Here is a 55,961-nt window from a genome sequence, read left to right as displayed (position 1 = left end):
CGCTCCATCGCGGCCGAAGCCGACCTCGGCTCCGCGACGGCAGATTTGCTCGCGGCCAATGCGGTTTCCGTCAAGAGAAACGATGCGACGAGGCTTCTGGCGGTGCTCTCGGGCGAGACGCTGCCATTCCCGCCGCCATCATGGAAACTGCAGAACACGATGTTTTTCCAGCAATTGGCCGCACGGCAGACGGCAGGGGACAAGACGTCTTGAACACCGTCCAGTCCACGGCACTGCCTTTGGTGCCCGATTGCGGTGGGCTGATCCGCACGATCGCGTTCGCATTGCCTGCCGCCTTTTTTGCGGACAACGGACCCGCTGACACCGTTTCTCCGCTCATTCCCATCGGAAACCTGCTTTCGGCCCTGCCTGCGGATATCGCTGCCGCTATCGTGGTCGATCGCGCCTGTGTTGCGCCCGCACAAAGCTGGCTCGACGGCCTGCCAACCCACTGCCCCACCGAGTTGATACCCCTTGCCGGAAACGACAGCGTTTCGCATCCATGGCTGCAGGATATGCTCCATGTGCGGAGAAATGATCGCGACGGATATGCCAGTGCGGAGTTTGTTTTGGCGGCGGAAAAGGCCGTCGGGGTCAGTCTGGCCGAGCATCTGGGAGCGGCAACTAGGTATTCCGATGTCGCCTTGGCGGGGGGCAATCAGCTCGTCGGCCCGGATTTTCGGCTGGTGGGCCATTCCAGCCTGCAGGATGACAGTGGGATCGGAAGAAATGCGGCCATCCCGTCGCAACGATGGCGAAAGGTTGAGGCTCTCGACGGCCGAAGCGTGTTCAGTTTCGGGTATCGGCCGGAGGATCTCGGCAATATCCCGGTCTCTCTAGATCTTTCCGCGGCAGAGACTTGTGGAGCAGAAATCGCCGGCGAAAGAATGCACCAATGCGGCTTCCACGTTGACCAGTTCGTTTCCGTCACCGGTCTGAGAAGCGGGGGCCGGCCGTTATTGCTCGTTGCCGATCCCGTCGCGCATGGCGGATGCAATGCCCGCGCCGCAGCCGATCTGAAACGAAAGCTGGACGCCTCGGCACTTTCGCTTGTGCGGCAAGGCTTTGCGATTGAACGAAATCCCATCCCGGTTTCAGCGGCCATCGATACCAACAAATGCCTGCCCAGACTTTACAACAACGTTCTTCTTGAAAATGTCACACGTTCCGGTCAGAAACGGCCATTCGTCTGGATTCCGCATTTCGGCGATAGGGAAGCGCTTGAGGAATTCGACGCGATGAATCGGAAAATTTGGGACAGATTCGGCTTTCAGGCCATCGGTGTGGCCGGATGGAGCCATCTTTCAAGCCGCAACGGTGCGTTGCGTTGCGCGACAAAAATAACAAATCGCGGCCCGGACACGCGGTTATGAACAAAAAACCGTGCTATTTTGTCAATAAAGCTTCATAATACCCGTGGAAATTGTGTTGAATGTATACCTTCAACAATATTAATTGATAATCATCGGATTTAAGAACCTCAACCGGAGGAATTTGTAATGCAGGCCAAACTACCCAGCCCGATCGACGTCCATGTCGGCGCACAGATCAGAATGCGCCGCAAGTCGCTCGGCATGAGTCAGAGTGCGCTGGCCGGGCGATTGGGCATCACCTTCCAGCAGGTCCAGAAATATGAGAAGGGCGCCAACCGCGTCGGCGCGTCCCGTCTGCAGGCCATTGCGTCGATCCTCGGCGTGGATGTCAGCTCCCTGTTCGCCAATGCCACGCCCGATGGCGACCCGGCCAATCCGGCCCTCGGCACGATCAATGCCATGCAGACCTTCGTGGCTTCGAACGAAGGCTTTTCGCTCAACCAGGCCTTTTCGCGCATCAAGAGCGCCGCCGTGCGCAGAAGCATCGTCGCCCTCGTGACATCGCTCGCGGCGACTGAAGCGGCGGAAAATGCCAGCGCGCCGGCAGACAAAAACGACAATTGACGCAGGTGTGACGCTCGCGTGACGCTCGATATGGTCGAAATGAACAACGCAACATCAAAGCGTTTTCATACTGTCGACTGTCGAGAGGGAATCATGGTGGCGTCTACCACAGCTATACTTGAACAGGACAATGCAGACGAGATTCTGGCGCTCGGGCGGATGGTTTCCTATCTTTGCCAGCGCTCGAAGGCTCTGGAACTGGGCATGTCGACCTATTTTCTGGAAATGGCATTGCTGTCGCTGGCCCAGGACATCAATCAGCAGGGTCTGCCGTCGGTAAGCACAGAAATCAATGTCAGCGCCCTGGCACAGGCCGACCTGCATTGAACGCTTTCGCAACGGCATGAACCCGCGGGAGTGAGCGTTTCCGCGCCGGCCTCCAGTCGTGAAAGCTTGGGAACATTCTTGCCTCTCCGGCTGGCTCCATCCAGCCGGAGAGTCATTTGCATATCTTCCTCCACATTTTATTGGCGCAAGCCATGAGTGAGGCCCGGTTTTTCCGGGCCTCACTTCATTATCAGGGCACCGCGCGGCGAAGCTCGATGGCAGCGGCAACCATGTTGACGAGTGCCGGCCTGACCTCTTCCCACTTGCGGGTCTTCAGGCCGCAATCCGGGTTGATCCAGAGCTGCCGGTCGTCAAGCCGCTCCCGCGCCAGCGCCAGAAGATCGACCATTTCTCCGACATCAGGCACACGCGGCGAGTGGATGTCGTAGACGCCGGGACCGATCTGGTTCGGATATTTGTAAGTCCGAAACGCATCCAGCAACTCCATCTTTGACCGCGAGGTCTCGATGGAGATCACGTCGGCATCCATCGCCGCAATGGCATCGATAATCTGGTTGAATTCGGAATAGCACATATGGGTGTGCACCTGTGTGCGGTCGTCCACGCCGCTGGAGCAAATGCGGAAGCATTCCACCGCCCAGCCGAGATAATCCTGCCAGTCCCGGTGCCGAAGCGGCAGGCCCTCACGCAGAGCCGCCTCATCGATCTGGATCATCTGCGCCCCGGCCGCCTCGAGATCGTTGACCTCGTCTCGGATGGCGAGCGCGATCTGCCGGCATGTCAGGCTTCTGGCGATATCATCGCGGACAAAGGACCAGTTGAGGATCGTCACCGGTCCGGTCAGCATGCCCTTGACAGGCTTGTCGGTAAGCGACTGGGAATATTCCCACCAGCGGACCGTCATCGGTTTCGGCCGCGACACATCACCGAAAATGATGGGCGGACGCACATAGCGCGAGCCGTAGCTCTGCACCCACGCATGCTGGGTGAAGGCGAAACCGGAAAGCTGTTCACCGAAATATTGCACCATGTCATTACGCTCGAACTCACCATGCACGAGAACGTCGAGGCCAATTTCCTCCTGCCAGCGGATCGTCGCTTCGGTTTCTTTCTGCAGGAAGCTTTCATATTGCGCATCGGTCAGAGCGCCTTTCGAATGCGCTGATCGGGCCTTGCGCACCTCCGGCGTCTGCGGGAAGGAACCGATGGTGGTCGTCGGGAAAAGCGGAAGCGTAATGGCCTGCGACTGCAGCTTCTGCCGCTCGGCAAAGGGGCTTACCCGCTTCCTGTCGGCCTCGCCAATCGTCGCGATACGCTTTTGCACGGCGGCATCCGTTACCTTCGGCGAGGATGCGCGTGCGGCAACCGCCTTCGAGGCAGCCTCCAGTTCCGGGGTTACAGCGGCCTTGTCCTCACCGAGAGCCTTGCCAAGCGTGGCAAGCTCGTCGAGCTTCTGGGTGGCGAAGGAAAGCCAGCTTTTCAGATCAGCATCGAGACCGGTTTCCAGTTCGAGATCAACCGGAACATGCAGCAGCGAGCAGGACGGCGCAATCTGAAACGCCGCCGCACCGCGTGACGCGATGATGGGTTCCAATCGGGTGACGATTGCGGCGAGATCAGCACGCCAGATGTTGCGGCCATCGATGACGCCCAGCGACAGAACGCGATTTTCCGGCAGCGCCTTCAACACCGCCTCCAACGCAGCGGGTGCCCGCACCAGATCGACATGAAGGCCGGCGACCGGCAGCGCCGCGATGGCTTCGAGATTGTCCTCAAGGCCACCGAAATAGGTGGCGAGCAGGATCTTCAAATCCGGCACGGCCTTCGACAAAGCCTGGTAGGTCACAGCCAGCGCATGGCGCTCCCCCTCGGAAAGGTCCAGCACGGCGACCGGCTCGTCGATCTGCACCCACTCCGCACCGGCCGCATGCAGGCGGCGCAGCAGCTCTTCATAAACGGGCAGCAACCGCGCCAGCAGATCAAGCGGCTTGAAGGCTGCCTCGCGCGCCTTGGCGAGCTTCAGGAACGTGACCGGGCCGAGAATGACCGGACGCGTATGGATGCCGAGCGCCTTCGCCTCAAGGAAGTGGTCGACCGGCTTTTGCGAGGTGAATTCGAAATGCTGATCCTCGGAGACCTCCGGCACCATGTAATGATAGTTGGTGTCGAACCATTTGGTCATTTCCAGCGCCGAAACGCCATGACCATGATGCGAATGCCCTTCATGCACATGGCCGCAGCCTGCATGCCCGTCGCTCTGGCTGCCGCGCGCCATGGCGAAATAGGTCGAGAGGGAAACATCTCCACCCGCCCTTCCATAGAGGGATGGAATGGCACCTACCATCACGGCCGTATCGAGGACATGATCGTAGAGGGAAAAATCATTGGAGGGGATGTGGCTAATCCCCTTCTCCTGCTGAAGCACCCAGTTTTCGGCGCGCAGCCTGGCGGCGGTTTCGAGAAGTTCCGTTTCGGAGATTTTTTTGGACCAGAAGCCTTCAAGCGCGAACTTTAATTCGCGATGACGGCCGATCCTCGGGAAACCGAGCGATGCGACTGGAATGATCTTGTTTGGCATTGTCATACCCCATTTGGTTGTGGGGGCATGGGTAAAGCGGACGCGCGCAGGCCCGGGCTTTGCCGAACCATTGCAGCAACCACCGGGACACCCCGCCCGTGGACGTTATTTTGTCCTGGCAGGTCTCCTGGCTCGCGGGTCGTCGCCTTTGCCCGTCTTCCCGGGGCTTTCACCCCAGTGACGTTGATGGACAAAGGCTCACCGCTTACAGTTGCGGGGGCAGCTCCGGTATTGCCGATCCAACGGCGCACCAGATTCCCTCTTAGCTCCGGGATTGAAATAATCAGGCCCGGAGAACCATGACACCCGCATTTCTCACTACGGGTCTCACAATGTCAATAGACATAAAGAAATCTTTATATCTTTATTTCATTCAAGAGGCGGATGTCAGGAGACGACCGCGCCCGGACCCGCCACAGCACCTGATGGCACCTTGCCGAGAATGATCATGCCGAGAACCTCGTCCTTCGTCACATCTTCCGTGCGGGCATGGCCGACCACCTTGCCGTTTTTCATCACGAAGACCCGGTCCGCCAGATCGAACACGTCGTGGATATCGTGGCTGATGAGGAAGATGCCGATGCCCTGCCGTTTCAGCTCCTTGACGAGGTCGCCGACCTGCGCCGTTTCCTGCGGCCCGAGTGCTGCCGTCGGTTCGTCCATGATGAGGATGCGAGCGTCGAACAGAATGGCGCGGGCGATGGCGACGGACTGCCGCTGGCCGCCGGACAACGCCTTCACCGGCTCCTTGAACCGCCGGAAATTGGGGTTAAGACGTCCCATCACCTCGCGGGCCGAAGCCTCCATGGCGACATCATCAAGCGTGCCCCATTTCGTCTTCAGCTCGCGTCCGAGATAAAGATTGGCCGCCGCATCGACATTATCCGCCACCGCCAGCGTCTGGTAGATGGTTTCGATGCCGTATTTCTTGGCGTCGCGGGGATTGCGGATATCCGCATCCTCGCCATTGATGAGGATTTCGCCCTCATCCCGCCGGTAGGCGCCGGACAATATCTTGATGAGCGTCGATTTGCCCGCACCATTGTGGCCGAGAAGGGCGACCACCTCACCGGGGAAAAGATCGACTGAGGCGTTTTCCACCGCATGGATACCGCCGAAGGAAATGGAAATATTGCGCATTTCCACGAGGGGCGTGACTTGTTCCGTCATTGGGATTCTCCTCGGTTCTTACTTGGCGCGGGCGCGGTAGATGGTGTCGAGCCAGACGGCGACGACCAGAACCACACCAACGACGATGCGCTGGAAAGGCGTATCGATGCCCACGAGCACCATGCCGGATTGCAGCGATTGCATGACGAGCGCGCCGAGCATCGCGCCCGCTATGGTGCCGACGCCGCCGGCGAGCGAGGTGCCACCGATGACCGCCGCCGCGATCGTATAAAGTTCGTCCAGTTCACCCTGGGCGTTGGTTGCCGCATTGAGACGGGCAGTCGAGATTGCCGCCGCGATGGCGCACAGAACACCCATCAGCGTGAATATCTTCACCGTGACCCAGCGGGTCTTGATGCCGGCGAGTTCGGCTGCTTCCGGGTTGCCGCCGATGGCGAATACATAACGTCCGAAGCGCAGCCGCGTGGCGATGAAGGTCATCACTGCACCAACGGCGAGCGCTATCAGCACCGGAATGGCAATGCCGTGCGGAATGAACAGACCGCCGTCCGGCCAGGTGATGCCATTGGCATCGGCATAATTGCGGGCGATGTTGATCGGCCAGGGATAGCTGTTGACGACAGCCACAAAACCGATGACGACGAAGCAGCCGAGTGCCACCAGGAAATATTCCGCCCAGACCGGCCGCAGTGGAAAGCCGAAACGGCGGCGCTGGTGACGGGAATTGAGGATTGCCGCGACGATGGCGACGCAGGCAACGATAGCGGCGATCCAGCTCCATGTCGCGCCGATCGAGCCGCTGGTGCCGCCGCCCATCAGGCGGAAGGTGGAATCCATAGGCGCCACGGTGCGACCGCTGGTGACGAACCAGGTGCCGCCGCGCCAGACCAGCAGACCGCCGAGCGTGACGATGAACGACGGCACGTTGAGGAATGCGATGATCGAGCCCTGCAGCATGCCGATGGCGCCGCCGACGAGAATGCCGACCAGAAGCGTGACGATCCATGTCGCCCAATGTTCGAAGCCGAGTATCTGCGGCAGGATCTCCGCTTGCGTGACACCCATGATCATGCCGGAAAAACCGAGGATCGACCCGACCGACAGGTCGATATTGCGGGTAACGATGACGAGCACCATACCGGTCGCCATGACAGCCACGGACGCGGTCTGCACGGAAAGGTTCCAGAGGTTTCGCGGCGTCAGGAACAGGCCGCCGGACAGGATATGAAATCCGATCCAGATCAGAAGAAGCGCGCCGACCATGCCGAGCAGGCGGGTATCAAGCTCCGTTGCGCTGATGAAGCGCGCTATGGAGCCTGTCTTTTCCGTCTTGGCGGACGCTGGGGAATTGGATTGGGTCATATCGGCCATGAACTGCCGGTGCTCCTCACATCTTAAAAGGCGCTGCGCCATGAACCATGGCGCAGCGCCCGAACCGGGACATAGTCGATCAGTTGCAGGCCTTGACGGGTCCGGCCTTCACACCCTGGCAGGCCGTTTCCTTCTTGATCCAGCCGGCATCGATCACGACGTTCAGATTGTCCTTGGTGATGGCGATCGGCTTGAGGAAGACCGACTGCATCGTGACCTTCTTCGGGCCGCCGTCAAAGGCGGTGACGCCCTTGATTTCCGTCATCTTCTTGCCACCAGCAAGCGCGAGCGCAATACCGGCCGCTTCCTTGCCGAGTTCACGGCTGTCCTTCCAGACGGAGACCGTCTGCGTGCCGAGTGCGACGCGGTTAAGCGCGGCGAAGTCTGCATCCTGACCGGAAACGGGAACCGAACCCGCCATGCCCTGCGCGGCAAGAGCGGCGATTGCGCCACCGGCCGTGCCGTCGTTCGACGCGACGACAGCATCGACCTTGTTGTTATTCTTGGTCAGGAACTGTTCCATGTTCTTCTGGGCATTTTCCGGCTTCCAGCCATCGGTATAGGCTTCGCCGACATTCTTGATCTTGCCCCCGTCGATGGCGGCCTTCAGCACTTCCTGCTGGCCGGCGAACAGGAAGTCCGCATTCGGATCGGAAGACGAGCCCTTGATGAAGACGTAGTTGCCTTCCGGCTTCACCTTGAAGACTTCGGCAGCCTGAAGACGACCGACTTCCTTGTTGTCGAAGGTAATGTAGAAGGCGTTCTTGTTTTCGATCAGGCGGTCGTAACCAACGACCGGAATACCCTCGGCAACGGCCTTTTCAACGGCCGGGCCAATCGCGTCGCTGTCCTGCGCCAGGATGATCAGCGCGTTGGCGCCCTGGGAAATCAGCGATTCCACGTCGGTCAGCTGCTTTGCGGCGGATGATTGCGCATCGGCGGAGATGTATTTCGCGCCGGCCTTGTCGAGCGCTGCCTTAATGGCCGCCTCATCCGTCTTCCAGCGTTCTTCCTGGAAATTCGACCAGGAAACGCCAACGACGAGATCAGCAGCAATAGCGGCAGTATGAAGGGAAACGAGTACGGCCGTACCCGCCAAAAGCTTGGCAAAAGAATTCATGATGTCCTCCCGGTAAGGGCGAAGCCTGCACCTCCATGCAGGAAAAACGCCCGGAAAAAGCTGTCGGTCTCTGTGGTTTCACAATTTTCTCGACAGTCGAGAAAATTAATGTCAGAGATTCCCCATGCTGTCAACAACGGCTGCGGGCAGCATCCGGGTGCCTTGATCTTGCTTCTGGCATGCGCCATCAGAGGGGATCAGCACGACAGGAAAAAAGCCGTTCAGGGAGCATGCCCCAGCCCATGTCCGCCATTGCAAGTACGGAACTGGTGCGCCAGAAAAACAGCCTGTCGGTGATGGCGGCACTGCGTCTGCACGGCAGTCTTTCCCATACCGACATGTCGACTTTCACCGGGCTTGCCTCCGCAACCGTTTCCGCCATCACCATGGAACTCGAACGTGCGGGGCTCATTCTCAGGAAAGAGCAGCTTGCCACGGCCGGCCGCGGGCGGCCTCGTATCCTCTTCGGGCCTGATAGTGCCTTCTGCCATGTCGCCATCGTCATCATCTCCTCGGACAGCGTGCAATATTCGCTGGTCGATTATGCCGGAAAGCTGGTGGACCGCTTTACCGAGCAGAGGATCACGGCTGAAAAAGGCTCGTTCGGAGGTTCGATATTGGCGGGCCTTGCGAGACTTGCGGACCGCTCGCGCATCAACCGCCACGACATTCTTCAGGTCTCGATCAGCAGCAAGGGGCTTGTGGATGCGGCAGCGGCAGTGCTCGTCTGGTCGCCGGTGCTCGGCAACGAAAAGATAGATTTCCAGCAGCTTATTTCGCAAGACGGCCGCACCCGCGTGACGCTGAACAACGAGACGCTGCTGGCCGCAAAAGCAATCTGGATGCGGGAGCACGCAAAGGAAACCCTGGCACCGGACGCGCTCGTTACCCTGTCGCTCGGCCACAGCATCGGCCTTGGCATCGCCCGTGCAACGGGTGGCGCAATTGAGGTCAGCGCCCCTAATTTCGGCCATATGCTGCATCTGGCCGATGGTGCGCTGTGCCGTTGCGGCACCAGGGGCTGTATCGAGGCCTATTCCGGCTTCTACGCCATCCTGCGGTCGGCTTTCGAGGCACCACCGCAGGCGGAACCGGCAAAATTCGTGCCGATCGCCGAGGTGGACAAGATCGCCGCTTCGGCTCGCGCCGGGGGCCGAATGGCGCGGTTTGCCTTCCGCACCGCCGGGCTGGCGCTCGGCAACGGCCTTTCACGCCTCTTCAGCTTGCACGGCCATATGCCGGTTTTCATCACCGGCCCCGGCACCCGTTATTTCGACCTTCTGGAAAGCGGCCTGCGCGATGGACTTGCACAGTCACAGGCAGTGCGTTTCGGCGGCATGCCAAAAATCGCAATCGCTCCCCACGAGCCGGAACTGGTGTTCGAAGGACATATGGAACACGCCCTTTCCGCTGCCGACGACTACATCTTGAGTGCCGACGGCCCCGAGAGGCCGCCGAGGAGTTCGGGGAATTGACCTAAAACCTGGCGGAAGCTCAGGCTCGCTCCGCCACGGCTTCGGTCTTTTCCTTGCCGCCTGTCAGCATGGCCACGAATTCATCGAGACCGGCGGCCTCGTCCTTGCTCAGGCGCAGGCCCTGCTTCGTGCGGCGCCAGAGAATATCCTCGGCCGCAAAGGCCCATTCGTGCTCCACCAGCCAGCGCACTTCGCATTCGTAAAGCGTGCCGCCAAAATGCCGGCCGAGGCTGGACACGTCGGTGGCGCTGCCCAACAGTTCTGCAGCCTTCGTGCCGTAGTTTCTGACAAGCCGCTCGGCATGGCGTCCATCAAGGAAAGGATATCGGGAGACGAGCGCCCGAACCTGCACCTCATATCTCTCCGCGCCGAAATCGCCGCCCGGCAGGTGAGAGCCCGCCGTCCACGGCTTGCCCTTTTCGCCGATCGCCGCGCCGATCTTTTCCAGCGCATGTTCCGCCAGCCGCCGATAGGTGGTGAGCTTGCCGCCGAAAATATTGAGGAGCGGCGCTTCGCCATCGGCCTGTTCGACCTTCAGCACGTAATCGCGGGTGGCTTCCTGCGCTTTCGAAGCACCATCATCAAAGAGCGGCCGCACGCCGGAATAGGTCCAGACGATGTCTTCCGGCCGAACCGGCTCGCTGAAATAGTCGCTCGCCGCGTTGCAGAGATAGGAAATCTCTTCCTCGGAAATGCGAACCTTGGCCGGATCGCCCTTGTAATCGCGGTCCGTTGTGCCGATCAGCGTGAAATCCCGCTCATAGGGAATGGCGAAGATGATGCGGTTATCAGGGTTCTGGAAGAAGTAAGCGCGCGGATCGGAAAACTTCTTGCGCACGATGATGTGGCTGCCCTGCACGAGCCGGACATTGTGAACATCCTTGCGCCCGAAGACGCCGGAAAGCACGGTATCCACCCAGGGACCGGCAGCGTTGACCAGCATGCGCGCTTTATGCGTGGCCGAACGACCGGTTTTTTCGTCCAGCGTCTCGATGAGCCACAGCCCGCCTTCGCGCCGTGCGGAAACGACCCGCGTGCGGTTCATGATCGTCGCGCCGCGATCCGCCGCATCGCGCGCGTTGAGAACCACGAAACGGGCATCATCCACCCAGCCGTCGGAATATTCGAAAGCCCTGGCAAAAGCCGGCTTCAGAGGCTTGCCCGCCGGGTCCTTGCGAAGATCGAGCGTACGGGTCGCCGGCAAAAGTTTGCGGCCGCCGAGATTGTCATAAAGAAACAGACCGAGCCGGACCATCCAGGCCGGGCGTACTCCGCCCTTCTGAATGGGCAGAACGAAACGCATGGGCCAGATGACATGCGGCGCCATGGCCCATAGGATCTCGCGTTCCATCAGCGCTTCGCGCACCAAACGAAACTCGTAATGTTCGAGATAACGCAAGCCGCCATGAATGAGTTTGGTGGCCGCCGAAGACGTGCCGGAGGCAAAATCGCCCTTTTCCGCAAGCGCCACGGAATAACCCCTGCCCACGGCATCGCGGGCAATGCCGCAGCCATTGACGCCGCCGCCGATGACAAAAAGATCAAAAATATTTTCGCCGGACATGAAGCCTCCGCGACAATGCAGGGGAGAAACCCCTTATGGAAAGACAATTATATAAAAACGAAAACAAAACGAATGTCAAAAGAAAACAAACGAACCATACGAACGCAAATGAAAGCGCCGCCATGAGCAGCGCTTCACAACGTCAGCCTCCTAGGAGATTTATGTTTCAGCCGTATGTCTGAGAAACCTGCTCAAGCTCATAGAGCACGCCGCCCATATCCTTCGGGTGCAGGAAAAGAACAGGATTGCCATGAGCGCCGATCTTCGGCTTGCCATCGCCCAGAATTCGAACGCCCTTCTTGATGAGATCATCACGAGCGGCGTCAATATCCGGCACCTCAAAACAGAGATGGTGCGTCCCGCCGCCCGGATTTCTTTCGAGAAAGGCGGCAATCGGCGAATTTTCTCCGAGGGGGTGAAGGAGTTCGATCTTGGTATTCTCAGCCTGAATGAAAACCACCGTCACGCCGTGTTCAGGCAGGGATTGCGGCTCGGAGACATCTGCGCCAAGCGCCCTGTATCGGGCAATGGCGGCTTCGAGATCGGGCACCGCGATGGCGACGTGATTCAATCTTCCGAACATGGTCGTCTTCCCCTCACACGTTCCGCCTGACGCCTTCGAGCAGGTCGAGAACCTTGTTGGCCGCGTCCATGACATTGGTGCCGGGTCCGAAGATCGCCGAAACGCCGTGATCGAGCAGGAACTGATAGTCCTGCCGCGGGATGACGCCGCCGACCACGACGATGATGTCTTCCGCACCCTTCTGTTTCAGCGCCTCGACCAGCTGCGGCGCAAGCGTCTTGTGCCCGGCGGCGAGCGACGACATGCCGACCACATGAACCCTGTTCCGCACGGCGAGATCCGCCGCTTCAACGGGAGTCTGGAACAAGGGGCCGGCCAGCACATCAAAACCGATATCGCCAAAGGCTGAAGCAATGACCTTCGCGCCTCGATCATGCCCATCCTGCCCGAGCTTGGCGACCATGATGCGCGGTTTGGTGCCGATCCGTTCGGCAACACCGGAGAGGCGGGCGGCGAGCGTGGCGAGTTCCGGCTCATCCTTATAGGCCTCGCCGTAGATATCACTCACCACCTCCGGCACGGCGGCATGGTCACCGAAGACCGCACGCAGTGCATCGGAAATCTCTCCCACTGTGGCGCGGGCGCGGGCGGCGACAACCGCAGCTTCGAGAATATTGCCCTTGCCGCTGCGGGCGATCTCGGAAAGTGCTGCCAAGGCGGAGGTCACGTCCTTGCCATCGCGGCGACGGCGCGTCTCCTCAATGCGGCGGATCTGCGCGGCGCGAACGGCGGCATTGTCGATATCGAGAACATCGATATCTTCCTCGTTTTCGAGACGGTAACGGTTGACGCCGACGATGACCTCCTCGCCCTTGTCCACCGCCGCCTGGCGGCGCGTTGCCGCCTCTTCGATCAGCCGTTTCGGCAGGCCTTCCGCCACCGCCCTGGTCATGCCGCCAAGCGCCTCCACCTCCTCGATCAATGCCCAGGCTTTCTCAGCCAGTTCATCGGTCAGGCTCTCGACATAATAGGAACCGGCCAGGGGATCGACAACCTTGGTAACGCCTGTTTCATGCTGGAGGATAAGCTGGGTATTGCGGGCGATGCGGGCGGAAAACTCTGTCGGCAGGGCAATCGCCTCATCGAAGGAATTGGTGTGTAGCGACTGCGTGCCGCCAAGCACGGCGGACATGGCCTCAAACGCGGTGCGGACGATGTTGTTATAGGGGTCCTGCTCCTGCAGCGAGACGCCAGAAGTCTGGCAATGGGTGCGTAGCATCAGCGACGAGGCCTTCTGCGGTTTGAATTCCTCCATGATGCGTGACCAGAGCAGGCGCGCAGCGCGCAGCTTCGCCGCCTCCATGAAGAAATTCATGCCGATGGCGAAAAAGAACGACAGGCGGCCGGCGAAATCATCGACATTCAGCCCCTTGGCCAAAGCAGCCCGCACATATTCGCGCCCATCCGCCAGCGTGAAGGCAAGCTCCTGTACCAGCGTCGCGCCCGCCTCCTGCATGTGGTAACCGGAAATGGAGATGGAGTTGAATTTCGGCATCTCCTTCGCCGTATATTCGATGATGTCGGCAATGATCCGCATCGAGGGTTCGGGCGGATAGATATAGGTGTTGCGGACCATGAACTCCTTGAGGATGTCGTTCTGGATGGTGCCGGAAAGGGCGGCGCGGGGAACGCCCTGTTCTTCGCCCGCCACGATGAAACTGGCGAGCACGGGAATGACCGCGCCGTTCATGGTCATGGACACCGAGACTTTTTCGAGCGGGATGCCGTCGAACAGGATTTTCATGTCCTCGACGCTGTCGATCGCCACACCAGCCTTACCGACATCGCCCTCCACGCGCGGGTGATCGCTGTCATAGCCGCGATGGGTGGCGAGGTCGAAAGCCACGGAAACACCCTGCTGGCCGGCGGCGAGCGCCTTGCGGTAAAAGGCATTCGAGGCTTCGGCCGTGGAAAAACCGGCATATTGGCGGATGGTCCAGGGCCGCCCGGCATACATGGTGGCGCGCGGGCCGCGCGTGAAAGGCGCAAAGCCCGGCAGGCTATCAAGATGAGAAATCTTCTGCAGATCGTCAGCCGTATAGAGCGGCTTGACCTCGATGCCCTCCGGCGTGTGCCAGACGAGTGTGTCCGGTGAGCGCTTCAGCTCCTTTTCGGCAAGCTGCAGCCAATCCCGCACCTTTTTTTCACCCGACATGCATCTCTCCCCTTCTGCATTTCATTCTAGCACTGTGGCCGGTGATCGTGACGAAAATCGAACGGCCGCCCGCAGGCCCGACCCCGTAAACCGCTCCGGCCCGCATCCGTTCCGGAAAACGGCAGCGGCTATCACTCGAATTCGAGAATGACTTCGTCCACCGCGAGGCTGTCGCCCGGTTTTGCCGCCACCCTGGCAACGCGACCGCGTTTTTCCGCGCGCAGGATGTTTTCCATCTTCATGGCCTCCACCGTCGCCAGCGCCTGCCCGGCCTCCACCTCGTCGCCTTCGCCCACCGAAATACCGGTGATGACACCAGGCATGGGGCAGAGCAGCAGTTTCGATGTATCCGGCGGCAGTTTTTCCGGCATCAGCAGCGCCAGCTCCGCCACGCGCGGGCTGCGCACACGGGCGAGAATATCCATGCCGCCCCAGCGCAGGCGAACCGCCGCGCCGGCAAGATCAACCTTGGCGGCGATAACTTCGCCCGCCACCGTGAACAGACCCAGACTCTGGCCCGGAAGCCAGCCGGTATCGATGGCCAAAGCCGCCCCGTCCTCAAAGCGGACCACCGTGCCATCCGGACCGGTTTCAACGCTGACCCTTTGGTGCAATGCGCCAAATGAAACCACCCAGTCATGGCCGACGATGCGGCGGTGATTACCGATAGTGCCGGAAATTTCGACCGCGCGGTTCTGTACGCGCTGGTTGATGATGGCGGCGATGGTGAAAAGCTTGCGCGCCGCGGCTTCATCCGGCTCGACGCCGGAAAACCCTTCCGGAAATTCTTCCGCGATAAAGCCCGTCGTGAGCCTTCCGGCCCGGAACCGCTCATGCTGCATGACGGCCGACAGGAAGGGCAGGTTGTGGCCGATGCCCTCCACCTCGAAACGGTCCAGCGCCTGCCCCATGGCGTCGATGGCCGTTTCGCGATCCTGGCCCCAGCTGCACAGCTTGGCGATCATCGGATCGTAATACATCGAGATTTCGCCGCCTTCGAAGACGCCGGTATCGTTGCGGATGACCGTTCCGTTCTCCTGCGCACCTTTCCGCGGTGGTCGATAGCGCGTCAGCCGGCCAATGGAAGGCAGGAAGTTGCGATAGGGGTCTTCGGCATAAAGCCGGCTTTCAATCGCCCAGCCGTTCAGTTTCACATCCGCCTGTGCGAAGGAAAGCTTTTCACCTGATGCCACACGGATCATCTGCTCGACCAGATCGATGCCGGTAACAAGCTCCGTCACCGGATGTTCCACCTGCAGGCGGGTGTTCATTTCCAGAAAATAGAAATTCCTCTCGCCATCGACGATGAATTCCACCGTGCCGGCCGAATGGTAACCGACCGCCCTTGCCAGCGCCACGGCCTGTTCGCCCATGGCCTTGCGGGTCGCTTCATCCAGAAAGGGCGACGGCGCTTCCTCGATGACCTTCTGGTTGCGGCGCTGGATCGAGCATTCGCGCTCACCGAGATAGAGGATGTTGCCGTGCTTGTCGCCCAGCACCTGAATTTCGATGTGGCGCGGCTGAGTGACGAATTTCTCGATGAAGATGCGGTCGTCACCAAAGGAGGATTTCGCCTCGTTTTTCGAGGACTGAAACCCCTCGCGCGCCTCGGTATCGTTGAAGGCGATGCGCATGCCCTTGCCGCCGCCGCCGGCGGACGCCTTGATCATGACCGGATAACCGATCTGGGAGGCGATCCTTACCGCCTCATCCGCATCCTCGATCAGCCCCATATGGCCGGGAACGGTGGAAACGCCCGCTTTTGCGGCCAGTTTCTTCGAGGTGATCTTGTCGCCCATGGCCTTGATGGCGCCAACAGGCGGGCCGATGAAGGCGACACCCGCCTTTTCCAGAGCCTCGGCGAAGGCAGCATTTTCCGACAGGAAGCCGTAACCGGGATGGACAGCATCTGCCCCGGTCTTCGCGATCGCCTCGAGAATCCTGTCGATGACGATATAGGACTGCGACGAAGGAGCCGGGCCGATATGAACGGCTTCATCCGCTTGTCTCACATGCAGCGCATTGGCATCCGCATCCGAATAGACCGCAACGGTGGCGATGCCCATCTTCTTCGCGGTCTTGATCACACGGCAGGCGATCTCGCCACGATTGGCGATGAGGATTTTCTTGATCATGCGGTTATTCTCCCCTCGCATCGTCATCATCGTCGCGGAATTTCTTTTCATAGGGCATCATCAGGATCGCCGAGGCGGTGGCCGCCGCGCCGAACAGGGACGCGATGGGCACGACCACCAGCAATACCGGCACAACCGGATTTGCGGCGCGGCCGATGCGCGCGCCCAAACCGCCAATGTCGAGAAAAATCAGCGCTGCACCGACGCAGACGCCGATCAGCACGCCGACCGCCGCATTGAACGCCATGAAACGCAGCATCTGCCGGTGATCGAGCCGGGCAGCTTCCGGCGTCATCTTTGGCTTTGGATCACGACTGCCCGATGCTCTGCCCGCGTTACCGCCGCGACGTTGCCTCACCCAGCGTCGCAGCCATTGCAGGTCCATATGGAGTACGTCGACAATCATGTTCCTCCTCCCCCTCAGGAAAAATGCCGTCGCCTGCCCTCAGATCTCGAAAAAATTCTCGAATGATTCCGGGAAATTCTGCCGGGCAACGCGCTCATCGATGACCAGCATCGCCTGATAGGAAAGCGGATCGAAATTCTTTTCCGCAGGTATGACCTCACGGCCGAAAAGCAGGTTGAGGCGGGCGGCGTCGAGATTGCCGCGCTCAAAGGGCTCGGCGCCGAAATGGTGCCAGAGCGAGTGCAGGAAGGCGGCATCGATGCGATGCTCCTTGGTGTCGTTGCGCGCCCGGCGGGGTATCATCTTGATCGGTGTTACCCCTTTGGGGTTGGCGCGACGGATGGTGAACTGGACGCCCGTGCTCGGCATGCCGGAGGGAAATCCCTTGTGTTTGGTCATTTCGGGCAGGTTCGCCATCTTTAGTCCTTCCAGAACATTTCCAGTAAAAGCGGAATCGCTTTTACGTCCGGAAATGCGTCAATTCAAATAGTTAGAGCGCTTTTAGCGCTCTAATCTTTTCTTTATGCCTTGCCGATCCTGTCCTCAGTCTTCGTTTCGAAGTCGGAGGCATCGTGGCGTTCATGCAATTGTTCGGACGGATCGCCCGAGGTTTTGTTGACGATCACACCGCGCTTGACCGCCGGGCGCTCGCCGATTTCGAGCGTCCAGCGCATGACGTTCTTATAGCTGTCCGTTTCAAGGAACGCACCGGCATCGCCATAGGCCTGACCGAGCGCGATCTTGCCATACCACGGCCAGACGGCCATATCGGCGATCGTATATTCCGAACCGGCGAGATAACGGTTGTCGGCGAGGTGCCGGTCCAGCACGTCGAGCTGGCGTTTGACCTCCATGGCGTAACGGTCGATCGCATATTTGATCTTCACCGGCGCATAGGCGTAAAAATGGCCGAAACCGCCGCCGAGGAAGGGGGCGGAGCCCATCTGCCAGAACAGCCAGTTCAGCGCCTGCGTGCGGGCATTGCCCTCCTTCGGCAGGAAGGCGCCGAATTTTTCCGCGAGATAAACGAGAATGGAGCCGCTTTCGAAAACACGCGTCGGCTCAGGGGTCGAATGATCCATCAGCGCCGGGATCTTGGAATTCGGATTGACGCCGACGAAACCGGAACCGAACTGGTCGCCTTCGCCGATCTTGATCAGCCACGCATCATAATCTGCGCCCTTGTGGCCGGCAGCCAGCAATTCTTCCAGCATGATGGTGACCTTCTGGCCGTTCGGCGTCGCCAGCGAATAAAGCTGCAGCGGGTGCTTGCCGACGGGCAGTTTCTTCTCATGGGTGGGACCGGCGATCGGACGGTTGATATTGGCGAACTGGCCGCCATTGCCCTTATCCCAGGTCCAGACCTTGGGCACTTCATATCCGGCGGGGAAATTATCTGCGGAGGAATTTTCGGCCATGAAAAACTGTCCTTGTGCGTTTCGGGAGGACATCCGGAAATCCGGGCGCCTGAACATCCATATAGTAAGGTGGCCGAAGCATTTTTCCAGCCCTGCAGCAAATCAGAGCGGAATGGTGTCGTGTTTCTTCCAGCGGGTTTCGACGCTCTTGTTGCGCAGCGACGCGAAGGCGCGGGCGATGCGGCGGCGTGAGGAATGCGGCATGATGACCTCATCGATGAAACCGCGTTCCGCCGCCACGAAGGGATTGGCGAAACGCTCCTCATATTCTTTCGTGCGCGCGGCGATCTTCTCGGGATCGGCAAGCTCGGAACGATAGAGGATTTCGGCCGCTCCTTTTGCTCCCATCACGGCGATTTCCGCCGTCGGCCAGGCGTAGTTCACATCCGCGCCGATATGTTTGGATGCCATCACGTCATAAGCGCCGCCATAGGCCTTGCGGGTGATCAGCGTCACCATCGGCACCGTCGCTTCCGAATAGGCGAAGAGAAGTTTAGCCCCGTGCTTGATGACGCCGCCATATTCCTGCGCCGTTCCCGGCAGGAAACCCGGCACATCCACCAGCGTCAGCAGCGGAATGTTGAAGGCATCGCAGAAGCGCACGAAACGGGCGGCCTTGCGCGAGGCGTCGATATCGAGGCAGCCGGCCAGCACCATCGGCTGGTTGGCGACAACCCCCACCGTCTGGCCTTCGAGGCGGATGAAGCCGGTGATAATGTTGCGGGCAAAGGCTTCCTGCAGTTCGAAGAAGTCTCCCTCATCGGCCAGCGCGTGGATCAGTTCCTTCATGTCGTAGGGTTTGTTGGAGCTGTCGGGGATCAGCGTATCGAGACGTGCTTCCAGCCGCGCCGGATCGTCATGAAACGGCCGGACAGGCGGTTTTTCGCGATTGTTGAGCGGCAGGAAATCGAACAGCAGCCGCACATGTTCCAGCGTCTCGATGTCGTTTTCATAAGCACCGTCAGCGACGGAGGATTTTCTCGTATGGGTGGAGGCACCGCCAAGCTCTTCCGCTGTGACGATCTCGTTCGTCACGGTCTTCACCACATCCGGCCCGGTCACGAACATGTAGGAGGTATCGCGCACCATGAAGATGAAATCGGTCATGGCCGGCGAATAGACCGCACCGCCCGCACAAGGCCCCATGATGACCGATATCTGCGGCACGACGCCGGAGGCGACGACATTGCGCTTGAACACATCGGCATAACCGCCGAGCGAGGCCACGCCCTCCTGGATACGCGCACCGCCGGAATCGTTCAGCCCGATCACCGGCGCACCATTGCGCACCGCCATATCCATGATCTTGCAGATCTTCTGCGCATGGGTTTCCGACAGCGAACCGCCGAGCACGGTGAAATCCTGCGAGAAAACATAGACCTGCCGGCCATTGATGGTGCCCCAGCCGGTGACGACGCCGTCACCTGCAATCTTCTGGCCCGCCATGCCGAAATCCACCGCCCGGTGGGTGACGTACATGTCGTATTCTTCGAAGGAACCTTCATCCAAGAGCACGTCGATACGCTCGCGCGCCGTCAGCTTGCCTTTGGCGTGCTGCGCCTCAATGCGCTTGACGCCGCCGCCGAGCCGCGCCTCTTCCCGCCGCGTTTCCAATTGCTCCAGAATGCCGGGCATGTTTCCTCCATGCGTTGTCATTACGATCCATAACCCAGAAAATAGTCTGCCAGAAGCCTTGATCGTGCGCGTATGCGTGCCATAAATATTTGCAATATTTAATTTTGCAAAGTTGCAATATGGCGACGGAAAAACTCTTCATCGGCCGTAAGGTGCGCGGCCTTCGCGAAAACGCCCGCGCCACGCAGGCGCAATTTGCCGAGCGGCTGGGCATCTCCGCGAGCTACCTGAACCAGATCGAGAACAATCAACGCCCGGTTTCGGCCAGCGTTCTGGTGACGCTGGTGGAAAAATTCCAGCTCGACATGGCGGAACTGGCGACGGGCGAAAGCGACCGGCTGGTTTCCGCCGTGCGTGAGGCGCTGAAAGATCCGCTCTTCATGAACTACGAACCGGGCCTTCAGGAACTGAAACTGATCGCCCAGAACGCGCCGGGTTTTGCCCATGCGCTGCTGCGCGCCCATCAGGCCTATCGCCAGAACAGCGAGCAGCTGGTGCAGCTGGATGACCGGCTGGGCCGCGGAACCGCGCAGGTGGAAAGAACCCCCTATGAGGAGGTGCGCGATTTCTTCCACTTCGTCGACAATTACGTCGCCGAGATCGACCTTCTGGCCGAAGAGCTGGCGGAAGAACTGGAGATAGAAGGCGGCGAGACCTACGGCATTCTGGCAGCGCATCTGCGCAACCGTTACGGCATCCATATCACAAGAACGGAGGCGGCAGGCGGGTTGATCCGGCATTTCGACCCCGCCGGCAAAACGCTCGCTCTCAGCTCCTACATGGCCGCGCCGACCCGCTGCTTTCAGCTGGCGCTGCAGATCGCCCAGCTTCACGCCGGCGCGACGGTGGACAGGGTGCTGGCCGGTGCCGGATTCCGCAATGTGGAAGCGGCGGAAATCTGCCGTATCGGACTGCATAATTATTTCGCCGCAGCCCTCATCCTGCCCTATGGCCGATTTCATCGGGCGGCTCAGGAACTGCGCCACGATCTGGAGCTTCTCGCCGTGCGCTTCGGCGCGAGCCTTGAGCAGGTGGCCCACCGGCTGAGCACCTTGCAGCGCCCGGGCATGAAGGGCGTGCCGATCTTTTTCGCCAAGATCGACCGCGCCGGCAACATTACCAAACGCCACAGCGCCACGCGGCTGCAATTTGCCCGTTTCGGGGCGGCCTGTCCGCTTTGGAATATCCATCAGGCTTTCGAAAGCTCCGACAGGATCGTGCGGCAGCTGGCGGAAACGCCTGACGGCGTGCGCTATCTTTCCATCGCCACGCAAATCGAGAAAGCTGGCGCGGGTTTCGATACGGAAAGACCACGTTACGCCATCGCGCTTGGCTGCGAAATTTCCCATGCGCAGAATTTCGTTTATGCCGATACGCTCGATCTCGGCAATGCGGCATCCTTCAAGCCGATCGGCATTTCCTGTCGGGTCTGCGAAAGGGTGGATTGCGTGCAACGCGCCGTGCCGCCGCTGAAACGCAAGCTGCATTTCGATCATCTGTCGCGCGGCGCGCTGCCCTACAGGATCGCCGACTTCTAGTGCTGCAAGAATATCAGGGCAAAGGCACCATGGCGCGCCGCATGATGTTGGCATAATAGCCCCAGAAAAGCCGCGCGGCGACGGAGCGCCATGGCGACCAGAGTGCCGCGCGTTCCGCCAGCCATTTCGCTTCCGGCCTCACCTCCAGGGCAAGCGCGTGGGCCACCGCCGATCTCAGCGCCACATCGCCGACCGGAAAAATATCCGGATGCCCGCCGCAAAACATCAGGTAGACTTCCGCCGTCCACGGGCCGATGCCACGAAGCGCTACCAGCTCGGAGAACGCCGCACCCGCCTCCTTGCGTATCACGCCGTCAAGGTCGATCTGCCCGTCCGTGACGGCGCGCGCCAGCCCTTCCAGCGTCGTCGCCTTGGCCCGGGAAAGGCCGAAGCTGGCGCGCAACGCCTCCGATGCACCGAGATAATTTTCCGCCGTGACCAGGCCGCCGGTGCCGGCAAGGATACGCGCCCATATGGCATTGGCGCTGGCGCGCGACACCATCTGCGACACGACGATATGGGCAAGGCCGGCAAAGCCGGGTTCGTGAATGCGCAGCTCCAAAGGACCGGCTTTTTCTATGACGGGGCTGAGAACAGGATCGAGGTGAGCGAGATGCTCCAGCCCTTCGCTGATGTCATCCATCCCGGTGATGATTTTCATATCCGTCATTCCATATGCCGCCAGCCGGCTGGTGGGGCGCTTTAAAACATGGCAGAAGAAACCATGCCTTCGCCTCTCCGTCAAAAACCGGTTTACCGTTTTGCGCCAAGCCCCAACGGCCTGCTGCATCTCGGCCACGCGCTTTCCGCCTTCCTGAACCATGACATGGCACGTGACAATGGCGGCCGCTTTCTGCTGCGCATCGAGGATATCGACCAGACGCGCTGCACGCCGGAGCTGGAGCAGGCGATCTATGATGATCTCGGCTGGCTGGGACTTTACTGGGAAGAACCGGTGCGGCGGCAATCGGAACATTTCGATGAGTATCGCGCGGCGCTGGACATACTGATCGACGCGGACCTCGCCTATCCGGCTTTTCTCAGCCGTGGGGAAACAAAGGCCATCGTTCGTACTTTTGAGGCGGAGGGAAGGCTCTGGCCACGCGATCCTGATGACGCGCCGCTTTACCCGACCATAGACCGGGAGAGGCCAAAGGCGGAGCGGGATGCGCTTTTGGCCTCCGGCCGGCCGTATGCCTGGCGGCTCGACATGGAAAAGGCGATGCGCGCCGTCGGCATCCCCCTGTTCTGGCAGGAGAGCGGCGACGGCGGGACCGCGCAGATCGAGGCCCTTCCCGCGCTCTGGGGCGATGTGGTGCTGTCGCGTTCCGACGCGCCTTCGAGCTATCATCTCTCCGTTGTGGTTGACGATGCGCTGCAGGGCATCACCCATGTGGTGCGCGGCATGGATCTCTTCCACGCAACCGCCATCCACCGGCTGCTGCAACACCTGCTGGACCTGCCGCAGCCCGCCTATCACCATCACCGGCTTATTTTGGGTGGAGACGGCCGCAAGCTTTCGAAAAGCGAAGGCAGCACCGGCCTTTCTGCCCTGCGGGCGGAAGGGGCGACGCCCTCAGATATCCGCCGGCTTGTCGGTCTCTTCTAGCGCCCGCTCCCGGCGCGCGCCGCTGCCGCCGATATTGCGGCGGATGATCTGCCGCACCTTGTATTTCATCAGCGCGGCATTGACCTCCGCACCGAGCATGAAGATGACGCCGACCATATAAAGAAACACCAGAACCACCATGACGGAGGCAAGACCGGCATAGGTGGCGGCATAATTGGCGAAGGTGGAGAGATAATAGGCGAAGATCGCGGCGCCGATGACCCAGAAGATCATCGTCAAGAGAATGCCCGGCCAGACATCCCAGATACGGCGTTTGCCGGCGGGCAGCCAAAGATGCGCGGCCACCAGCCCCGCCGTCAGAACCACGATGGTGCCGTAAAGACCAAGGCTGGAGATGGTGTTCAGCACATCCGTCAGCCACGGGAACCGCTGCTCGGCAAAAGAGGTGGCAACCGGCACGGCAACAAGCACGATGCTGATGCCGGCAAAGACGACCACGGCGATCAGCACATAAAGCAGGCTGAGCAGGCGGGTCACATACCACCATCGCGTTTCGGTGACACGATAGGCGCGGTTGAGCGAAATTCGGAGCGCCTCGACGCCATTGGAGGCAAAATAGGCGGCGGCTAGCACCGAAATCGTCAGCAGCCCGCCGCGCGGAATGGTCAGCACCTGCTGCACCTGCGCCGCCAGCGGCCCGGCAATCGCCTCAGGCCAGGTGTCGAAAATCAGATGCACCGCCGTTTCGGAAAACTGGTCAGCGCCGAGAAAACCGGCAAGCGCCGTACCGAAGATCAGAAAGGGGAACAGCGCCAGCAGGATGGAAAGCGCCATATGGCTCGCCATCGCCCAGCCGTCATCCTCGGCGAAATGGGAATAGGCATCGAAGGCAACCTTGCCTGCCAGGCGCACTGCGGCAACCATGTCACCTCCATTCATCGGCATTTCATTTGTAACTTCGTCCCGAATATGGGAAATCAGCTTCGCTTTGTACAGCGCGCAAGCCCGGCTTTCGGTTCCGTCACTGAGAAGGATTTTGCGCAATGCGTTTTCCATGGGCCGGTCAAACAGGCCAGAGCGATAGTCGGTTTCCCGGAGCGGCAGATGTCTGAAAAGCCCGTCATCATCATCACCGGATGTTCCTCGGGCATCGGCGCTTATTGCGCCGGCGCGCTCCACCGGGACGGCTGGCGGGTTTTCGCCACCGTGCGCCGTATCGCCGACATGGCCGCGCTTGAAAATCAGGGCATCGAAACCCTGATCATGGATTACACCAAGCCCGAAACCATCGCCGCGCTGGTGGATACCGTCGCCGCCCGAACCGGCGGCCGCATCGATGCGCTTTTCAACAACGGCGCCTATGGCCAGCCGGGCGCGGTGGAGGACCTGCCTGTCGAAGCGCTGAGAGCCCAGTTCGAAACCAATGTCTTCGGCTGGCACGATCTGACACGGCGGGTCATTCCCTTCATGCGCGCCCGGGGCGCGGGCCGCATCGTGCATTGCTCTTCCATTCTCGGCCTCGTGCCCTATCGTTATCGCGGCGCTTACACCGCTTCGAAATTCGCGCTTGAGGGGCTGGGCGTCACCTTGCGCATGGAGCTTCAGGGCAGCGGCATCCATGTGAGCCTGATCGAACCCGGTCCCATCACCTCGAAATTCACCGCGACGGCGCTTGCCCATATCAACGAGCATATCGATCTCGAAAATTCGGCCCATGCGGCGGAATATAAACGCCAGCTGGCGCGCATGGATGGCTCCGGTCCCGTCAACCGTCACAAGCTTGGTCCCGATGCGGTTTATGCCGTGCTGAAACACGCCCTGACGGCGGCAAAACCGAAGCCGCATTATCCCGTCACGGTGCCAGCCAAACAGGGGCTTATCCTGAAACGGCTCTTGCCTGCCGGACTTTTCTATCGTCTGCTGCGCAGATTCGATTGAGGAGGAGTAATACCGCATGTCCGGCTTCACCACCGTTCTGGCCCTTATCGTCATGGGCCTCGTCGTCATCGTGCTGATACGCGGCCTCTTCAACATGCTGAAGGGGCAGGATGCCAACCGGTCCAACAAGCTGATGCAGCTTCGCCTTCTCTTGCAGGCCATCGCCATCGTGCTGATCATGCTCACCCTCTGGCTCACCGGCGGTGGCCGCTGACATGGTGAAACTGAACAAGATCTACACCCGCACCGGCGACAAAGGAACGACCGCGCTGGTTTCCGGCCCGCGCCGGCTGAAGCACGATCTTCGCGTCGAGGCCTATGGCACGGTGGACGAGACCAATTCGGCCATCGGCGTCGCGCGACTGCATACGGGCGGGCTGGAACGGCTGGATGCCATGCTCTTTCGCATTCAGAACGATCTGTTCGATCTCGGCGCCGATCTCGCCACGCCTGATAATGGCGAACCGCTTTCTTATGAACCGCTGCGCATCGTTGAAAGCCAGGTCACCCGGCTGGAAAATGAAATCGACGAACTCAACGCCGCCCTCGAACCGCTGACCTCTTTCGTGCTGCCGGGCGGCAGCGCGGCAGCGGCCAATCTGCACTTGGCGCGCACCGTCTGCCGCCGGGCGGAGAGGCTGATGGTAGAGCTTTCCGTTTCCGAGAATGAGATCGTCAGCTCGGCGGCGTTGAAATATGCCAACCGCCTGTCCGATTTCCTGTTCGTCGCGGCCCGTTTCGCCAATGATGCCGGCAAGGCCGACATATTGTGGGTTCCGGGCAAGAACCGCTAGATCGCATCACTTGCGCAAATGAAGGACGTTCCATGTTCATACCGCTGCACGATGCGAACTCCCTCAAACATATCCGGCTGCAATATGTCACCATCGGCCTGATTGTGGTCAATGTGCTGGTCTGGCTGTTTACCGGCGTGCTTGCCAGCGATACCGAGGCCAATGCCGCAGCGCTCGGCCTTGGCTTCATTCCGGCCGTCGTGTTCGATTATGCTTATCTGGAACCGGCCCTGCAGGTGGTGCCCGACGATCTGACCGTTGTCACTTACGCATTCCTGCATCTCGATTTCTGGCATCTGGCCGGCAACATGCTGTTTCTCTGGGTCTTCGGCGACAATGTCGAGGACGCGCTTGGCCATTTCCGTTTCCTGATCTTCTATCTTGCCTGCGCCATTGTCGGCGCGCTGTTTCACGGCGTCGTCTCACCCACGTCGGAAGGACCGCTGATCGGCGCTTCGGGTGCGGTTTCCGGCGTGGTCGCGGCCTATTTCCTGCTGCATCCCAGGGTGCGCGTCTGGGTGCTGGTTCTCATGCGCATTCCGCTTCCCCTGCCCGCCTTCATTCCGCTGGCTCTGTGGATTGGCCAGCAGTTCCTGATGCTGGCGCTGGGGCTCGAGGAAAACGTCTCCTGGGGTGCCCATGTCGGCGGCATAATTGCAGGTGCGATCCTGGTGGTTTTCATGCGCAGGCGAGGCGTGCCCCTGTTTGACCGCACCATTGTTGCGCCGAGGGCGGCGCAGTTCAAGAATACGTCGCAAACGGCAGGGTTGTCGCAAATCGAACGGGGCTATGACGGGGGTAGATGAGACCCTGCGTGAGAGATAGAGTATTTACGTTAACGTCAACGTAAGATATGCCTTACGTGCATGTGATAATGAAGATTGCTCCGTTGTATTTGCGGGAAAAATGCTTATCCATGTCGCCAACCTGTTTTTGGAGGTCCGCGCGGTCAACTGGCCAAAGCGGACAGGAGTTTGAGGAAAGCCGCCGATGAAAATCCTTGTCCCCGTTAAACGAGTCGTCGATTACAACGTGAAGATCCGCGTGAAATCGGATGGTTCTGGCGTTGAGCTTGCCAATGTGAAGATGTCGATGAACCCGTTCGACGAAATCTCGGTGGAAGAGGCCCTTCGCCTGAAGGAAGCCGGCAAGGCCGAAGAAGTCGTGGTCGTCTCCATCGGCCCGGCCAAGGCGGAAGAAACGCTGCGCACCGCGCTCGCCATGGGCGCCGACCGCGCCATCCTCATCGAGACCGACGAAACGGTTGAGCCGCTCGCCGTCGCCAAGCTGCTGAAGGGTGTCGCTGAGGCTGAACAGCCCGGTCTCGTCATCGTCGGCAAGCAGGCGATCGACGACGACAGCAACCAGACCGGCCAGATGCTGGCCGCCCTTCTCGGCTGGGGCCAGGGCACGTTTGCCTCCAAGGTCGTACCATCAGATGGCAAGGTCGCGGTCACCCGCGAAGTCGATGGCGGTTTGCAGACGATCGAGCTGAAACTTCCCGCCGTCGTCACCACCGACCTGCGCCTGAACGAGCCGCGTTACGCCTCGCTGCCGAACATCATGAAGGCGAAAAAGAAGCCGCTCGACAAGAAGGCTCCGGCCGATTTCGGCGTCGATGTTTCGCCGCGCCTGAAGGTGCTGAAGACCGAAGAACCTGCGGGCCGCAAGGCCGGCATCAAGGTTGGCTCGGTTGCCGAGCTGGTCGAAAAGCTTAAAGCCGACGGCGTCCTCTAAGGTTTCGGAAAAGGGAGATATTCTTATGGCCATTCTTCTTCTGGCAGAACACGACAACGCAACCCTTTCCGACCTGACGGCGAAGACGCTGACGGCGGCAGCGCAGATTGGCGGCGACGTCCATGTGCTGGTTGCCGGCGCCAATGCCAAGGGCGCTGCCGACGCTGCCGCGAAACTCTCCGGTGTGACCAAGGTGCTGCTCGCCGAAGACGCATCCTATGCCAACGCGCTCGCCGAGCCGCTGGCGGCGCTGGTTGTTTCGCTCAGCCCCTCCTATGACGTCATCATCGCCCCGGCGACGGCATCCGCCAAGAACGTGACGCCGCGCGTTGCGGCCCTTCTCGACGTTGCCCAGGTCTCGGAAATCATCGAGGTCGTCAGCCCTGATACCTTCAAGCGCCCGATCTATGCCGGAAACGCCATCCAGACGGTGCAGGCAACCGACGCCAAGAAGGTCATCACCGTGCGTCCGACCGCCTTTGCGGCAGCGGCAGAAGGCGGTTCGGCAGCGGTCGAAACCATCGGCGCGGCCGCAAACCCCGGCCTTTCCAGCTTCGTTTCCGATGCCCTGGCATCGTCCGACCGTCCGGAACTGACCTCTGCGAAGATCATCATCTCGGGCGGCCGCGCGCTTGGTTCTTCCGAGAAGTTCAAGGAAGTCATCCTTCCCGTCGCCGACAAGCTCGGTGCAGCCGTTGGCGCATCGCGCGCAGCCGTCGATGCCGGTTATGCGCCGAACGACTGGCAGGTGGGCCAGACCGGCAAGGTGGTTGCCCCGCAGCTTTACATCGCCGCCGGCATTTCGGGCGCCATCCAGCATCTGGCCGGCATGAAGGACTCGAAGGTTATCGTCGCCATCAACAAGGATGAAGAAGCGCCGATCTTCCAGGTTGCGGATTACGGCCTCGTCGCCGATCTGTTCGAAGCCTTGCCGGAACTCGAAAAATCGCTGTAATTTAAGCATAAATTGGAGGCGGCGCGTTTTTTAAACGCGCCGCCTTCTCTTTTTCGGCGATATGCGTAACATCGCCGGCAATAACGCAGACAAAATCCCTGAGAGGAGACCAACCTATGACCGCCCCCTTTAAAAACATCGGTGTCATCGGAGCCGGTCAGATGGGATGCGGCATTGCACATGTCTCCGCCATCGCCGGTTACAGGGTCCATATCTACGATCTTTCCAAGGAAGGCATCGAGGCCGGTCTCGCCACGATCAACGGCAATCTCGCCCGCCAGGTCACCAACGGCAAGCTTTCGGACGACGCCCGCAAGCAGGCGCTGGCGCTGATCAGCGGATCGACTGATATCAATGATCTGGCAGCCATGGATCTCGTCATTGAGGCCGCGACGGAAAATGAAGAGATCAAGCGCAAGATTTATGCGCAGGTCTGCCCGGTCCTGAAGCCCGAAGCGCTGCTCGCCACCAATACGTCTTCGCTCTCCATCACTCGCCTTGCATCCGCCACCGATCGGCCCGAGCAGTTCATGGGCATCCACTTCATGAATCCGGTGCCGGTCATGAAGCTGGTGGAACTGGTGCGTGGCATTGCCACCAATGAAAAGACTTTCGACGCGGCCAAGGATTATGTGCGGACGCTGGAAAAGGCGATCACCGTCGCCGAGGATTTCCCAGCCTTCATCGTCAACCGCATCCTGCTGCCGATGATCAACGAGGCGATCTACACGCTCTATGAAGGCGTCGGCTCGGTGGAAGCCATCGACACCGCCATGCGCCTCGGTGCCAACCACCCGATGGGACCGCTGCAGCTTGCCGATTTCATCGGTCTCGACACCTGTTTGTCGATCATGCAGGTACTGCATGACGGTCTCTCCGACAGCAAATACCGCCCCTGCCCACTGCTGGTCAAATATGTCGAGGCCGGCTGGCTCGGCCGCAAATCAGGCCGCGGATTCTACGACTATCGCGGCGAGACGCCGGTCCCCACGCGCTGAGCCCGGACCAATATCGTCTCTGCCTTCGGCTGAACTCTCAGGCAATCAGCAGATAAGTGACCGCGCCAGCGCCGGCGGCGAGGACGGATGCGGCCGTGAGCAACCCGCAATAAACGAGCGTTCCGGAAACGGCAGCGACGAATACGCGGCCTACCGCGTTGGCGGCGAGAGCGGCGAGAATTGCGCTCGCCACGATATCAGGCGAAAGATTCTGCGCGTTGGCTCGCAACGCACTGAGAACGGCGACATCGGCATCGAATATGGCCGACAAAGCCGTGAGGGCGATGAAACCACCCGTGCCGATCCAGACGAGAAGAACGGCATTCAGCGTTCGCGTTGCAGCAAAGAGCGCGGCGAAGATGGCAAGGGGCACCAAGTCGAACGGATTTTTTGCGTCGATTTCCTGTCCGGGCTGCGTGTCCTGCAGCCTTATGAGGCCGGCGCCGCTCAATCCGAGAACCAGTGCAGCGGTCAGCGTTGCCGGTGCGATGAGGGAAAACGTCGTCAGCGAGAGGGCGAGGACGATAGCGAGAACCCGAAGCAGCGATACAGCCGCGGCCAGCGCCGCCACACCGGCAAGAGGCCAGACGTTTTCACCGCTTTTCGCCTTCTGCCCGAAGCTGGCGGTTACGGCGGTTGATGAAACCAGAGCACCCGCCAGCCCGGTCACCAGCAGGCCGCGGGTTGAGCCGAGCAACCGCACGGCAATATAGCCGCAATAGGAAATCGTGGCGCTGAGCACGGTGAACAGCCATATTTCCCAGGGGTTGAAACCGCCCCACGGATCGATTGTCCGGTTTGGAAGGATCGACAGGCCGACGGCGGTCATCACTGCAAGCACCAGCGCGGAGCGAAGCTCGATCCATGTCAGCCGTTTCAGCAGACGGTGGAGAACTTCCCTGCCCGCAAGCAATGCCGCAAGGGCCGCGCCACCAGCCGCCGCCGCCTGATATTGCTCCGTTACCGCAAGCCCGCCGAGGGCAAAGACGCAGAGCGCCGCAACCACGCCGGTGACACTGAAATCATTGTCATGGCGCGCCTCACGCAGCTTGAACCACAAAAAATTGAATGCGAATCCCAGAAAACCCGCCGCAAAGGCGAAGGCATTGCCCTGCTCATCGGCCAAAACGCCGAAGATGCCACCGAGCAGGCCGGCAATGCCATAGGTCCTGATCCCGGCGGTGCGGCTGCCCGCTGGTGCATCACGCTCCCGCCAGCCGCGCTCAAGGCCGACGAGCAGGCCGATGGCGAGGGCAAGACCAAGCCGGGGGATAAGCAACTCCATGTCGGCACCTATTCCATGGCGGAAGCAGGATCATTATACGGGGCGGGTGCCGGCTTGTCTGCACCGGCCCATCCTGGACAGGCCTGTTGGACAGGCCTGTCTTGAGGGCGGTTGCGGCTCTCAACTCATGGATCCAGCCACCGGCATCATTTTCCCGTCGCGGCGGTCACCAGCGCCTTGGCATCCTCGCTATCCCACGCGGCCGGACCATTCATGGCCGCGAGCAGGCAGCCGTTTTCATCCAGCAGCAGGGTGGCCGGCAGGCCAAAAGCGAGGCCTTCCTTTTTCAAAACGTTGAAGACGCCCATGGAACTGTCGCGGTAGTGCTTCAGAGCGTCGATCTTATATTCATCCATGAAGGCTTTCGGTTTTTCATCCGCGCCGACATCGATATTGACGGCAACGACCTCAAAATTCTCGCCGCCCTTTTCCTTCTCCAGCGCGTTCAGAGCCGGCATCTCTTCCCGGCAGGGCACGCACCATGTGGCCCAGAGGTTGAGAAGGACCGCCTTGCCCTTGAGGTCGGCAAGCGTCATGTCCTTAGCCTCCGGTCCCTTGAAGGACAACGGGATGACGCGCGGCTTGTCCGCCGCCGACATGGCCGCCACCTGCCCTTTCAGAAACGGCTTCAGCGAAGCGATGCGGTTTGCCGCACCTTCACATAAACCGCCCTCGGCCACCGCTGCCCCTTGAACCGGGCTCTCAGACCCAATATGCCTGAACCAGACCGCGCCAGCACCGGCGAGCACACCGGCCACGGCAGCAATTGCAACCAATTTGGCGGAAGGAAGCCTGAACGGCCTTTTTTCTGTCATCGAATACTCCAGGGCACTTAACATGGCTGACGGCACAGATCAGAAATCCTCCAACCAGATGTGGGGCGGACGTTTCGCTTCCGGCCCCTCAGCCATCATGGAAGAGATAAATGCCTCCATCGGCTTCGACAAGAAGCTTTACGCCCAGGACATCCGCGGCTCTATGGCGCATGCCGCCATGCTGGCATCTAAAGGCATTATTTCGCCGGAAGATAAAGACAAGATCACCGATGGCCTGAACACGATCCTGTCAGAGATCGAAACCGGCAGCTTCGAGTTTTCGCGCAAGCTCGAAGATATTCATATGAACATCGAAGCGCGGCTCGCAACGCTCATCGGCACGGCGGCCGGCCGCCTGCACACCGCCCGCTCGCGCAATGATCAGGTGGCGCTCGATTTCCGCCTGTGGGTCAAGGAAGAATTGCAGAAGACCGAGGGCATGCTGACCGCGCTCATCGCCGCCTTCCTCGATCGCGCCGAAGAAAATGCCGATACGGTCATGCCCGGTTTCACCCATCTGCAGACAGCCCAGCCCGTCACCTTCGGCCATCATTGCATGGCCTATGTGGAAATGTTCGGCCGTGACCGCGCCCGCGTGCGCCACGCCATCGAGCATCTGGATGAAAGCCCGATCGGTGCTGCCGCTCTTGCCGGCACCGGCTACCCCATTGACCGCCACATGACGGCGAAGGCGCTCGGCTTCCGCGAGCCGACCCGCAATTCCATCGACACCGTGTCCGACCGCGATTTCGCGCTGGAGTTCCTGTCGATCGCCTCGATCTGCGCCACGCATCTGTCGCGTCTCGCCGAAGAAATCGTTATCTGGTCGACGCCGCAATTCGGCTTCATCCGCCTGTCGGACGCTTTTTCCACCGGCTCGTCGATCATGCCGCAGAAGAAGAACCCGGATGCTGCCGAACTGGTGCGCGCCAAGACCGGCCGTATCAACGGCTCGCTGGTGGCACTTCTGACGGTCATGAAGGGCCTGCCGCTCGCCTATTCCAAGGACATGCAGGAAGACAAGGAACAGGTTTTCGACGCTGCCGAAAGCCTGGAACTGGCGATTGCCGCCATGACCGGCATGATCCGCGACCTTGAAGTGCGCAAGGACCGCATGCGTGCGGCCGCCGGTTCGGGATATTCCACCGCCACCGATCTCGCCGACTGGCTGGTGCGCGAAGCGGGTCTGCCCTTCCGCGATGCCCATCATGTGACCGGCAATGCCGTGGCTCTGGCCGAAAAGAAGGGCTGCGATCTGGCCGATCTTTCGCTGGAAGACCTGCAGGCGATCCATCCGGCCATTACCAGCGGCGTTTTCGACGTTCTTTCGGTTGAAGCATCGGTTGCCAGCCGCACCAGTTTCGGCGGCACGGCCCCTTCGGAAGTGCGAAAGCAGATCGCCTGGTGGCGTGGACGCAACTGATAAATCTGCGTTACGCTGCGATCACAAGAAACAGGGTGCACAAGCGCCCTGTTTTTCGTTATCAGAGAGGCACATATTTCCTTTGGACAGGCTCATGCTTTCAAAAACCGCGCGCAAACTCATCGTTCCCATCGGCATGACGCTCGCCGTCAGCCTTGCTCTCAGCGCCTGCGGGCGAAAGGGCGATATTGATCCGCCGAGCACGCCGGTCGAAATGCGCAACAAACGCAATGCCGACGGAACGGAAACGAAACCGGCAACGGCGGAACGTCCTTTCATCCTCGACAAGCTTCTCTGACGGATAAAAGCCCGTGAACCATTTTGGCTATATCGACGGCGTGCTGCACGCCGAAAACGTGCCCGTGCCTGAGATCGCCAAGGCGGTGGGCACGCCCTTCTACGTCTATTCGACCGCGACGCTGGAGCGCCACTACAAGGTGTTCTCAGGCGCTTTTGCCGATGTGGACGCCATGGTCTGTTACGCCATGAAGGCCAATTCCAATCAGGCGGTGCTGAAGACGCTGGCGAAGCTCGGCGCGGGCATCGACGTCGTCTCCGGTGGCGAATTGCGCCGCGCGCTTGCAGCCGGCGTGCCGGCAAGCCGCATCATGTTTTCCGGCGTCGGCAAGACCGTGGCGGAAATGGATTACGCGCTGGAAGCCGGCATCTACTGCTTCAACATCGAATCCGAGCCGGAGCTGGAAGTCCTCAACCTGCGCGCCGTCAAGGCCGGCAAAAGGGCGCATGTCTCCTTCCGCATCAATCCTGACGTGGATGCGCGCACCCATGCCAAGATCTCCACCGGCAAGAAAGAAAACAAATTCGGCATTTCCTATGAGCGGGCGCGTGCAGTCTATGCCCATGCCGCCACCCTGCCCGGCATCGAAGTCACCGGCATCGACATGCATATCGGCAGCCAGATCACCGAATTGCAGCCTTTCGAGGATGCCTTCCGGCTGCTGCGCGAACTGGTCGAGGCGCTGCGCACCGACGGACACACGATCAGCCATGTCGACATCGGCGGCGGTCTCGGCATTCCCTACCGCGACGACAACAACCCGCCGCCGCTGCCGGATGCCTATGCGCATATCGTCAAGAATGAACTGAAGAGCCTCAACTGCAAGATCATCACCGAACCTGGACGCCTGATTGTCGGCAATGCCGGCATTCTGGTGACGGAAGTGATCTATGTGAAGGATGGCGGCGAAAAGACCTTCGTGATCGTCGACGGCGCGATGAACGATCTCATCCGCCCCACGCTTTACGAAGCCTATCACGGCATTCGCCCGGTGGTGCAGCCTGCGCTGGATGCCCCTCGCATCAAGGCCGATATCGTCGGTCCCGTCTGCGAGACGGGTGACTATCTGGCGCTGGACCGCGAGATGGCCGCACCGCAGCCGGGCGATCTCATCGCCGTCAGCTCCGCCGGCGCCTATGGCGCGGTGCAGGCCGGCACGTATAATTCGCGCCTGCTGGTGCCGGAAGTGCTGGTGAAGGGTGACAAGTTCCACGTCATCCGCCCGCGCGGCACCTATGAAGAGCTGATCGCTCTCGATTCCGTACCCGCCTGGCTCGATTGATTTCGTCTGTCGCACCGCGTGACCGATCACAATCAAGCGAAGTTGCCTAAAAAATGGGGGGGTGAGCATCCGCTTGCCCTCGTCTTCGCCACAAAGAATGTTATCCTTGCCCCTCAGGATACAAGCAGCTCGCCGTTCCGGGAATGGCGTTTGACGTGGCCAGAACCGGGAGAACGGATTGATGACCACAACCGGAGAGGACAGGACAGGCAGAAAGCGCCCGACCGGCGCATTCGCGCAGCGGCCGGACCTTGCCCGTCTGGTTGCCGCCAAGCGCTTCTTCGCGAAAATCGTGCTGCTCTGCGAGAAAATCGCACCGAAAACCCTGTGGCCGCTCTCCATCGCCGCCGTATTTCTGGCGCTCGCCTGGTTCGGCCTTTACCGGCACATGCCGGATTTCCTGCGGCTTGGCATCGTTTTTGTGCTGGTTTTCAGTTTTATCGCCACGCTTCTGCCGATCCTCAGGCTGAAATGGCCGACGGATAATGATGCGTCGCGCCTCCTAGAGGATCGGAACGGTCTCGCGCACCAGCCAGTCGGCGTGCAGGAAGACGAACCTGCCTTTGACACACCATTTTCCCGCACACTCTGGAAAGAACACCAGATTCGCATGGCGGAGCGCATCGCCGCGCTCAATGCCGGCCTGCCGAAACCCGATATCGCCCGTTATGACCGGCTGGCGCTGCGCGCCATTCCGGCACTGCTTCTGGTCACTGCTTTCGGTTTTTCCTATTCCAACGGCGCGGGCACCGTTGCCGATGCTTTCCGCAGCCGGCCGGTCGTCGGTCCGCTCAATCCGGATATTCGTCTCGATGCCTGGGTCACGCCGCCCGCTTATACCGGCCGCGCACCGATTTTCCTGACCGGACGTGACGCAACCAACCGCGACGCGGTTTCCGTGCCGCAATCCTCCAAGCTGACGATCCGCATGACCGGCGGCGATGGCGGCGAGGAGGTGACCTTCGAACCGGAAATGGCAGGCGCATTGCAGAAGCTTGCACCGGAAGCAGCGCGCGCCGACAGTGCAAGCGGCGAGGTCGCCGTTCAGGCGCCGGTGCGTTCGGCGGATCAGGCCGTCGCGCCGCGCACCTTCGCTATGGATGTCACCGAAAGCGGCATGATTACCGCCAATGGCGAGCAATGGGTCTTCAACGTCATTCCCGACCAGCCGCCCAGCATCGCCTTCGACAACATGCCGCGCCGGGCCGTCAACGGCGCGCTGGAAGTGGGCTTCACGGCCAAAGACGATTACGGCCTGAAGGAAGCCCATGCGATCATCGAGCCGCTTGGCGTAGCGGAAGGCGCAACCGCACTTTACCCGGCGCCGGAATTCAAGCTCGATCTACCGCGGCAGAACAATCGCGAAATCAAGGGCCTGACCAGCCGCAACCTGACCGAACATCCGATGGCGGGCAAGCGCGTGCGCATCACGCTTGTGGCGACCGACGGTGCCGGCCAGACCGGCCGCAGCCCCGCGCATGAAATGGTGCTGCCGGGCCGTAACTTCTCCGAACCGCTGGCGGCCTCCATCGCCGAACAGCGGCAGATTTTCTCACTGGACACGCGCCAGATGCCGAAGGCCATCGCCTATAACGAGGCGGTAGGCCTGCGCCCGGAAGAGACCATTCCCAACACCACGCATTATCTCCTGCTGCAATCGGCGCAGACCCGCATGCGGCTCGCCTATAATGAGGAGATGCTGAAGGATACGGCTGATTACCTCTGGGAAATCGCACTCGGCATTGAGGATGGCGATCTTTCGCAGGCAGAAAAACGCCTGCGCGATGCGCAGACCGCGCTTTCGGAAGCGTTGCAGCGCAATGCCTCCGACGAGGAGGTCGCCAAGCTGATGCAGGAACTGCGGGAAGCGATGCAACAATTCATGAACGAGCTTGCGCAGCGCATGCAGAACGCGCCGCAAGCCAACATGAACCAGCAGGCGCAGAACGTGCTGCGCCAGCGCGATCTGGAAAACATGATGAACCAGATCGAGAACCTCGCCCGCTCCGGCAACCGCGACGCGGCGCAGGAAATGCTCTCGCAGCTGCAGCGCATGATGAACAATCTGCAGGCAGGCAGGCCGCAGCGTCAGGGCCAGCAGGGGCAGCAGCAAAGCAGCAAGATGCGCCAGCAGATCGACAAGCTGGGCGAAATCCTGCAGCAGCAGCAAAAGCTGATGGACGAGACTTTCAAGCTCGATCAGGCGCTGCGCGACCGCATGCAGCGCGGCGACCCGCAGCAGGGCGGCGAAAGCGAAGACGACCAGCAGATGGGCGAGAACGGCCAGCCGCCGCAACAGGGACAGCAGGGCCAACAGGGCGAAAATGGACAGCAGGGTGGGCAGCAACAGTCTGACCAGATGACTGCGGAACAATTGCGCGAAGCGCTGAAAAACCTGCGGGCCCAGCAGGATGCACTCGGCAAGCAGCTCGGCGAATTGCAGCAGGGTCTTCGTGATCTCGGCATGGAACCGGGCGAAAACTTCGGCAAGGCGCAGCAGGAAATGCAGGGCGCCGGCGAGGCGCTGGGCAAGGGCCAGGGCGAACAGGCTGTCGAAGGCCAGGGCAATGCGCTGAACGCGCTGCGACAGGGCGCGCAGGACATGATGGGCCAGATCATGCAGGCCATGCGCCAGCAGGGTCAGCAGCCCGGGCAAGGTCAGGAAGGCATGGCCGGACAGGGTGGCCAGAACGGTCGCGACCCGCTCGGCCGTCCGCGCAGCACCACCGGCCCGGATTTCGGCGATCAGGTGAAGGTGCCTGACGAGATCGACGTTCAGCGTGCCCGCGAAATTCTCGAGGCTATCCGTGAAAAGCTCGGCAACAACCCGCCGGGGGAAATCGAGCGGCGTTATCTGGAGCGGTTGCTGGATATCAAGTGAGGCGCATGCCCGGTTTACTCCGTGCGCTCCACTACAGCCAGTTTTAAAGGGTAAAGTTTCTCGGTCATGCCGGACTTGATCCGGCATCCAGCAGACGCGCGTCTGCGCGGCGAGACGACTCTTTTCAGCCCAAGGACTTGGGCTGGCTGGATCCCGGCTCAAGGCCGGGATGACGGAAGTGGAAGCGGTAAGACCATCGGGTAAGTCTGGTCAACAAAAAAGGCGGCCCGACGGCCGCCCTTTTCAAATTTCTATAACCTTCGCTCACGCCGCGAGCGCACGGGCGACAGCCTTGCGGATATCGGGAAGCGCGAAGGGTTTGGAAACCACATCGACAATCTTTTCGGCCAGATCGTCGGCGCGTTCGCGCTGTTCGGCATAACCGGTCATCAACAAAATGCGCATGGCCGGGAAGCTTTCGGCGGCGCGGTGCGCCAGCTCGATGCCATCCATGACCGGCATGCGGATATCCGAAAGAAGAAGATCGAAACTGGTTTCCTGGAGCTTCTCCAGCCCCTGCTCGCCGTCTGCCGCCTCATGGGTCTCGTGACCGTCGAGACGCAGGGCGCGGGCGACAAAAGCCCGCAATGCATCCTCATCTTCGGTAATCAGAATCTTCGCCATCAATCATTGCTCCTGGGCATCATTTCCAGCCGTGAGCAACATCGCAGGCTCCTCTTTTCAAGAGGTAAACACCCAGGCTTTGGCTGGGTGAATGGTTAATGAGGCGTCTCCGCCCTGCGCCGTTCCGGCACTGGAGAAGTAGTCAGGCGTCGCCGGTCACGACGCCGACGAAAGGCAGTTCGCGGAAGGCATAGGCCACGTCCATGCCGTAACCCACGACGAAATAATCTGGACATTCGAAACCGACATAGTCGGCCTCCAGATCTTCCTTGCGCTTCACCTTCTTGTCGAGCAGCACGGCGATGGTGACGTGGCGCGCGCCGCGCTCGTAGAGCAGTTCCTTGGCGAAACGCAGCGTGCGGCCGGATTCGAGAATATCGTCGATCAGGAGCACATCACGGTCCTTCACGTCGCTGTCGATATCCTTGACGATCTTCACGCCCTGCGAAACCGTGCCGGTGCCGTAGCTCGACAGCGTGATGAATTCGACTTCGGGCGCAAGGCCGCTGTCATGCAGCGCGCGGATAAGATCGGCCGCGAAAATGAACGATCCCTTGAGCACGGCAATGACCAGCAAATCCTTGGTCGGGCCGCTGGCAATGTGCTTGGCCATGTCGCGATTGCGCTCGGCGATCTGCTCGGCGGTATAAAGCGGCTCGATATTTTTTCCACGGACGACGGGCATTCTTACTCCTGTGCTGCGCCTTGCCGATTTTACCTTTCAGTAAAAATAGAAGACAGGCGTTAGCACAGTCAGCGTTCGGACGCACCCGCCTCGACGAAGGAAAGCTTGATCTCGGGCGTTTTTCCACCGGGATGGCGCAGTTTTGCCGAAAAACCGTGGCTGAAACCGGGCTGCATCTCTTTCACCGGCGGCTCGATGACCATGCTGGCCACCAGCTGCCCCTTGGCGGCGAAGAGATCGGCGCGAAGGGCCGGCACCTCTTCCAGATTGCCGCCATTGTTTTCCACGATGCCGTTGATGAGCAGAATATCCATGCCGCCCGCTTCCTGCGGGGTCACGGTAACATGGGAAATGGCGAGCGGGCTGACCGGGGCCGCGGCGGCCGTCTTTTCCGGTACTACGACCGAGAGACCACCCGAGCATACGAAGACAAAAATAGCGAGGCCAGCCACCAGTGCCGAATAGGCATCCGCCGAAAGGCGCGACAATCTGCGATCCACCCAGCCGATGAAGGCGAGGCCCAGCATGGGGAGGGTAACGGGCGGCTTTACAGCCTGCCGGCGCGCTGCGCCACGATTGTCATTTCCGGGCTGGCGCGCACGGTTTTCCTTGATGGTGACAAATTCAGCGTCTACCACGTCGCGGTCGGGATTTGCCGCCCGCGCCGCGCGGCGCACCGGCGTTTCCGGCATCAGGAGGTCAAAATCGAATGCCGCTTGCCGGCGAGATGAACGGAACATAGCCATAGAATTCCCCGGTCAGGTTTTCCGGCCCGCAAAACTGGGCATTGCAACGAATCCTGCCAAGTTTTAAATTTAATTGGTTAATGCTTCGCAAAAACGGCTCGCACGGGTCACCGGATCCGGGTTAACCCCCGACACCGAACCCAACGCGCCAGCGGCTTGCGAACCACCACGAAACGAAGAGACTGGAAGTCCGTTGATCCATTTCGAAAATGTCGGGTTGCGTTACGGCATGGGACCCGAGATCCTGAGGGATATGACCTTCGACATTCCCAAGGGGTCATTCCAGTTTCTGACCGGCCCGTCGGGCGCCGGCAAGACGACGCTTCTGCGCCTGCTTTTGATGTCGCTGCAGCCGACGCGCGGCAATATCCGCATGTTCAACCGCGATGTGTCGCGCATTCCGCGCAGTGAGCTGCCGATGCTGCGCCGCCGTGTCGGCATCGTGTTTCAGGATTTCCGGCTGCTCGATCATCTCACGACCTATGAGAATGTCGCCCTGCCGCTGCGTGTGCGCGGCAAGGAAGAGAGCGCCTATCGCAACGACGTGATCGAGCTTCTGAAATGGGTCGGGCTCGGCGAGCGTATCAATGTGCTGCCCGCCATTCTTTCCGGCGGGGAAAAGCAGCGCGCCGCCATTGCCCGCGCGCTGATGGACCAGCCGGAAATATTGCTGGCCGACGAACCGACCGGCAACGTCGATCCGCCCATGGCCAAACGCCTGCTCAACCTCTTCCTGGAGCTCAACCGGCTGGGCACGGCCGTTGTCATCGCCACCCATGATTTTGGCCTGATGGACCAGATCGATGCGCGCCGGATGATCCTCACCGAAGGGCGGCTCGATATCTATGAATGAGATCAACCGCAAACAGCTGAAACCGGAAGCCGCGCAGCCGAAGCGCCCGCCCATGCGCATCCGCCCGATGGCGCCCATCCTGCCGCCCTCCAACATTCAGGGCAATGCGCTGATGGTGGTGATCGCCATCATGGCCTTCCTTGCCTGTCTGACGCTCGGCGCGGTCTCCATGGTACGCGCCACCGCCGCCACCTGGCAAAGCCAGATTTCCCGCGAGATCACCATTCAGATCAAGCCCGAGGACGGGCTGGACATGAATGCGGCGCTGAACAAGGCGCGTAATCTGGCGCTCACCTTTGTCGGCACGCGGGATGGCACGATCCTCGACGATGCAGCGACATCGCGCCTGCTGGAACCATGGCTCGGCAGCGGTCTCGACCTTTCCGAACTTCCCATTCCGCGTCTCGTCGTCATCACCATCGATGAAAGCAATCCGCCCGATTTCCAAGCCATGCGGGATATGCTGAAAGCGGAAATCCCGCAGGCATTTCTCGACGATCACCGCACCTGGGTCGACAGGCTGGTCTCCATGGCCAGAACCACCGTCATGATCGGCGTCGGCGTCCTCATCCTCGTTTTCACGGCCATGGTGCTGACGGTGGTGTTCGCCACGCGCGGCGCGCTTTCCGGCAACCGGCATATTGTGGAGGTGCTGCATTTCGTCGGTGCCGAAAGCAGCTTCGTGGCGCGCGAATTCCAGAAGCACTTCCTGAAGATCAGCCTCAAGGGGGCAGCGGCAGGCAGCGCACTGGCGGCCGCCGTGTTCCTGGTCGCCGGCTTCTGGCAATCCAGCACGGTCGCCACACCGCAAAGCGATCAGGCAAGCGCGCTTTTTGGCTCGTTTTCGGTCGGACTCGGCGGTTATCTCGGCATCGCCATGACGATGATCATCATCGCGCTTCTCACCACCATCACGGCGCGCATGACCGTTATCCGCACCATCGATGATATTGACCGCGTCCGCTCCGATCCATCGAAAAGTGACGGCCTCGCGTCGTGAGGATACCACCGGACTCCTGCGGTAAAACTGAAACGTCACAGGCCGGATGTAACCTGCAGACGGTGGACAAAAATGCCTGTTCCTTGCCTTAATCGGCGAGTATTCAGGAGGAATGTTTGTGAGTCGGATGGACCAGGATCAGACGACGGCGCGGCCGGCCAGAAAGGGCCTGTTGTCGCGGCGTGGTCCTTTGCGCCGTTTTATTCGCGGCTTCATCCTGCTCTGCGTCGTTCTTCTTGGTGTTTTTTCAGGCGGCTTCCTGTGGTTTGCCGATTCCGTCGCCTCCATGCGCCCGCCGGAAGGGGCGAGAGGCGACGCCATCATTGTGCTCACCGGCGGCTATCAGCGTATCGAACAGGCGGTCGGCCTGCTCAGGGACGGCGTGGGCAAGCGGCTTTTGATATCAGGCGTCAACCCCGCCACCACCCGCTCGCAGATTCGCAAGATGACTCAAGGGTCATCCGACATGTTCTCCTGCTGTGTGGATATGGGCTACAAGGCCATCGACACGATCGGCAACGCCAATGAGGCGGCAAGCTGGATACGTGACCACAACTATTCCTCCATCGTCGTCGTCACCAATAATTATCATATGCATCGCAGCCTGCATGAATTGCGCAGCGCCAGCCCGCAGACGGAATTCATCGCCTATCCCGTCATCAGCGCCGATCTCGCCCGCACCAACTGGTTCGTGGAGCCGGATGTGGTGAGAACCATGCTCTACGAATATCTGAAGTTCGTGGCTGCGGCCGGGCGCGACCTCACCGGCTTCGGCAAGGGCGACGGGCTGCGCAAGGCAGCCGCCGACCACTCCACCCCGAAGGTGGCGACCGCTTCGCCCTGACCCGCGAGAACACCCTTGCTGCGGCCCCTTGTTTTCGTGTAGGCGTCTGGCATCGGCATCCGGCATCGAGGCGCTCAAAGTTTCGGAACGGCTGCATCCCGGGAAGGCTGTTGATGCTCAAGCTGCGCTCTTTTCTTTTCAATACGCTGTTTTATCTCAACCTGATTGTCCGCATGATTGTGCTGACGCCGATCTATTTCATCCTGCCCCGCAAGATCGCATTCGAAATTCCCAAGAATTGGGCGCGGTCCAACCATTGGCTGATGAAAACCATCGTCGGCACCACCTTCGAGATCGAGGGGCTGGAGAACATTCCCGAGACCGGCTGCATCTTTGCGCCGAAGCACCAGTCCTTCTGGGATACCTATGCGCTGCTACCCAATCTGCCGGACCCCGTTTACATTCTGAAGCGGGAGTTGATGTGGATTCCGCTGTTCGGCTGGTATGTGATGAAACAGCGCATGATACCGGTCAACCGCGCCGCACGCGGCAAGGTGATGCTGAAGGTCATGGAGCGGGCGAAAGAGGAAATGGCCGCCGGCCGCGAACTCATCATCTATCCCGAAGGCACGCGCCGCCCGCCGGGCGCCGAGCCTGAATATCGTTACGGTATCGCCCGGCTTTACCGCGATCTGCAGGTGCCGGTCATTCCCGTTGCCATGCATCCCGGCCTGTTCTGGCCGCGCCGTTCCACGATGCGCTATCCCGGCCATTTCAAGGTGCGTATCCTGCCGGCCATCGAGCCGGGGTTGGACCCCGATGTGTTCTTCAAGCGTCTGATCGATGTGACGGAAAAGGCGAGCGACGAATTGCTGCTGGAAACCGTGCGCAACAATCCCCACCTGCCGCTGCCGCCGACCGCAGTGAAGCGGATCGCCGAACTTCAGGGCAAGGAAACCACGGCCGGCTGAGCGGCGAGCGTGCCGACATTTTTGGCAATGCTCTCCAGCAGGGAGTCGCGAATGCCCATCTCCTGCAGATGCTGCACGGTGTTGAAGACATAATCCGTATTCGGCCCGGACCGGCCCGTTGCCGCCGCGACGATGGTCGCCGATTCGGCAACGCCGAGCCCGCCGATATATTGCTCATGCGCGGGGTCGGCCACATAGGTCACGGCGCTGCCGCGCCTGCCATCTGACAGTGCGATGGAAACCATCCGCTCCTTGTAGACATTGGTCACCAGTTCGCGCTCGCGCAGATAGACCATCACGGGGTCGCGGTCCTGTCCGCGCACGCGGAAGGCGACGCCGAGGCAGGAGCCGCCGCGCTCCAGACCGAGAACGAGACCGGGCTCTTCTTCCGTACCTCTGTAGAAGTTGGAACTGATGCAGAGCGAGCGCCGATAACCGTGCAGCCGCGCCTGCTGCCTTTCCTCGAAGGCAAAGCCGGGGTTCCACATCAACGAACCGTAGCCAAAGACCCAAAAATCGTCCATATCCCAAGCCAAATCAAAATTCCCTGAAGTCTGTTCATCGGAGATCAATATGGCAGCGTCAAGCCAATCCGGCACGGCCAAAAAATTCCTCTGGCTCGCCATCGCCATTGTGGTGGTCATCGGACTTTACACTGCCGGGTGGTTTTATGCCGCCGACAGGCTGAAACAGACGGTGCTGAACGTCATTTCTCCTTCGCAGGCCCGCAGCGTCAGCGGGGAATGCGGCGATATCGCCTTCAAGGGTTATCCCTTCCGCATCGGCCTCTTCTGCTCGAAGGTGACGGTGGATGACAGCCAGAACGGCGTTTCCGCTTCCTTCGGCGAACTTCGCTCGGCGGCGCAGGTCTATAATCCCGGCCATATCGTCTGGGAACTCGATTCGCCCGCGGAAATCCGTTCCGCCCACGGCCTGACGATTTCGGCTGCCTGGAAGAACATGCAGTCCAGCATCGTCACCAAACTGAAGGGCATTGACCGCAGCTCGCTCGTCATCGACGGACTGAAGGCGCAGGCGGTTTCCTCGGTCACCGGCCAGACCATCGATTTTGATGCCGTCAAGACGGAAATGCATCTGCGCCAGAACGGGGCCGATCTCGACGGCGCAATCACGCTCACCGATTCGGCGACCGTCATCAAGGACTGGCCGCAGGTTCTTCCCCGCCTCGATGCCATCGTTGATGTCACGCTCGCGGGCAAGGCAGGCATGGTGGATGGCAGCGACAAGTCAGGTCTCTATGGCGCAAGCGGCGAGCTTCGCCGTCTGGTGGCCGATATTGGCGAGGGCCGCACCATGCGCATCAGCGGCCCCTTCTCTTTCGACAATGAGGGCTATCTCTCCGGCCAGTTCAAGCTTGAGATCGAAAAGCTCGGCTCATGGTCTGATAATGCCAAGCAGGCCTTTCCGCAGCTGCAATCCACCATCGATACGGCCCGCAAGCTGCTCGGCGCGCTCGCCGGAGGTGGTGACCGGGCGTCCGTCGATCTCGTGGTGGACCGCGGCCGCGCCACGGTCAGCGGCTTTATCCCGCTTGGAAAGATTCCGCCGATCTGAGGGATTGATTTATACTCGACGTCATCCTCGGGCTTGACCCGAGGATCCATGCGCGTCGGATCGTGGATCCTCGGGTCAAGCCCGAGGATGACGACGGGGAGGCTTTGGCACTTTGCCGGCGGGCGTTATGGGCCGGATCAAATCCCACCACGACTATAAGCGAAATGCGCCTTACTTCTTCTGATCCAGCGCATGACGCCCGAAGTCCGGCGCATCGACATCCTGACCGGCCTGCACGATAGAGCGACGGATGGCGCGAGTGCGGGAAAACAACTCGAACAGCTTGTCGCTCTCCTCCCAGCGGATCGCCCTTTGCAGGGAGGCGAGGTCTTCGGAAAACCGCGCCAGCATTTCAAGGATGGCATCCTTGTTGTGCAGGCAGACATCCCGCCACATGGTGGGGTCGGAGGCGGCCAAACGGGTGAAATCGCGAAAACCGGAGGCGGAATATTTGATGACTTCCGATTCGGTCACCGTCTCCAGATCATCCGCCGTGCCGACGATATTGTAAGCAATGATGTGCGGCAGATGCGAAACGATCGCCAGAACCTTGTCATGGTGTTCGGCATCCATTTCATCGACACGGGAACCGAGCGCCCGCCAGAAATCCTTCAGCTTTTCCAGCGCCGCCGCATCCGTGCCGGGCAACGGCGTGAAGATGCACCAGCGGTCACGGAAAAGACCCGCAAAACCGGCATCCGGGCCGGATTTTTCCGTACCCGCGATCGGATGGCCGGGAATGAAATGCACATTGTCAGGCATATGCGGGGCCATCTGCGCGATAACCGAGGCCTTGGTGGAGCCGACATCGGTGACAATAGCGCCCGGTTTCAGATGCGGCGCGATCTGCTGCGCCACGCTTTCCGATGCACCAACAGGCACCGAGACGATGACGAGATCGGCATCCTTGACCGCCTCCGCCGCTGAAACGGTGTAATCCGTGCCGAGCGCCAGTTCTTCCGCCCGTTTCAGCGTGTCTTCGCTGCGGGTGGAAATCGTCACATGGCGGGCAAGACCCAGTTCCCTGATATCGCGGGCAATCGACGAGCCGATCAGGCCGATGCCAATCAGCGCGATGCGTTCAAACATGATCTCAGCCATCACGCCTGCCCCATGAACTCGGTAAGAGCAGCGATGACGCCGAGATTGGCCTCTTCAGAACCGACGGTCATTCTCAGCGCATTCGGGAAGCCGTAACCGCGCACTGCACGCAGAATATAACCGCGGCGGCTCAGGAACTCGTCGGCATCCGTTGCCCGCTTGCCGTCCTGATCCGGGAAATGGATGAGGATGAAGTTAGTGACGGATGGTGTGACGATGAGACCAAGGCCGGTAAAGGCCGTGACCAGCTTTTCCATCCACAGCGCGTTATGCGCCACGGCCTTCTCTACGAAGGCCTGATCGCGGATCGCAGCGGCACCGGCAGCAATGGCCGGCGCGCTCATGTTGAATGGGCCGCGCACGCGGTTCAGCGCATCGATGATGGCGGCGGGACCATACATCCAGCCGACGCGCAGGGCGGCGAGACCATAGACCTTCGAGAAGGTGCGGGTCATCACCACGTTGCGGTTGCCGGATACCAGCTCAAGCCCGGCCTCGTAGTCGTTCTTGCGGACATATTCGGCATAGGCCGCATCCAGCACCAGCACGACATGTTTCGGCAGGCTGGCCTGCAGGCGGCGGATTTCCGCAACGGGAACATAGGTGCCGGTGGGATTGCCGGGATTGGCGACGAAAACCATCTTCGTCTTCGGCGTCACGGCGGCGAGGATCGCATCCACGTCCACCGCGCAGTCCTTTTCCTTCACCGTCACCGGGGTCGCGCCCGCGCCCATGATCTGGATCTTGTAGACGAGGAAACCATGTTCGGTGATGATCGCCTCATCGCCCGCGCCCAGATAGACGTGGCAAAGCATGCCGAGCAGCTCGTCCGAACCGTTGCCGCACATGATATTCGCAATGTTGAGACCGTGCACGTCGGCAATCGCCTGGCGCAGCGCAATCGCCTGTCCGTCCGGATAGATTTCCAGATGGCTGGCCGCGGTGCCGAAGGCCTCTATGGCTTTCGGGCTGGGCCCAAGCGGCGTTTCATTGGAGGAGAGCTTATAAACCTTCGCAACACCGTCCACATGTTCCTTGCCGGGAACATAAGCAGCGATATCCAGAATACCCGGACGCGGAACAGGTTGGCTAAGCTCTGCACTCATTTGATCGACCTTTGGAAAAGCGCCGGGGAAACCGGCAAAAGCAATGCCGCAGGCATTAGACCGGAATGTGCGTTTTGTCGAGGGTTAGCCCGGCTTTCCCTGCTGCACGGCGGCGCGGGTGGTGGGCACCCCCTGCGGCGCCAGAACCGGCACGAAAACCCGACGCGAAGCACGCTGCGTGACAGGCAATCCCTGATAGAGGCGTTTTTGCGCTTCCACCACGATGACACCGGAAAATAGCGGCCACAGCCGACGACCGGTATGCTCGAGATAACGACGGAATTTCAGCACCGGCCGGCTTGTGGTCGGCGGGAAGAACAGCGCCTCGGCGGAGGCGCCCGGTGTGAAATTGGTTTCGCGCAAAAGCGCCGTCAGCTGCCCGCGCGAATAAGGCCTTCCGGAACCGAAGGGCGTATGTTCCATGCGTGCCCAGACACCGCGCCGGTTCGGTACCACGATGACGAGGCGGCCACCCGGCGCCAGCACCCGCCACAGTTCCTTGAGGCTTTCGCGCGGATTTTCGGCAAATTCCAGTGCATGCACCATCAGGACCCGGTCTATCGACGAATCAGGCAGCGGCAGTTCTTCATCGAACACCAGCGCGGTGGAGGAAAGCTCGCCCGCCGGCCAGTTCACCGCCCCCTGCCCCGCCGGCATGAAGGCGAAGGTGCGCTCCGTATCGTGGCGGAACCGCTCCAGAAACGGCACGGCATAACCCAGCCCAACCAGCCGCTCTTCCGGCAAAGGCGGCCACAGCGTCGAAAGCGCCATGGTGATCGCCTGCTCGGCCGAACGGCCAAGCGGAGAATGATAGAATTCGCGCAGATCGACGATATCGGTATTCATGGCGAGAATGTAGCATCAGGCGGTTGGACTTCAAGGCGTCTGCCCTTACATTGAAGGTCAGGCGGGCGAATGCGCCGGTTTTGGCCGGCAAATGGAGAGGATAAGATGAAACCTTTGGAAATAGACGTCTTTCTTTGCCGCAGCGACAATTTCGGGGTTCTCCTGCATGACCCCGAAAGCGGAGCGACCGCCGCCATCGACGCCCCGGAAGAAGGCCCTATCCTGCATGCTCTCGACGGCCACGGCTGGAAGCTCACCCATATTTTCACCACCCATCATCATCAGGACCACGTGGAAGCCAATCTGGCGCTGAAGGACAAGTTTCAGTGCGAAATTCACGGTCCCTATGATGAGGCTGTTGCAATACCCGGGCTCGACCGCTCGCAGGCCGATGGCGACGAATTCGAATTCGCCGGTCGCCGCGTTCAGATCATCGCCACACCCGGTCATACGGCGGGACATATCTGTTATTATATGCCGGATGACGGGCTGCTGTTTGCCGCCGATACGCTGTTCGCCATGGGCTGCGGCCGCCTGTTCGAACGTCCGGCGGCGGATATGTGGCACTCCTTCCAGAAACTCATTGCCCTGCCGGATGAGACCAAGGTCTATTTCGGCCATGAATATACGCTGACGAATGCCCGTTTCGCCTTGACCGTCGATCCCGACAATACCGTGCTGCGCGACCGCGCGGAGCAGGTGGAAAAGGCGCGGGAGGCGAATGAATTCACCATTCCCACCAGCATCGGGCTCGAAAAACAGACCAATCCCTATATGCGGGTGGCCGATCCCGGCATCCGCAAATATCTTGGCCTGGAAAGCGCCACCGATGCCGACGTCTTCGCGGAAATCCGCACGCGCAAGGACAATTTCTGATGGCAACCGATATATCGGCGCAGGCGATCATTCGTGAACTGGGGCTGGAGCCACATCCCGAGGGCGGTTTTTACCACCAGACTTTCCGTGACAAGGCCGGCGGCGAGCGCGGCCACTCCACGGCGATCTATTATCTCCTGGAAAAGGGCGATCGCTCGCACTGGCATCGGGTCACCGATGCGGTCGAGGTCTGGCACTATTATGCCGGCGCGCCGATCGCGCTGCATCTTTCGCAGGACGGCCGAGAGGTGCAGACCTTCACGCTCGGCCCCGCCATTCTGGAAGGCGAGCGCCCGCAGGTGATCGTTCCCGCCAACTGCTGGCAATCGGCCGAAAGCCTCGGCGATTTCACCCTCGTCGGCTGCACCGTCTCGCCGGGCTTTGCCTTTTCGAGCTTCGTCATGGCGGAACCCGGCTGGTCGCCGGGCGATGCGCCGTAATTCTCAGAGCAATGCCGGCGGAATGAGCGGATGCCACTTGTTTCTTCTCCCCGGCGGGGAGAAGAACCGAACCGCACCGCCGTGTCACTTACCCCGCCATGCGCCAGCAGTCAGCCGCCGTATTTCGTAGCGGTAATGTAGACCTGTCCCACCCGCGTCGGAATGATGGCGTAAACCGGTGCATAGACATCCATGTTGTTGGATTTCGCAAACCAGATCTCCATCGAAATGGATTTCAGATATTCGATATCCTTGCGTCCCTGCCGATAGCCCGACTTCGGCACATAACGCGCCTTGCAGACGATGGCGTCGCCATTAAAACCATTGGTCTTGAAAGGCTTGGTACCGCTGGAGCTCAAAACGAGGTCAAGCCGCGATTCGCCGTCATAGATCGGCAGGCGAGTCGGGCAGATGCGGCCGCCGGCGGGAATGATGAGACCGGAAATCGGATCGAGAACCGAGCGCAGGTCGCGGTCCTTCACGTCAACCCAGTTGTCCGGCCGCGCCTTAGGCTCAGGCTTCACCGTCGTCGATGTGACGTTGCCGTTGCGATAGACGACGTCATAGGTGCGCACCCGCTTGCCGTCCTTGTAGACCAGCGAATATTCATTGGCCTGCAGCCGGTGGCCGCGCTTGGCGCCGGAAACCGTCGTCTTGCCGGAAATATCCTTGAGGATGCTGGCAAGGCCGGCGGCGCTGAAGGAACCGGAGATCGAATAATTCGGCCCATCCATGCGAGTCGAAAAACTTGCCCGCGCAATCGGCAAAATGCCGAGATTGATGCTGTATTCGCTTGTGTGGCGCGCTTCGGCGGCGAGCGAGGGGGAGACACCCGCAAGCGCCATGGTAGCGGCCATGAAAATGCTTTTTCCTCTGGCAATCATTTCGATATCACCTTAAAAGAGGCGCGGAAGCGGCCTTATCGGGCGATCATATACGCTGACTTGTGGCAATAAAAAAGCGGACGACGGTTGAAAACGCCGGAATTTCCTTTGATTTGCTCGCGGGCGGCTTGACTGTTAAGTCCCGTCTGACTATAGAACCGCAACTTTCCAATCATGGCCAGTTGGATTGCCACCCCGGTTTTGCCGGTGGCGACCCAGTGGTGAAACAGACGAAACGAAATAGGTGTACCATGTCCCGTGTATGCGAATTGACCGGCAAGGGCGTCCAGACGGGCAACAACGTCAGCCACGCCAACAACAAGACCAAGCGCCGGTTCCTTCCGAACCTCTGCCAGGTCACGTTGATCTCCGATGCTCTCGGCCAGCGCTTCCGCCTGCGTGTTTCCGCAGCCGCTCTGCGCTCCGTTGAACACCGTGGCGGCCTCGATGCCTTCCTTCTGAAGTCCGGCGAAAACGAACTGAGCATGCGCGCTCGTCTCCTGCGCCGCCAGATCGCCAAGAAGACTGCTGAAGCTGCTTAATAGCGGTTTCGACATCATCTGATATTCAGAGGGCTTGAATGGCTTTTGCCGCTCAAGCCTTTTGTTTGTTTTAGATTTTCGTTGCATCGAGTTTTGCGGAAACCGTTTGAGACGTTTCGCGCCGATGCTTGGCTCCAACTGGTGGCATCACCCAGGATAAAAAAATGCCCTATCTGCGCTATACGCTTATCTATGTTCTGCTGATGACGCTCGTCGTCGTGGCTTCCAATATTCTGGTGCAATACCCGCTTTCCGGCTCGTTGTTCGGCGTCAATCTCGGCGACCTTCTGACCTGGGGCGCCTTTACCTATCCGATCGCGTTCCTTGTTACCGATCTGACCAACCGCCAGTTCGGTCCGTCCATCGCGCGTCGCGTCGTGCTTGCGGGCTTCGTCGTCGGCGTCACGCTGTCCTTCTGGACATCCATCCCGCGCATCGCTGTTGCTTCCGGCACCGCCTATCTCATCGGCCAACTGCTGGATATTTCCGTGTTCAACCGCCTGCGCCGCCAGCGCTGGTGGCATGCGCCGCTGGCCGGCTCGATGCTGGGCTCGGTGCTGGATACGGCTCTGTTCTTCTCCATCGCCTTTGCAGCAAGCTTCTCCTTTGTCGGCCCCAATGATGCCTTCGCCATCGAAAACGCACCGCTGCTCGGCATCTTCGCTCTGGAAGCCCCCCGGTGGATTTCCTGGGCGCTGGGCGATCTTTCGGTGAAGGTCCTTGTCGGCCTCGTCATGCTGCTGCCTTATGGCGCGCTGATGAACACGCTGAAGCCCATGCCAGGCACCGTCAAACCGAGCTGATACTTTCCGTCAGCGGGATTTGAGGCCGGGGGATGCATGATCAGATCACGCTTGCAAACCCACGGGTGGCGTTGCAATCTGCCGTCCGTGGCAAAGCTCGGAGGCGGATCGGCATGCAGATCAAGGACGTTATCGACATTGTGGATGCGACGAGCGCCACGCTTTCGGGCTCCAGCTTCGATAACGTCAATCTGTCGGGGACGGTCTTCGACAATGTCAATCTGGCCGGCACACGCTTCAATGACATCAACTTTTCCGGTGCGTCGTTTACGGACAGCAACATGTCCGGCTGGTCGATCGATGACGTCAATTTTACCGGACTGAAGCTGAGCAACACGAACCTCTCCGGCGCGCAGATAACGGCGTGCCGAATGACCGGCATGAAGATCGACGGCATTCCGGTCGAGGATCTCCTGGCTGCCTACAAGGCGGCACAGGAGCAGGCCTGATATTCACTCCACCAGCTTGAATTCCAGCATCAGATTGCGCTGGAGAAACGAGTGGTTGTCATCGGAAACGATGATGAGGCGCGTGGAACCGTCCGGCCCCTTCACCACATCCATGCCTTCCATATTGTCGATCTGGTAGGCCATGCCCGCTTCCATGAGGATTTCGCCATCCACCACCGCGCCCGGCCGGATATCCGCCCCGCGGATGCGGCGGATGCGCATGCCCACACCTTCGGCGAAGTTGAAGCGCCGCTCGAGAAGCAGCAGATCGCCGTTTGGCAGGAAAGCGCCATCAGTCACGTCGAATGAGGGGTGATGGGTAACGGCAAATGTGCCCTTGAGCGGGCCTTCCAATATGGCGGCAAGAAGATTGCCGTCCGTATCGATGCTCTTTTCGGCCACCACGACGAGAGCGCCGGCGAGCGGCGAATCGGCCGGCGATACAGCAAGCGCCTCCATGCCGCCATTATGGCGCAACTCGTTATTGGGGATGAGATGCGGCAGGCGGTCGAGCGGTTTCGAGGTGGCGAAGCCCGGATCGGGATAGATATCGATCCTGTGACGTTGTTCGTAACTGACGAAAACCTTGCCGTCGCGCAGCGCCAGCCCTTCGGCATCCATCTCCATCTTGCGCGGCGGTTCGCGGCCGCTCATGTCCAGCATGGGGGTGATACGGACTTCAGCAAGGCCAGACAGCGCCCCGACAGCGTCACGCGTGACTCTGCCCGTCAGCCAATGGCCGGTATCCAGCACCGCAATGAAATCCTCCCCGTTTGGGCGGAAGCGGATGGAGGATATGGCCCCGAACAGTTTTTCCGGCGCGCTCATTACCATGCCGCCGACAAATTCCAGCTTGCCGAAACGTTTCTCGCTGGTGCCGACTTCGAAAGAAGACAGAAGACGCGCACTCACCGGCACATCGATGGTCGAAGCGCCGATGGAAACCGGGAACAGCGATGCGGCCGCCAGAATGGCGGCCATTGAGAGCGTTTTACAGGCGGAGAAAACCCGGCCCCGCTTATCCCGCACGGCGAACCCTGCGGGACGAACCGGAAGCGCTGCTCGTATCCTCGAAGAGCGCTGCGAGCTGCTCGGTCATCGCGCCCGCCAGTTCGTCGGCATCCACAATGGTCACGGCGCGACGATAATAACGCGTCACGTCATGGCCGATACCGATTGCCAGCAGTTCCACCGGCGACCGTGTCTCGATCTGCTCGATGACGGCGCGCAGGTGCCGTTCCAGATAGTTGCCCGGATTGACCGACAGGGTCGAATCGTCCACCGGCGCACCGTCCGAGATCATCATCATGATCTTGCGCTGCTCGGGGCGGCCGATCAGGCGGTTATGCGCCCACATCAGTGCCTCGCCGTCGATGTTTTCCTTCAGCAGGCCTTCCCGCATCATCAGGCCGAGATTGCGTCGCGCGCGCCGCCACGGGGCATCCGCCGATTTGTAGATGATGTGCCGCAGATCATTGAGACGGCCGGGCGAAGCCGGCTTGCCGCTGGCCAGCCATTGCTCACGCGATTGCCCGCCTTTCCACGCCTTGGTGGTGAAACCCAGAATTTCCACCTTCACGCCCGAGCGCTCCAGCGTGCGCGCCAGAATATCCGCGCAGGTGGCCGCAACAGTGATGGGCCGGCCGCGCATCGAACCGGAATTGTCGATGACGAGCGACACGACGGTATCGCGGAACTTGGTGTCGCGTTCCTTCTTGAAGGAGAGCGGCTGCATGGGATCGATGATGAGCCTGACGAGGCGAGCCGGATCGAGATAACCCTCTTCCAGATCGAAGTCCCAGGAACGGTTCTGCTGCGCCATCAGGCGGCGCTGAAGCCGGTTCGCTAAGCGCCCGACCGCACCCTGAAGATGGGCGAGCTGCTTGTCGAGGAAGGCGCGCAGACGGTCCAGTTCGGCCTCGTCACACAATTCCTCGGCGTGGATTTCCTCGTCGAATTCCTGCGTGAAGATGCGATAATCGACCTTTTCATTAAAGTCGTCGAAGGGGCTGTTGGGGCGGCGGGTCTCGCCGGGCGTTTCGGAATCCTCGTCGAGATCGTCGGACATTTCTTCGTCCGACATCTCGGCGCCGTCCATCTCGCCTTCTTCCATTTCCTCCTGCGAGGCCTCGTTTTCATCGGCGGGCGTCGCGTCCGAGCCGGCCTCTTCCTCGACCTGCTCTTCTTCCGTCTCGTTGGTGCGCGGCTGGTCCTCGTTGGACTCCGCTTCCTGACTGTCAGGCTCGTTATCCTCGTCGCCGAAATCTTCCGCCATCTGCATGGAGGTCAGCATCTTGCGCACCAGTCGCGAAAACGCCTTCTGGTCGGTGATGACGCTGGAGAGATCCTTGAGATCGCCGGCGGCCTTGTCCTCGATGAAATCGCGCCACAGATCGACAACCTTGCCGGCGCTTTCCGGCGGCTTTTCGCCCGTCAGCTTCTCGCGCACCAGAAGCGCCACGGCTTCGGCGAGCGGCGCGTCGTCCTTGTTCGTGATGCCGGCGAAGTTGGCCTTGGCGTATTTTTCCGTGTTCATGGCCTGGATGTTGGAGGCCATGCCCGGCATGCGCAGCGCGCCGATCGATTCCACGCGCGCCTGTTCAACCGCGTCGAAAATCAGCCGCGCTTCGGCGCCCTGCGGCGACATCACCGCATGGGTGTCGGCGTCATGGCAGGCGAGGCGCAGCGCCATGGAATCACCGAGGCCGCGGGTGATCGCGATTTCCTGTGCGGTCGGTTTCTTGGAGATTTCCGGCAGGCGCATACGCTCACCGGCAAGGCCCGGCCGCTCATTGGCGAAAACGACCTCGACTTCGGCATCGCCGGCAACGGATCGCACACATCCGGCAATCGCCTGACGCAACGGCTCCGTATCAACAGCCGTACCCGGTTTTGCTCTGGAATTGTCGCCGCGCGCTGCCATTGTCTTTCCTGTCATTTGCCGACGCGTGGAGACCGCCCATCGATATGTGCGCGGTCTGCCGGCATCTTCAAGTCATCGAAATCGTCTCCGGACAAGCCGGGGACGATCAGGCGCTGAGAACGATGTTCGCAGCGCTTTCCTTCAGCTCGACGCCAAAGGCCCGCTGATATTGTTCGGCCACCAGCGTGCGCTCAAGCTCGTCGCACTTGTTGAGGAAGGTCACACGGAAGGCAAAGGCGAGATCGCCGAAGATTTCCGCATTTTCCGCCCAGGTGATGACGGTACGCGGGCTCATGACGGTGGAAAGATCGCCATTGACGAAGGCCGAACGGGTGAGATCGGCCACGCGCACCATCTTGGAAACGGTTTCGCGTCCCTTCGGATTGTCGAGGCTCTTCACCTTGGCGGCGATGATGTTCACTTCCTGCTCATGCGGCAGGTAGTTCAGCGTCGTGACGATGGACCAGCGGTCCATCTGCGCCTGGTTGATCTGCTGCGTGCCGTGGTAAAGACCCGTCGTATCGCCAAGGCCGACCGTGTTGGCGGTCGCGAAAATGCGGAATGCCGGGTGAGGACGGATGACGCGGCTCTGGTCGAGCAGGGTCAGGCGGCCCGAGGATTCCAGCACGCGCTGGATAACGAACATGACATCCGGACGGCCGGCATCATATTCGTCGAAGACGAGCGCGACATTGTGCTGGTAGGCCCAGGGCAGAATGCCGTCCTTGAATTCGGTAACCTGCTTGCCGTCTTTCAGGACGATGGCGTCCTTGCCGACGAGGTCGATACGGCTGACGTGGCTGTCGAGGTTGACGCGCACGCAGGGCCAATTGAGGCGGGCAGCCACCTGCTCGATATGGGTGGACTTACCGGTGCCGTGGAAACCGGAGACCATGACACGTCGGTTGTGAGCAAAACCGGCAAGGATCGCGAGTGTCGTATCGCGGTCGAACAGATAGTCGGGATCAAGGTCAGGCACATAGGCGTCGCCTTGCGAATAGGCGGGGACCCGCAGATCCGTATCAATGCCGAAAACCTCCCGCACGGACACCGTCGTGTCGGGCAGGTTGGAAATATCAAGGTCGATTTTGCTCATCACGTCTCCAAGGCGGGCGGCAGCCACCCGGCCACATCATCAATCAGGCGGTAAACACGTAAGTTGGCTTAGCAGAAACCTGACTGCTTTAACAATTGATATGCTTGAACAACAGCCCGAAAACGCTCTTCCGAACCACGATCGCCACCATTAGCATCAGGATGATGCTTTTTGACAAGCTCCTTGTAGCGCCTTTTTATGTCTTCCTGCTTTGCGCTGGAAGAAAGACCGAGCGTATCGAAGGCTTTTGCCTCCAGCGTCTTCAATTTGCGGCCCTGCTGCAGGCGGGTGCCGCCTGCCTTTGCGCCGCCCGCCGATGAAAATGCGACCCTGACGTTTCGCCTTGG

The 55,961-nt window shown here is 60.4% G+C and carries 56 protein-coding genes and 1 riboswitch (1 of these 57 running past the window's edge); of the genes, 28 read left to right on the top strand and 28 right to left on the bottom strand.

All coding sequences use genetic code 11. The features are described from left to right. From DA915_RS21080 to DA915_RS21065, 4 genes are all read left to right on the top strand, one after another. A protein-coding gene (locus DA915_RS21080; RefSeq protein WP_107677213.1) for a TfuA-like protein crosses the window boundary here: on the top strand, positions 1 to 213 show its end. Its footprint begins 498 nt before the window's first position; 213 of the gene's 711 nt are visible here — the last part of the coding sequence; its start codon lies beyond the left edge, outside the window; the stop codon is at positions 211 to 213. After that, positions 210 to 1,373 (top strand): hypothetical protein, encoded by a 1,164-nt coding sequence (locus tag DA915_RS21075; protein ID WP_107677212.1) that lies wholly within the window; start codon positions 210 to 212, stop codon positions 1,371 to 1,373. Before DA915_RS21080 ends, DA915_RS21075 begins: the two co-directional genes overlap by 4 nt. A gap of 126 nt (positions 1,374 to 1,499) precedes the next feature. Beyond that, the gene (locus DA915_RS21070) at positions 1,500 to 1,937 is read left to right on the top strand and encodes a helix-turn-helix domain-containing protein (RefSeq protein WP_003509569.1); all 438 of its coding nucleotides are present in this window, start codon (positions 1,500 to 1,502) and stop codon (positions 1,935 to 1,937) included. A gap of 93 nt (positions 1,938 to 2,030) precedes the next feature. Continuing rightward, positions 2,031 to 2,264 carry a hypothetical protein gene (locus DA915_RS21065; RefSeq protein ID WP_003509570.1) on the top strand — a complete coding sequence of 78 codons (234 nt, stop codon included), beginning with the start codon at positions 2,031 to 2,033 and terminating at the stop codon, positions 2,262 to 2,264. A 190-nt stretch (positions 2,265 to 2,454) separates the two neighbouring features. Here DA915_RS21065 and metE read toward each other — a convergent pair whose 3' ends face one another. The 4 genes from metE to xylF all read right to left on the bottom strand — a co-directional run bounded on the left by metE (position 2,455) and on the right by xylF (position 8,425). Then, a complete protein-coding gene (gene metE, locus DA915_RS21060; protein WP_107677237.1) occupies positions 2,455 to 4,803 on the bottom strand; it encodes a 5-methyltetrahydropteroyltriglutamate--homocysteine S-methyltransferase in 2,349 nt (782 codons plus the stop codon). A 99-nt stretch (positions 4,804 to 4,902) separates the two neighbouring features. Further along, a riboswitch (cobalamin riboswitch) is annotated at positions 4,903 to 5,120 on the bottom strand. A gap of 70 nt (positions 5,121 to 5,190) precedes the next feature. Then, positions 5,191 to 5,973 carry an ATP-binding cassette domain-containing protein gene (locus DA915_RS21055; RefSeq protein ID WP_020812931.1) on the bottom strand — a complete coding sequence of 261 codons (783 nt, stop codon included), beginning with the start codon at positions 5,971 to 5,973 and terminating at the stop codon, positions 5,191 to 5,193. An 18-nt stretch (positions 5,974 to 5,991) separates the two neighbouring features. Next, a complete protein-coding gene (locus tag DA915_RS21050; RefSeq protein WP_020812930.1) occupies positions 5,992 to 7,305 on the bottom strand; it encodes a sugar ABC transporter permease in 1,314 nt (437 codons plus the stop codon). 79 nt (positions 7,306 to 7,384) lie between these two features. Then, entirely contained in the window at positions 7,385 to 8,425 is a 1,041-nt protein-coding gene (gene xylF, locus DA915_RS21045; protein WP_107677211.1) for a D-xylose ABC transporter substrate-binding protein, read from the bottom strand. Positions 8,426 to 8,667: 242 nt separating this feature from the next. Here xylF and DA915_RS21040 point away from each other — a divergent pair, with 242 nt between their 5' ends. Beyond that, a complete protein-coding gene (locus DA915_RS21040) occupies positions 8,668 to 9,900 on the top strand; it encodes an ROK family transcriptional regulator (RefSeq protein ID WP_192886625.1) in 1,233 nt (410 codons plus the stop codon). Between the two features lie 19 nt (positions 9,901 to 9,919). Here DA915_RS21040 and DA915_RS21035 read toward each other — a convergent pair whose 3' ends face one another. The 8 genes from DA915_RS21035 to DA915_RS21000 form a co-directional block, all read right to left on the bottom strand. Beyond that, positions 9,920 to 11,464: a glycerol-3-phosphate dehydrogenase gene (locus tag DA915_RS21035; RefSeq protein ID WP_107677209.1), complete on the bottom strand. Its 1,545-nt coding sequence runs from the start codon at positions 11,462 to 11,464 to the stop codon at positions 9,920 to 9,922. A gap of 166 nt (positions 11,465 to 11,630) precedes the next feature. Further along, positions 11,631 to 12,047 carry a methylmalonyl-CoA epimerase gene (gene mce, locus DA915_RS21030; protein WP_107677208.1) on the bottom strand — a complete coding sequence of 139 codons (417 nt, stop codon included), beginning with the start codon at positions 12,045 to 12,047 and terminating at the stop codon, positions 11,631 to 11,633. A 13-nt stretch (positions 12,048 to 12,060) separates the two neighbouring features. Further along, entirely contained in the window at positions 12,061 to 14,202 is a 2,142-nt protein-coding gene (gene scpA / locus DA915_RS21025; RefSeq protein WP_107677207.1) for a methylmalonyl-CoA mutase, read from the bottom strand. 131 nt (positions 14,203 to 14,333) lie between these two features. Next, on the bottom strand, positions 14,334 to 16,337 hold the full coding sequence (locus tag DA915_RS21020; RefSeq protein ID WP_107677206.1) for an acetyl/propionyl/methylcrotonyl-CoA carboxylase subunit alpha: 2,004 nt from the start codon (positions 16,335 to 16,337) through the stop codon (positions 14,334 to 14,336). A gap of 4 nt (positions 16,338 to 16,341) precedes the next feature. Next, on the bottom strand, positions 16,342 to 16,743 hold the full coding sequence (locus DA915_RS21015) for a hypothetical protein (RefSeq protein ID WP_107677205.1): 402 nt from the start codon (positions 16,741 to 16,743) through the stop codon (positions 16,342 to 16,344). Positions 16,744 to 16,782: 39 nt separating this feature from the next. After that, entirely contained in the window at positions 16,783 to 17,160 is a 378-nt protein-coding gene (locus DA915_RS21010; RefSeq protein WP_003509581.1) for a hypothetical protein, read from the bottom strand. Between the two features lie 104 nt (positions 17,161 to 17,264). Continuing rightward, complete coding sequence (gene yghU, locus DA915_RS21005; RefSeq protein ID WP_107677236.1) at positions 17,265 to 18,161, bottom strand: glutathione-dependent disulfide-bond oxidoreductase; 897 nt, start codon at positions 18,159 to 18,161, stop codon at positions 17,265 to 17,267. 102 nt (positions 18,162 to 18,263) lie between these two features. After that, positions 18,264 to 19,796, bottom strand: a complete 1,533-nt coding sequence (locus tag DA915_RS21000) for an acyl-CoA carboxylase subunit beta (protein ID WP_080864779.1) — start codon at positions 19,794 to 19,796, stop codon at positions 18,264 to 18,266. Between the two features lie 119 nt (positions 19,797 to 19,915). Here DA915_RS21000 and DA915_RS20995 point away from each other — a divergent pair, with 119 nt between their 5' ends. Continuing rightward, positions 19,916 to 21,334: a short-chain fatty acyl-CoA regulator family protein gene (locus DA915_RS20995; protein WP_107677204.1), complete on the top strand. Its 1,419-nt coding sequence runs from the start codon at positions 19,916 to 19,918 to the stop codon at positions 21,332 to 21,334. Positions 21,335 to 21,347: 13 nt separating this feature from the next. Here the strand turns inward: DA915_RS20995 and DA915_RS20990 are convergent, their stop codons facing one another. Then, on the bottom strand, positions 21,348 to 22,004 hold the full coding sequence (locus tag DA915_RS20990; RefSeq protein WP_192886624.1) for a DNA-3-methyladenine glycosylase: 657 nt from the start codon (positions 22,002 to 22,004) through the stop codon (positions 21,348 to 21,350). A 39-nt stretch (positions 22,005 to 22,043) separates the two neighbouring features. Between DA915_RS20990 and gluQRS the strand changes: the two genes are divergently transcribed. Continuing rightward, positions 22,044 to 22,943 (top strand): tRNA glutamyl-Q(34) synthetase GluQRS, encoded by a 900-nt coding sequence (gene gluQRS, locus DA915_RS20985; protein WP_107677203.1) that lies wholly within the window; start codon positions 22,044 to 22,046, stop codon positions 22,941 to 22,943. Here the strand turns inward: gluQRS and DA915_RS20980 are convergent. Beyond that, the gene (locus DA915_RS20980; protein WP_031234460.1) at positions 22,911 to 23,828 is read right to left on the bottom strand and encodes a YihY/virulence factor BrkB family protein; all 918 of its coding nucleotides are present in this window, start codon (positions 23,826 to 23,828) and stop codon (positions 22,911 to 22,913) included. The two genes, gluQRS and DA915_RS20980, sit on opposite strands and share 33 nt — an antisense overlap. A 180-nt stretch (positions 23,829 to 24,008) precedes the next feature. On the opposite strand from DA915_RS20980, the gene DA915_RS20975 reads away from it, so the two are divergent. From DA915_RS20975 to DA915_RS20945, 7 genes are all read left to right on the top strand, one after another. Beyond that, the gene (locus DA915_RS20975; protein ID WP_003509588.1) at positions 24,009 to 24,842 is read left to right on the top strand and encodes an SDR family oxidoreductase; all 834 of its coding nucleotides are present in this window, start codon (positions 24,009 to 24,011) and stop codon (positions 24,840 to 24,842) included. A 16-nt stretch (positions 24,843 to 24,858) separates the two neighbouring features. Beyond that, positions 24,859 to 25,056 carry a twin transmembrane helix small protein gene (locus DA915_RS20970; RefSeq protein ID WP_003497428.1) on the top strand — a complete coding sequence of 66 codons (198 nt, stop codon included), beginning with the start codon at positions 24,859 to 24,861 and terminating at the stop codon, positions 25,054 to 25,056. Position 25,057: 1 nt separating this feature from the next. Continuing rightward, the gene (locus DA915_RS20965; protein WP_107677202.1) at positions 25,058 to 25,636 is read left to right on the top strand and encodes a cob(I)yrinic acid a,c-diamide adenosyltransferase; all 579 of its coding nucleotides are present in this window, start codon (positions 25,058 to 25,060) and stop codon (positions 25,634 to 25,636) included. A 32-nt stretch (positions 25,637 to 25,668) separates the two neighbouring features. Next, positions 25,669 to 26,442: a rhomboid family intramembrane serine protease gene (locus DA915_RS20960; protein WP_060724952.1), complete on the top strand. Its 774-nt coding sequence runs from the start codon at positions 25,669 to 25,671 to the stop codon at positions 26,440 to 26,442. Positions 26,443 to 26,626: 184 nt separating this feature from the next. Next, a complete protein-coding gene (locus DA915_RS20955) occupies positions 26,627 to 27,373 on the top strand; it encodes an electron transfer flavoprotein subunit beta/FixA family protein (RefSeq protein WP_080864778.1) in 747 nt (248 codons plus the stop codon). Between the two features lie 25 nt (positions 27,374 to 27,398). Next, the gene (locus tag DA915_RS20950; protein WP_107677201.1) at positions 27,399 to 28,328 is read left to right on the top strand and encodes an electron transfer flavoprotein subunit alpha/FixB family protein; all 930 of its coding nucleotides are present in this window, start codon (positions 27,399 to 27,401) and stop codon (positions 28,326 to 28,328) included. Between the two features lie 116 nt (positions 28,329 to 28,444). Next, positions 28,445 to 29,326, top strand: coding sequence for a 3-hydroxybutyryl-CoA dehydrogenase (locus DA915_RS20945; protein ID WP_003509938.1), 882 nt, complete (start codon positions 28,445 to 28,447; stop codon positions 29,324 to 29,326). 37 nt (positions 29,327 to 29,363) lie between these two features. Here the strand turns inward: DA915_RS20945 and DA915_RS20940 are convergent, their stop codons facing one another. Next, on the bottom strand, positions 29,364 to 30,611 hold the full coding sequence (locus tag DA915_RS20940) for an MgtC/SapB family protein (RefSeq protein WP_107677200.1): 1,248 nt from the start codon (positions 30,609 to 30,611) through the stop codon (positions 29,364 to 29,366). Between the two features lie 146 nt (positions 30,612 to 30,757). After that, on the bottom strand, positions 30,758 to 31,426 hold the full coding sequence (locus DA915_RS20935) for a TlpA disulfide reductase family protein (RefSeq protein ID WP_003509934.1): 669 nt from the start codon (positions 31,424 to 31,426) through the stop codon (positions 30,758 to 30,760). Positions 31,427 to 31,448: 22 nt separating this feature from the next. On the opposite strand from DA915_RS20935, the gene argH reads away from it, so the two are divergent. The 4 genes from argH to DA915_RS20915 all read left to right on the top strand — a co-directional run bounded on the left by argH (position 31,449) and on the right by DA915_RS20915 (position 37,310). Beyond that, positions 31,449 to 32,849 carry an argininosuccinate lyase gene (argH, locus tag DA915_RS20930; RefSeq protein WP_087745924.1) on the top strand — a complete coding sequence of 467 codons (1,401 nt, stop codon included), beginning with the start codon at positions 31,449 to 31,451 and terminating at the stop codon, positions 32,847 to 32,849. Positions 32,850 to 32,943: 94 nt separating this feature from the next. Then, positions 32,944 to 33,147: a lipoprotein gene (locus tag DA915_RS20925; protein WP_020809890.1), complete on the top strand. Its 204-nt coding sequence runs from the start codon at positions 32,944 to 32,946 to the stop codon at positions 33,145 to 33,147. Positions 33,148 to 33,160: 13 nt separating this feature from the next. Then, positions 33,161 to 34,429, top strand: a complete 1,269-nt coding sequence (gene lysA, locus DA915_RS20920) for a diaminopimelate decarboxylase (RefSeq protein WP_107677198.1) — start codon at positions 33,161 to 33,163, stop codon at positions 34,427 to 34,429. A gap of 181 nt (positions 34,430 to 34,610) precedes the next feature. Next, positions 34,611 to 37,310: a TIGR02302 family protein gene (locus tag DA915_RS20915; protein ID WP_107677197.1), complete on the top strand. Its 2,700-nt coding sequence runs from the start codon at positions 34,611 to 34,613 to the stop codon at positions 37,308 to 37,310. Between the two features lie 264 nt (positions 37,311 to 37,574). Here DA915_RS20915 and DA915_RS20910 read toward each other — a convergent pair whose 3' ends face one another. The 3 genes from DA915_RS20910 to DA915_RS20900 form a co-directional block, all read right to left on the bottom strand. Further along, complete coding sequence (locus DA915_RS20910; RefSeq protein ID WP_003509924.1) at positions 37,575 to 37,934, bottom strand: response regulator; 360 nt, start codon at positions 37,932 to 37,934, stop codon at positions 37,575 to 37,577. A gap of 142 nt (positions 37,935 to 38,076) precedes the next feature. Then, a complete protein-coding gene (gene hpt / locus DA915_RS20905; protein ID WP_080864771.1) occupies positions 38,077 to 38,619 on the bottom strand; it encodes a hypoxanthine phosphoribosyltransferase in 543 nt (180 codons plus the stop codon). Positions 38,620 to 38,687: 68 nt separating this feature from the next. Continuing rightward, positions 38,688 to 39,359 carry a DUF3426 domain-containing protein gene (locus DA915_RS20900; protein WP_107677196.1) on the bottom strand — a complete coding sequence of 224 codons (672 nt, stop codon included), beginning with the start codon at positions 39,357 to 39,359 and terminating at the stop codon, positions 38,688 to 38,690. A 199-nt stretch (positions 39,360 to 39,558) separates the two neighbouring features. Here DA915_RS20900 and ftsE point away from each other — a divergent pair, with 199 nt between their 5' ends. The 4 genes from ftsE (at position 39,559) to DA915_RS20880 (ending at position 42,973) form a co-directional block, all read left to right on the top strand. Next, on the top strand, positions 39,559 to 40,218 hold the full coding sequence (gene ftsE / locus DA915_RS20895; RefSeq protein WP_003497447.1) for a cell division ATP-binding protein FtsE: 660 nt from the start codon (positions 39,559 to 39,561) through the stop codon (positions 40,216 to 40,218). Then, complete coding sequence (locus tag DA915_RS20890; protein WP_003509918.1) at positions 40,211 to 41,218, top strand: ABC transporter permease; 1,008 nt, start codon at positions 40,211 to 40,213, stop codon at positions 41,216 to 41,218. The genes ftsE and DA915_RS20890 overlap by 8 nt, the downstream gene beginning before the upstream one ends. A gap of 127 nt (positions 41,219 to 41,345) precedes the next feature. Next, positions 41,346 to 42,062, top strand: coding sequence for a YdcF family protein (locus DA915_RS20885; RefSeq protein WP_003509916.1), 717 nt, complete (start codon positions 41,346 to 41,348; stop codon positions 42,060 to 42,062). A gap of 113 nt (positions 42,063 to 42,175) precedes the next feature. Next, positions 42,176 to 42,973: a 1-acyl-sn-glycerol-3-phosphate acyltransferase gene (locus tag DA915_RS20880; protein WP_003509902.1), complete on the top strand. Its 798-nt coding sequence runs from the start codon at positions 42,176 to 42,178 to the stop codon at positions 42,971 to 42,973. Here DA915_RS20880 and DA915_RS20875 read toward each other — a convergent pair. Then, on the bottom strand, positions 42,946 to 43,497 hold the full coding sequence (locus DA915_RS20875; protein WP_107677195.1) for a gamma-glutamylcyclotransferase: 552 nt from the start codon (positions 43,495 to 43,497) through the stop codon (positions 42,946 to 42,948). The two genes, DA915_RS20880 and DA915_RS20875, sit on opposite strands and share 28 nt — an antisense overlap. A gap of 49 nt (positions 43,498 to 43,546) precedes the next feature. Between DA915_RS20875 and DA915_RS20870 the strand changes: the two genes are divergently transcribed. Further along, entirely contained in the window at positions 43,547 to 44,548 is a 1,002-nt protein-coding gene (locus DA915_RS20870) for a DUF2125 domain-containing protein (RefSeq protein ID WP_003509897.1), read from the top strand. 171 nt (positions 44,549 to 44,719) lie between these two features. Here the strand turns inward: DA915_RS20870 and DA915_RS20865 are convergent, their stop codons facing one another. The 3 genes from DA915_RS20865 to DA915_RS20855 all read right to left on the bottom strand — a co-directional run bounded on the left by DA915_RS20865 (position 44,720) and on the right by DA915_RS20855 (position 47,601). Beyond that, the gene (locus DA915_RS20865; protein ID WP_107677194.1) at positions 44,720 to 45,649 is read right to left on the bottom strand and encodes a prephenate/arogenate dehydrogenase family protein; all 930 of its coding nucleotides are present in this window, start codon (positions 45,647 to 45,649) and stop codon (positions 44,720 to 44,722) included. After that, a complete protein-coding gene (gene hisC, locus DA915_RS20860; protein ID WP_107677193.1) occupies positions 45,649 to 46,755 on the bottom strand; it encodes a histidinol-phosphate transaminase in 1,107 nt (368 codons plus the stop codon). The genes DA915_RS20865 and hisC overlap by 1 nt, the downstream gene beginning before the upstream one ends. An 84-nt stretch (positions 46,756 to 46,839) precedes the next feature. Beyond that, positions 46,840 to 47,601 carry a class I SAM-dependent methyltransferase gene (locus DA915_RS20855; protein ID WP_107677192.1) on the bottom strand — a complete coding sequence of 254 codons (762 nt, stop codon included), beginning with the start codon at positions 47,599 to 47,601 and terminating at the stop codon, positions 46,840 to 46,842. Positions 47,602 to 47,706: 105 nt separating this feature from the next. Between DA915_RS20855 and gloB the strand changes: the two genes are divergently transcribed. Both gloB and DA915_RS20845 read left to right on the top strand, forming a co-directional pair. Next, positions 47,707 to 48,477, top strand: a complete 771-nt coding sequence (gloB, locus tag DA915_RS20850) for a hydroxyacylglutathione hydrolase (protein WP_107677191.1) — start codon at positions 47,707 to 47,709, stop codon at positions 48,475 to 48,477. Next, on the top strand, positions 48,477 to 48,917 hold the full coding sequence (locus DA915_RS20845) for a cupin domain-containing protein (RefSeq protein ID WP_003509890.1): 441 nt from the start codon (positions 48,477 to 48,479) through the stop codon (positions 48,915 to 48,917). Before gloB ends, DA915_RS20845 begins: the two co-directional genes overlap by 1 nt. 110 nt (positions 48,918 to 49,027) lie before the next feature. Here DA915_RS20845 and DA915_RS20840 read toward each other — a convergent pair whose 3' ends face one another. Then, entirely contained in the window at positions 49,028 to 49,801 is a 774-nt protein-coding gene (locus DA915_RS20840) for a DUF3108 domain-containing protein (protein ID WP_003509889.1), read from the bottom strand. 251 nt (positions 49,802 to 50,052) lie between these two features. On the opposite strand from DA915_RS20840, the gene rpmB reads away from it, so the two are divergent. From rpmB to DA915_RS20825, 3 genes are all read left to right on the top strand, one after another. After that, complete coding sequence (gene rpmB, locus DA915_RS20835; protein ID WP_003509888.1) at positions 50,053 to 50,343, top strand: 50S ribosomal protein L28; 291 nt, start codon at positions 50,053 to 50,055, stop codon at positions 50,341 to 50,343. 164 nt (positions 50,344 to 50,507) lie between these two features. Next, positions 50,508 to 51,146, top strand: a complete 639-nt coding sequence (locus DA915_RS20830) for a queuosine precursor transporter (protein ID WP_107677190.1) — start codon at positions 50,508 to 50,510, stop codon at positions 51,144 to 51,146. A 113-nt stretch (positions 51,147 to 51,259) separates the two neighbouring features. Further along, the gene (locus tag DA915_RS20825) at positions 51,260 to 51,595 is read left to right on the top strand and encodes a pentapeptide repeat-containing protein (protein ID WP_107677189.1); all 336 of its coding nucleotides are present in this window, start codon (positions 51,260 to 51,262) and stop codon (positions 51,593 to 51,595) included. 3 nt (positions 51,596 to 51,598) lie between these two features. Here the strand turns inward: DA915_RS20825 and DA915_RS20820 are convergent, their stop codons facing one another. The 4 genes from DA915_RS20820 to DA915_RS20805 all read right to left on the bottom strand — a co-directional run. Beyond that, the gene (locus DA915_RS20820) at positions 51,599 to 52,576 is read right to left on the bottom strand and encodes an esterase-like activity of phytase family protein (RefSeq protein ID WP_162729103.1); all 978 of its coding nucleotides are present in this window, start codon (positions 52,574 to 52,576) and stop codon (positions 51,599 to 51,601) included. A gap of 37 nt (positions 52,577 to 52,613) precedes the next feature. Continuing rightward, positions 52,614 to 54,518 (bottom strand): cobaltochelatase subunit CobT, encoded by a 1,905-nt coding sequence (gene cobT / locus DA915_RS20815; RefSeq protein ID WP_026364031.1) that lies wholly within the window; start codon positions 54,516 to 54,518, stop codon positions 52,614 to 52,616. Between the two features lie 106 nt (positions 54,519 to 54,624). Next, positions 54,625 to 55,614, bottom strand: a complete 990-nt coding sequence (gene cobS / locus DA915_RS20810) for a cobaltochelatase subunit CobS (protein WP_003509875.1) — start codon at positions 55,612 to 55,614, stop codon at positions 54,625 to 54,627. A 68-nt stretch (positions 55,615 to 55,682) separates the two neighbouring features. Further along, positions 55,683 to 55,961: J domain-containing protein (locus DA915_RS20805; RefSeq protein ID WP_153064593.1), on the bottom strand; the 279-nt coding region annotated here is incomplete at its 5' end.

It is taken from the genome of Agrobacterium sp. LAD9 (assembly GCF_003031125.1).
In the GTDB taxonomy this organism is placed as follows: domain Bacteria; phylum Pseudomonadota; class Alphaproteobacteria; order Rhizobiales; family Rhizobiaceae; genus Agrobacterium; species Agrobacterium radiobacter.
This window is presented reverse-complemented; position numbering and strand designations above follow the sequence as displayed.

Bases quoted from the DNA above. Each gene is read 5' to 3' on its own strand.
- DA915_RS21070 (WP_003509569.1), top strand. From the start codon at position 1,500: ATGCAGGCCAAACTACCCAGCCCGATCGACGTCCATGTCGGCGCACAG.
- DA915_RS21065 (WP_003509570.1), top strand. From the start codon at position 2,031: ATGGTGGCGTCTACCACAGCTATACTTGAACAGGACAATGCAGACGAG.
- metE (WP_107677237.1), bottom strand. From the start codon at position 4,803: ATGCCAAACAAGATCATTCCAGTCGCATCGCTCGGTTTCCCGAGGATC.
- DA915_RS21055 (WP_020812931.1), bottom strand. From the start codon at position 5,973: ATGACGGAACAAGTCACGCCCCTCGTGGAAATGCGCAATATTTCCATT.
- DA915_RS21050 (WP_020812930.1), bottom strand. From the start codon at position 7,305: ATGGCCGATATGACCCAATCCAATTCCCCAGCGTCCGCCAAGACGGAA.
- xylF (WP_107677211.1), bottom strand. From the start codon at position 8,425: ATGAATTCTTTTGCCAAGCTTTTGGCGGGTACGGCCGTACTCGTTTCC.
- DA915_RS21040 (WP_192886625.1), top strand. From the start codon at position 8,668: ATGTCCGCCATTGCAAGTACGGAACTGGTGCGCCAGAAAAACAGCCTG.
- DA915_RS21035 (WP_107677209.1), bottom strand. From the start codon at position 11,464: ATGTCCGGCGAAAATATTTTTGATCTTTTTGTCATCGGCGGCGGCGTC.
- mce (WP_107677208.1), bottom strand. From the start codon at position 12,047: ATGTTCGGAAGATTGAATCACGTCGCCATCGCGGTGCCCGATCTCGAA.
- scpA (WP_107677207.1), bottom strand. From the start codon at position 14,202: ATGTCGGGTGAAAAAAAGGTGCGGGATTGGCTGCAGCTTGCCGAAAAG.
- DA915_RS21020 (WP_107677206.1), bottom strand. From the start codon at position 16,337: ATGATCAAGAAAATCCTCATCGCCAATCGTGGCGAGATCGCCTGCCGT.
- DA915_RS21015 (WP_107677205.1), bottom strand. From the start codon at position 16,743: ATGATTGTCGACGTACTCCATATGGACCTGCAATGGCTGCGACGCTGG.
- DA915_RS21010 (WP_003509581.1), bottom strand. From the start codon at position 17,160: ATGGCGAACCTGCCCGAAATGACCAAACACAAGGGATTTCCCTCCGGC.
- yghU (WP_107677236.1), bottom strand. From the start codon at position 18,161: ATGGCCGAAAATTCCTCCGCAGATAATTTCCCCGCCGGATATGAAGTG.
- DA915_RS21000 (WP_080864779.1), bottom strand. From the start codon at position 19,796: ATGCCCGGCATTCTGGAGCAATTGGAAACGCGGCGGGAAGAGGCGCGG.
- DA915_RS20995 (WP_107677204.1), top strand. From the start codon at position 19,916: ATGGCGACGGAAAAACTCTTCATCGGCCGTAAGGTGCGCGGCCTTCGC.
- DA915_RS20990 (WP_192886624.1), bottom strand. From the start codon at position 22,004: ATGACGGATATGAAAATCATCACCGGGATGGATGACATCAGCGAAGGG.
- gluQRS (WP_107677203.1), top strand. From the start codon at position 22,044: ATGGCAGAAGAAACCATGCCTTCGCCTCTCCGTCAAAAACCGGTTTAC.
- DA915_RS20980 (WP_031234460.1), bottom strand. From the start codon at position 23,828: ATGGTTGCCGCAGTGCGCCTGGCAGGCAAGGTTGCCTTCGATGCCTAT.
- DA915_RS20975 (WP_003509588.1), top strand. From the start codon at position 24,009: ATGTCTGAAAAGCCCGTCATCATCATCACCGGATGTTCCTCGGGCATC.
- DA915_RS20970 (WP_003497428.1), top strand. From the start codon at position 24,859: ATGTCCGGCTTCACCACCGTTCTGGCCCTTATCGTCATGGGCCTCGTC.
- DA915_RS20965 (WP_107677202.1), top strand. From the start codon at position 25,058: ATGGTGAAACTGAACAAGATCTACACCCGCACCGGCGACAAAGGAACG.
- DA915_RS20960 (WP_060724952.1), top strand. From the start codon at position 25,669: ATGTTCATACCGCTGCACGATGCGAACTCCCTCAAACATATCCGGCTG.
- DA915_RS20955 (WP_080864778.1), top strand. From the start codon at position 26,627: ATGAAAATCCTTGTCCCCGTTAAACGAGTCGTCGATTACAACGTGAAG.
- DA915_RS20950 (WP_107677201.1), top strand. From the start codon at position 27,399: ATGGCCATTCTTCTTCTGGCAGAACACGACAACGCAACCCTTTCCGAC.
- DA915_RS20945 (WP_003509938.1), top strand. From the start codon at position 28,445: ATGACCGCCCCCTTTAAAAACATCGGTGTCATCGGAGCCGGTCAGATG.
- DA915_RS20940 (WP_107677200.1), bottom strand. From the start codon at position 30,611: ATGGAGTTGCTTATCCCCCGGCTTGGTCTTGCCCTCGCCATCGGCCTG.
- DA915_RS20935 (WP_003509934.1), bottom strand. From the start codon at position 31,426: ATGACAGAAAAAAGGCCGTTCAGGCTTCCTTCCGCCAAATTGGTTGCA.
- argH (WP_087745924.1), top strand. From the start codon at position 31,449: ATGGCTGACGGCACAGATCAGAAATCCTCCAACCAGATGTGGGGCGGA.
- DA915_RS20925 (WP_020809890.1), top strand. From the start codon at position 32,944: ATGCTTTCAAAAACCGCGCGCAAACTCATCGTTCCCATCGGCATGACG.
- DA915_RS20915 (WP_107677197.1), top strand. From the start codon at position 34,611: ATGACCACAACCGGAGAGGACAGGACAGGCAGAAAGCGCCCGACCGGC.
- DA915_RS20910 (WP_003509924.1), bottom strand. From the start codon at position 37,934: ATGGCGAAGATTCTGATTACCGAAGATGAGGATGCATTGCGGGCTTTT.
- hpt (WP_080864771.1), bottom strand. From the start codon at position 38,619: ATGCCCGTCGTCCGTGGAAAAAATATCGAGCCGCTTTATACCGCCGAG.
- DA915_RS20900 (WP_107677196.1), bottom strand. From the start codon at position 39,359: ATGTTCCGTTCATCTCGCCGGCAAGCGGCATTCGATTTTGACCTCCTG.
- DA915_RS20890 (WP_003509918.1), top strand. From the start codon at position 40,211: ATGAATGAGATCAACCGCAAACAGCTGAAACCGGAAGCCGCGCAGCCG.
- DA915_RS20885 (WP_003509916.1), top strand. From the start codon at position 41,346: ATGGACCAGGATCAGACGACGGCGCGGCCGGCCAGAAAGGGCCTGTTG.
- DA915_RS20880 (WP_003509902.1), top strand. From the start codon at position 42,176: ATGCTCAAGCTGCGCTCTTTTCTTTTCAATACGCTGTTTTATCTCAAC.
- DA915_RS20875 (WP_107677195.1), bottom strand. From the start codon at position 43,497: ATGGACGATTTTTGGGTCTTTGGCTACGGTTCGTTGATGTGGAACCCC.
- DA915_RS20870 (WP_003509897.1), top strand. From the start codon at position 43,547: ATGGCAGCGTCAAGCCAATCCGGCACGGCCAAAAAATTCCTCTGGCTC.
- DA915_RS20865 (WP_107677194.1), bottom strand. From the start codon at position 45,649: ATGGCTGAGATCATGTTTGAACGCATCGCGCTGATTGGCATCGGCCTG.
- hisC (WP_107677193.1), bottom strand. From the start codon at position 46,755: ATGAGTGCAGAGCTTAGCCAACCTGTTCCGCGTCCGGGTATTCTGGAT.
- DA915_RS20855 (WP_107677192.1), bottom strand. From the start codon at position 47,601: ATGAATACCGATATCGTCGATCTGCGCGAATTCTATCATTCTCCGCTT.
- gloB (WP_107677191.1), top strand. From the start codon at position 47,707: ATGAAACCTTTGGAAATAGACGTCTTTCTTTGCCGCAGCGACAATTTC.
- DA915_RS20845 (WP_003509890.1), top strand. From the start codon at position 48,477: ATGGCAACCGATATATCGGCGCAGGCGATCATTCGTGAACTGGGGCTG.
- DA915_RS20840 (WP_003509889.1), bottom strand. From the start codon at position 49,801: ATGATTGCCAGAGGAAAAAGCATTTTCATGGCCGCTACCATGGCGCTT.
- rpmB (WP_003509888.1), top strand. From the start codon at position 50,053: ATGTCCCGTGTATGCGAATTGACCGGCAAGGGCGTCCAGACGGGCAAC.
- DA915_RS20830 (WP_107677190.1), top strand. From the start codon at position 50,508: ATGCCCTATCTGCGCTATACGCTTATCTATGTTCTGCTGATGACGCTC.
- DA915_RS20825 (WP_107677189.1), top strand. From the start codon at position 51,260: ATGCAGATCAAGGACGTTATCGACATTGTGGATGCGACGAGCGCCACG.
- DA915_RS20820 (WP_162729103.1), bottom strand. From the start codon at position 52,576: ATGGCCGCCATTCTGGCGGCCGCATCGCTGTTCCCGGTTTCCATCGGC.
- cobT (WP_026364031.1), bottom strand. From the start codon at position 54,518: ATGGCAGCGCGCGGCGACAATTCCAGAGCAAAACCGGGTACGGCTGTT.
- cobS (WP_003509875.1), bottom strand. From the start codon at position 55,614: ATGAGCAAAATCGACCTTGATATTTCCAACCTGCCCGACACGACGGTG.